The sequence below is a fragment of the uncultured Flavobacterium sp. genome (assembly GCF_951805225.1).
Classification (GTDB): domain Bacteria; phylum Bacteroidota; class Bacteroidia; order Flavobacteriales; family Flavobacteriaceae; genus Flavobacterium.
On record NZ_OX638201.1, the window covers coordinates 4036999 to 4094669 of the forward strand.

Genomic DNA, 57671 nt, shown 5'->3' on the forward strand with positions numbered 1-57671 from the left:
GTTGTGGCAATACTTCTGTAGTAAAGCCTTCAGGAATTTTTAATGAAATATTGTATTTGTCAACAAATGGAAATCCAAAATCTACCGGATATTCTCTAATATCTTGTTTAAAAGGGTTTCTATCATTGGCAAAAAACAACATCGGACGAACATAGATTTTCCCTCCAATTACTTCAGTTAAATTATTACCTGTAAAAGAATAACTCTCAATTGTTGGCAATAAAATATCTTTTTCATTTGTTCGGGAATAATCACTTATTTCTATTTTTTCATTACTATTCTCCAGTTTTTCTAAATATTCTTCCTCTTTTACGGCATCAATATTACCTCTGGTTATCATTGCATTGTAGTCTGTACATTGTCTTCTAACCTTACCTGTAACTTTTCCTTCAGCATCAAGACTATAAGTCATAAAAACAGTATCAGCCGAAGCTTTCTTAGGCATCAAATCAACTTGTTCAGAAGTTCCGTCTTTACGAATTAATCTTCCGTACCAGTTTAATACTTCAAAAGGTAAAATATTTGGTGCTGAAAATTTATTAGATGCATCTAATAAAATATTTCCGTTTGGAGTTTCGACTGCAGCAATTACATAATTAAAAGCTGTTCTATTTGGAAAAATTGCAATTCCGTTAGAACGAGTACTTACCAAAACCGGATTTGCCGTCAAACCTGCATAACGCAACATTGCTGTTAGCATTAAATTTATATCAGCAATATTCCCTGTTTTTTCTTTATAAGCTTTTTTAACACCGTTATCACAGCTATAACCTAGATAATCATTCCATTTTACACTAGATTTTACATAGTTTAAAATAGCCAGTATTTTTTCGTCACTAGTATTTTTATCTGCTAATACTTTTTTCAAGTCTTCTTCAAAATAACCAGTTTTGTTTAATTCAGGACCAAAATCATCATAATCATAAATTGTTTTTACAACTGAATTCCAATCTGTCGAAAATGATTTTGTTGGACTATTAGGCCAATTTATCATCGCTAATTCATGTTGAACACTTGAAGTATAATTATCAATATTATTCACAAAATCCTCATCTTTCATAGCTGGAAAATCAACTGCTGTATAAGTTGTTTGATTTTCTAAATAATCGAACTTTTCAGTAGACACATCTGTTCTTACAGCAGTAAATCCGCTGCCGCCAGATCTTTCTTTAACCGTAAAAAGAATCGATTTACTCTTTCTTTCTGCAGTAACTTTAGGATAAACATATCCTTTTTGTTTCGAATTAAAAACATAATATTCTGGAATATAAGTTTTAAATTCAGAATAATTTACAGGAATACTAGTCTGAAAATCCCACTCACGAATCGATCCGTCACGAGGACTTCTGATAACGTAACTAAATTCTATAACTGAACCTTCTTTAACATTAGGCATTGTTATTTTTTTTCTTCCTCTATATTTACTAACAACTTCATTAAAAATTCCGTTACTCGCGAGTTTTGTCTTTTCAATTTTGCCATTTACTAAATTATAAGTAACAGCATCATTAAAATCAACTTTCTCCTTAGAACCATCAGTGTTATAGTATAAAACACTTTGGTTTGCCCAATTATAACCTTCTTTTTTATAAATTTTAATTCTGGTTTCTACTTCAGTCAAACTGATAAAACCATCATTTTGATCGTATTCGATTTTAGATTTCCCTCTTTTATACAATATTGCAGCAACCGCAGACGAATCTTTAGGGTGCACTTTTTGCTCCAATTCGGCGATGGATACTTTTCCTAATTTAAATTCTTGCGCAGTTACGTTTGAGACAAACAATAAAAGAATTGAAAGACTAAAAAGTTTAATAAATTTCATTTTGACTAGTTCTTGGTTAATATAATTTTGGCGTTATCGTTTCTTGACACTTGCTCCATAAAAAGGCGATATTCATCGTATTCTTTACTTGAATATTTTCCTTTATTTAAAAACATCGAGCGTTTGTAGGTCAGTTTATTATTTTCTTTTTTAATGATTTCGGTTTTGTATTCTCCAAATTTGCCTTTTAATTCAAAGTTCGAAGGCAAAAATTCAATGGTAAAACCTGCTGGCAGATTGATTTCGATTTCATCTGTATCTAAGTAACCACGCTGAATTTGAAATGGATTCTTTCTATTTCGGATTCTCTTTACATTACCTGAACTTTGATTGAAGGCGTCAATTGGAAAAATCATCTTATTAGCAGAAATTGTCGCGTAACTTATTGCGCTTACCTGAATATCTTCTGTAAAACGAATATTTTCTTTGTCGTTTGTAAAAGTTATTTTACCCAATTTCAAATTATTGATATTGTCCCAATATTTCTTGTAATGAGCTTCTTTTTCTGTTGGTTGCAAAGTTTCAACTTGTGCTTTAGAACTATATTGTGATCCTTCTGAAATAACAGAAATTGCTCCGGAGAAATTTCCGTTTTCATCAATAGTATAAAAACCTTTATCTTTTTGTGTATTACCAGGATCAGCATAAATTGTAGTTCTAACAATTACACCACCTTCTGGTTTAACGACCAAAACATCTCTATCATCCGTAAAAGTTCCTTGATACCCAAAAGGATCATCCTGACTTGTACATTCAAGAAATGTATAACTATTCCCATTTGGAATTGCTAATATCATGTGATTTCCCTGCATCGAAACAAAATCAGATTGAATATTCGACTTGTAACGATCTCCATATAAAATAGTATTATAAGAAGGAACATCAACGGTCTGCAAAAGTGCTTTTGTATAATTTGACAATGCTTTACAATCTCCATATCCCAATCGATCTACATCAGAAGCAAGCATAGGTTTCCAGCCTCCAATACCAATTGCAATATTTACATATCTTGATTTTTTCTGAACATACTCGTAGATAATTTTGGCTTTCTTGATTGGATCTTTTTCATCACCAACCAATGCTTTTATTTTAGTCACAGTTTCTTCAGGTAAAACTGTCGTTCCTGCAAGAATTTTTTCACTGTACCATTTACCAAACGCTTCCCATGTTGTAGCAGTTCCGTCTACACCTTCTAAGTGAAAATGCTCTAATCCCATCATAACTTTAGGGAAAAGATCTTCTGCAGATGGACTGTAGTCTTCTCCTTTTCTGGCATAAATATTTACTGCAGTGTAACTAAGTTTTGTATCGCTATCTACCGTTTTATTTATTTTAAAATCAGAAAACTGAAATTCTTTCTTTTTAAATCCCAGGTTATTTGGATAAGAAACATTTAAGACAGATTTCTCTATACTAACATTATAACCGCTCAAAAAATACCATTTTGGAATAAAAGCAGTATTTGAAGTTTCGACTTCACTAGTATATACAATCGTAAATGGATACGAAATTGGAGTATAATCTAAATAAATTACTCGACTATCTGAAAAAAGAGTGCTTCCGCTGACAGCACTTTGATCTTTAAAATCTTTTTTTCTAATCTTTTTGATTTCATTACCAAGCTCGTCATAAACAACTGCTTCAATACTTTTTATACCAGTTGTTTTATCATAGTGTTGATAAGCGTTGATATCCTCAAGACCTTTCTCATTTAAAACCGTTACAATTCTCTGGGTTTTCAAAGTCATATCACGCTGTGAAGCAATAATAATATCCAATTGATCCAAACGGACTACAGCATTGGCATTTTCTTTAAGACTATCGGAGATTTTTGAAACAGGATATTCGCCTTTTTGGGCAGAAGAAAGAAGCGTAACAAAGAAGAAAAGTAACGCAAAAACAAAGGTTTTCATTAGTAAGTAATTTCGCCAAATATATATTATTTTTAGAAACCTTTAACACCGGTGTAAGAATTTTTTAATCTTTCTCTAATTATTTTTTAATCTCTGTTTTTACTGTCCATTAAAATTGTTACAGGCCCGTCATTTAAGAGATTAACCTTCATATCAGCACCAAAAATTCCGGTTTGTACTTTTTTATTAAAATCCTTTTCTAACGATTTTACAAAATTTTCATACATCGGAATTGCAAATTCAGGTTTTGCAGCTTTTATATAAGAAGGGCGATTCCCTTTTTTTGTAGAAGCATGAAGTGTAAACTGGCTTACAACTATAATATCTCCATCGATATCCTGAACCGAGCAGTTCATCACATCATTTTCGTCACCAAAAATTCTCATTTTTATGATTTTTCCAACAAGCCAGTCAATATCTTCTTGAGTGTCGGCATCTTCAATTCCAACTAAAACCAATAATCCTTTTTGAATGTCTGCTATTTTTTTTTCATCAACTGTTACTGATGCTTGGGAAACTCTTTGAAGAACAATTTTCATATTTTATCTAATGATGTGTGGTTTTGTCACAGATTACACGAATTAAAAAGGTTTTAAATTCTAACGTTAGATGCACTGCAGTGCATCTCTACATTCAAACTTTCTCCACAATTAACAATTCATAATTAACAATTATTTCCTAAGTTCGTCACTTGCTTTTCGATCTTCATCATAAGAATCTGTACGATAATTTTCATCATCACCTTCTAAGATCTTCAAGTAACTATTGTAACGAGACCAAGCAATCTCGTCTTTTTCTAAAGCTGCTTTTATAGCACAATGTGGCTCTTCTTTATGCAAGCAATTATTGAATTTACATTGATCTTTTAATTTGAAGAATTCCGGAAAATAACCACTGATTTCTTCTTTCTCCATATCAACGATTCCAAAACCTTTAATTCCCGGAGTATCGATAATTTTTGCATTAAAAGACAAATCATACATTTCAGCAAAAGTAGTCGTATGCTGACCTTGCTTACTGGCTTCAGAAATAGTTTTGGTTTTAAGATGTAATGAAGGTTCCATTGCGTTTACCAAAGTCGATTTTCCAACACCTGAATGTCCCGAAAACATACTTACTTTGCCAATCATCATTTCTTTTAATTCATCGACACCTTTCATTTCTGTAGAAGAAACACGAAGACATTTATAACCAATTTGCTGATAAACGTATTGCATATACAATTGATCTTCGAGTGTGGCTTCGTCAAAAGTATCTATTTTATTAAAAACCAAAATCGTTTCAATATTATAAGCTTCAGCTGTTACCAAAAAACGATCAATAAAGTTGAATGTTGTTGGCGGGTTATTAATCGTAATCAATAAAAAAACGCGATCAATATTTGATGCGATAATATGCATTTGATGTGATAAATTAACCGATTTACGAACGATGTAATTCTTTCTTTCGTGAATATGATGAATCGTTCCCGTTAAAGTATCTGAAGTTTCTTCGAGTTCATAATCTACAATATCGCCTACAGCAATAGGATTTGTACTTTTAATACCTTTCATCCTAAACTTCCCTTTCATACGGCATTCTATAAAATCACCTTTTTCAGATTTTACCGTGTACCAACTTCCTGTAGATTTATATACGAGTCCTGTCATTCTTTAATTTTAGATTTCTGATTTTAGCTTTTAGATTGCTCTTTGAACTAAAAAATAAAAGGCAAAATTACGTTTTTAGAATTGAACAACGCAATTTCGCCTTTTAAAATTAAAGACTTACCCTTAAATTAAAGGTTTACCAAACGATTTCTGCTAAAATTTCATTCTCTTTGATTTTTCCTAACTGAAGTGTTTTTAAAGTTTTTGACGTTTTTCCGGCTTTGGTTGTGTAAATTTCTACCATAATGGTTGCTGGACCATCTTCTGTTAATTTTGTTTCGCCAAAATAATTCGTTTTGATTTTATAATTTCCTTTAATAGCATTTCGAATTAAATACTGTTCAGGTCCGTAACCTCGCGTAAAGTCTTTTGAAAATCTCGCACCCGCCACAGTACTCTTATGACCGTAATAACATTCTTCGCCATTTGGTTCAATTACATGAAGATCTAAATCGACATCCATTTGATTCCAGTTCATTATTATTCTAATATCAACCGGCATTTTGTCAAGATATTTTTTATCTAATTTTTCGGTTTTCAATCCCGAATGTTCTGTAATCATTCGATTCAAATCCATTAATATAATATCTTCAACACCTTCATAATGACTGCGCATTTCGCCATAATAATTCACCTCCAACGCTTTGATCAATTCATCAAAAGCTTCCTGATATTTTCCGTCATCTTCAAGAGTCAATGCATAATCGCGTAAACTCTGCGGTTCATGCGATCTCCATTTCACAACTTGTTTTGCTGTAAATACTGCATCATCATAATCCTGCCACTGACGTAAAGTATAAGTTAATGTTTTATATAACTGATGATTTTCTAAACCCAAATCGGCAATATTACTGATTATCTGCAATGCTTTTTTAACATCGCCCTGATTGTAGAAAAAGTGTGCTACATCAAAATAAAAACTTGGATTTCTTTCCTGTGCTTTTCTTAATTCAAAATACAAATCATATTGTTTTTCTTTTGGAGCTGCAGCCAAAGCTTTCAAATACAATCTGTCCGGATTCCAAATTTTAAACTTATTCGGATTTTTTGTAGTAACACTAATAATCCCATCTGCCGCTCGACTGCCATAAATAGAGGTAATAGAAGGATCTGTAATTTTATCGACCGAAAGCATATTTGCATTTACTATATCTTCGAGTCTTCCATCAAAAATTTGTCCATCAACAATTATTAAAAGTTCCTTGTTTTTACTATCAGACAAATATCCTCTCACGATAGTTTTACTATAATCGTCTTCTTGTTCCGTTTTGGCTCCTTCGGGTTTAACAACAGATTGCGTCATAGTATTAGTTAATCCTGGAGCAATATTTTTTGCAGGTCGGTATGATTTTTCTTTTTTGGCTTGATTTTCTACAGACTCCAATCTCATTGCAGATACTGGTGCTGCGTTATATACTACATTATCTTCCATAACTTCACTTGCCTGTCCTGCTCCAATAGGCTCATCAACTGTCAAAACAGCATCTGAATCACCATTTATTGTTCCCGAACCTCTCTTTTTCTTTGACTTTGGCAAAACTTTTGGGGCTACATATTTTGTATCAAGTTTCCACCAATAATTTAATGCTGTAAAATAACCACCTACATTTTCCCAGTTACTAGTTTGTTTTGCCAGACGACTGTCTTGTTCCTGTTTTTTTATTTTGTCAAATTCTGCACGTAATTCTGCAGGAGGAATAATATCATACATAATATAATCCTGAAGATTTTCCAGAACAATCAACGAAGTATTTTTGGTAATTATTCCGTATTTCTTTCCTAAAGTTTCAATTTCTTCAGCATTTTTGTCGTATTGCAATTCAAGATTTGCGATTTTCTTTTGCGCCCAAAGTTTTTCAATATTAACCTCACTTGCATTTTGATTTGCTTCATCAAAAGTTATTTTTCTTTCCAAAATAGCATCATCGCCATTACCAAACAACAACGTAATTTCATTTTTCGGATTTAATGATATTCCCGAAAAACTAAAATTCCCTGAAACCGAAGTTCCTTCCATCGGAAATAAATCAGTAATTAAAAGATTTTCTTTTATGCCCAAAAATTTCAAATTTGTACTAATCAATTTATCTAAAGCATTTTCGGTACTCAATTGATTTAGATTGATGAAATTCCCTCCCGTTTGTGAAGAGGAATAATTTAAAAAAGCAAAGTCAGCCGAGACAGAAGACGAAATGGTAAACACCGCTTTTTTAGTTTTTGGAAATGAGCTTTCACTCAATGACGATAAACCATCTGTAGAAAATAAATACTGATCATGATTTGCAAAATTCAATTGCGAATAACGGGTTCCGCCATCGTATTTTGTGTTTTCTAAAACCGTTTTTAATTCACTCCAATTTCCATTAGAAATAACAAAATCTTTTTGCTTTTCAAAAGTGTAATTCAAAAAGTACAAAGTCACTTTTGTATTTTTTATCTTTTGAAAATAAGCGTCTAATAAGTCCAATTCTTTTTTAAGATCACGATTCTGACAGCTCAGAGAATTATCCCAGATTAAACCAATTGAAGAAGGTGTTTTTCTTGATTTAGCATTACCTTCAATAAAAACATTTCCATAAAAATAATACTGACCGCCTGCATCTTGGGTCAAAACACTCGGTGTATTATTTTGTATTGGAACTTCAAAAACTAATTTTTCATCCGGCTGATAATTTTCTTTTTCGAAAGAAGCTTCAAAAGACTGATTCCATTTTGAGAAAGAAATTCTCGTTGATTTTTCGGTAATTTTTGGAGAAGTTGAAACTCCAATAACAGAAATCTTCACCGAAAAATTATCTAACTTTTTAGGATAACGACTCACCAATTGATACACCAAATTATCTTTATCAAAAGCTGAAAGTTCTTCTTCGTAACCAATTATTACAGTTCGTTCTCCGTTTGGCACTAAAGGATAAATTCTGGTTCTAAAATTATTTCCATCTACTTTCTCCAACAATCCCGGATCAACACGACGATGTTCGATGGCTTCAAAAACCTGTTTTCCTTTATTTTTATTAACCGGAACTGCTTCACGCATTTTGCCATTAATATCAATCGCATATCTTGAAACCGAAACATTTTCCGGCAACGGAAAAATAAGTTCTGCTTCCATCTGGCGAGTTCCCGAATTAAAAAAGTGCATTTCGGCAGTTGTATAGGCGATGTTGCCAACCACTTTTACATTGACGAAAAGTTTGTTCATTCTCACTTTCTCTGCCTCTTCTCCTTTAACGGTAAGTTCAGGACTTTGTGCAAAAGTTTTTGTTCCAATAAAAAACAAAAAGAAAAGCAATACACTCAAATTCATTTGAAGATTGCCTTGTGCAGACGGAAACAGTTTTAATTTCATAATACAAAAATCAAGGTTTATATTGTTATAGAGAACAAAAAACATCAAAAGGTTGGGAAGATAATACTTATTCTAAAAAAAAATCCCCACCACTTCTTTCAAAATGATGGGGATTTTAAAAAAACAATCTATTTTTAAAATTATGAAATAAGAAAACTTTAGAACAGAATTTATTAAAAACTCAAATTAACTTATATCACATTTATATTTTAAAGAAAATTATGCGTTGAAAATTTTCTCTTGGTGACCAATACTTTCCTGGTGAATTGCTTTGAACATTCTCAAAACAAACTCTTCAGTAAGACCTTTTTTCTCTCCTTCAAGAATCATTTTTCCTAAGATTTCGTTCCAACGGTTGTTTTGAAGAATTGCTACGTTTGCATCTTTTTTCACTTGACCAATTTCGTCAGCAACTTTCATACGTTTTCCTAATAACTCTAATAAGTTAGCATCAAGAACATCGATGTTAGCTCTTAGTTTAGTCATTTTTTGGCTGTACTCATCTGTAGTATCATCCGTTTTTCTGATAGTCAAATCTTTAATGATTTGCTTCAAAGCATCTGGAGTAACTTGTTGAGCAGCATCAGACCAAGCATTGTCCGGATCGTAGTGCGTTTCGATAATCATACCATCGTAGTTCAAATCTAAAGCCTCTTGCGTTACTTCAAAAATCATTTTACGATCTCCGGTAATGTGAGATGGATCGATGATTAATGGTAAATCAGGGAATTTATTTTGCAATTCGATAGCAATTTGCCATTCTGGAATGTTTCTGTATTTTGTTTTTTCGTAAGTAGAGAAACCTCTGTGAATAACTCCTAACTTCTCGATTCCAGCCATATGTAAACGCTCTACACCACCTAACCATAAAGCTAAATCTGGGTTTACAGGGTTTTTAACCAAAACGATTTTATCAGTTCCTTTCAATGTATCAGCAATTTCCTGAACAGCAAAAGGGTTTGCAGTTGTACGAGCACCAACCCATAAAACGTCAATATCATGTTCTAAAGCCAGTTTACAGTGAGCTGCAGTCGCAACTTCAGTTCCCATTAATAAACCAGTTTCTTTTTTAGCTTTTTGTAACCATTTTAAACCAATTTCTCCAACACCTTCAAATCCTCCCGGACGCGTTCTTGGTTTCCAGATTCCTGCTCTGAATACACTAACTTTTGAATCTTTTAATTCGTGAGCAATTTTCAATACTTGATCTTCTGTTTCTGCACTACATGGTCCAGCTATCACAAGTGGGTGATTTAAATTGAAATCTTCTAACCACTTTCTCATTTCTTTCTTATTTTCCATCTTAATTTTTAGTTTTTATTTTTTAATTGTTAATCCGTTTAATATCTCTTTAATTTTATTTGTGCTTTCCATTTCTTCAAAAATGGCATTGTAATTTTCGTCTTTCAGCAAATCTCTAAACCGACTCAGATTTGAAATATATTCTTCTAATGTTTCAATAACGTGTTCTTTGTTTTGCTTAAAAATTGGTGTCCACATTGCCGGAGAACTTTTTGCTAGACGAACCGTACTTTCAAATCCACTTCCCGCCATATCAAAAATATCCTGTTCGTCTTTTTCCTTATTCATTACCGTTTTCCCAAGCATAAACGAACTAATGTGCGACAAATGCGAAACGTAAGCAATGTGTTTATCGTGCGAAGTTGGATCCATATATCGAATCCTCATTCCAATTTCGCTAAAAAGCTGTAATGCCTTTTCCTGCAATTTAAAAGTGGTTTTTTCCACCTCACAAATGATATTTGTTTTTCCTTTAAACAAACCTTTTATCGCCGCCGAAGGTCCTGAAAACTCCGTTCCTGCAATTGGATGCGTTGCAATAAAATTTCTTCTTTTCGGATGATTTGCAACTGCATCACAAATTGGTTTTTTAGTCGATCCAACTTCAAAAACAATTGTTTTATCACCAACCAAATCAAGCACTTTAGGCAAAACCGTCAGCGCAACATCCACAGGAACCGAAACAATTACAAAATCAGCTTCCGCCAAATCTTCAAAACTTCCTGCCTGATCGATAACGCCTAAATCAATCGCTTCCTGCAAATGTTTTTCGTTATTATCTATTCCAAAAATAGTCGCGTTTGGATGTTGATCTTTGATGTCCAGCACCATCGAACCTCCTATTAACCCTATTCCTATTACGTATACTTTCATATTTATTTTTATTTTTTGTCATTGCGAGGAACGAAGCAACCACACTAATAATTGACTCACCAACCGAGATTGCTTCGTCCCTCGCAATGACTTCTAAAATCGGTCAATCGCTTCTTGTACTTTTTCTTCTTTTACACACAGTGAGAATCTAATATATCCTTCACCATTGCTTCCGAAGATCGTTCCCGGTGTGATGAAAATGTGTTTCTCGTATAATATTTCGTCAATGAACTTTTCTGATGATTCAATTCCTTCCGGAAGTTTCGCCCAAACAAAAAGTCCAACACCTTCTTTATAAACTTTGCAACCTAATTTTTCTGCTAGTTTTTCTGTTAATTCACGGCGGCGTCTGTAAATTTTATTTTGATCTTCGAACCAAGATTTATCGCAATTCAACGCTGCAACTGCACCTTTCTGAATTCCGTAGAACATTCCGCTGTCCATGTTACTTTTTACTTTTAGAACCGCATCGATAATTTCAGGATTTCCCAAAACCATTCCAACTCTCCAACCTGCCATGTTGAATGTTTTACTAAGTGAATTCAATTCCAAAGCCACTTCTTTTGCTCCTTCAACTTGCAATAAACTCATTGGATTATCATTCAAAACAAAACTATACGGATTGTCGTTGATCAATAATATGTTGTGTTTTTTAGCAAAAGCAACCAATTTTTCAAATAACACTAAACTTCCTCTCGCTCCTGTTGGCATGTGCGGATATCCCAGCCACATAATTTTTACTTTCGAAAGATCTAATTTTTCCAAAGCTTCAAAATCCGGCTCCCAGGCATTTGCTTCTTTTAGATCATAATAAACCGGAACCGCTCCAACCAAATTAGTTACCGATGTATAAGTTGGATAACCTGGATTCGGAATTAAAACGTGATCGCCTTCATTTAAAAAAGCTAACGAAATGTGCATAATTCCTTCTTTCGAACCCATCAAAGGCAAAATCTCGTTATTCGGATTTAACTCAACACCAAACTGATTCTGATAAAAATCTGCCATCCCTTTTCTCAATTCCGGTAATCCCTGATAGCTTTGATAACCATGTCCGTTTTCGTCTTGAATTGCTGCAGCGACTGCTTCAATTACTGCTTTCGACGGACTCAAATCAGGGCTTCCGATTCCCATATTGATGATAGATTTTCCTTCAGATTGTAGTTGACGAACTTCTCTCAATTTTGATGAGAAGTAGTATTCTTCAACTGTATCTAATCTTTTTGCTGTTGTAATCATTTTTTTCTGCTTTAGGCTTTAAGCTGTATGCTTTAGGCACTTTTTATTTTGGACTTTTTGGCTTTCGACTTTCTAACTTTAAGACTACTTAAGGTTTGGTGTTTTTATATTCTCCTAAAACCTTTAAATACTCTGCCATTATATTTAATAAAGATTTGGCTTTTGCAAAATCTTCGTATTTCTCGAATGTTACATCTACGAAAAATGAATATTTCCAAGGTGTTTCAATTTTTGGAAGCGATTGAATTTTTGTCAAATTCAGTTTGCAATCGCTCATTACATTCAAAACTGCTGCTAAACTTCCTCTTTTGTGATCTAATTCAAATTTGATTGATGCTCTGTTGATTTCGTTTTCCGGCAAAAATGAATTCTGCTTTTTGATAATCACAAAACGAGTCATATTGTTTTTAATCGTTTGAATTTCCGGTGCGATAATATCAAGATCATACATTTCCGAAGCTACTTTACTTCCAATTGCTGCGATTCCGGTTAGTTGTTTTTCCTGAATTCTTCTTGCTGTTTCAGCGGTATCTTTGTCTTCAACCAACTTAATGTTCGGATATTGTTTTAAGAAATCCATACATTGCAAAATTGCCATTGGATGTGAATGAACTTCTTTTATATCTTCAATTTTCTGACCTTTTAAAGCCATTAAATTTTGACTAATATTTAAATAATGCTCTCCAATTATGTGTAAATTATTCTTGTCAATCAAAGCATAATTCGGAATAATTGGCCCTGCAATCGAATTTTCAATCGCCATAACTGCTTGATCAGTTTTTCCGGAAAGCAAGCTATCAATTAATTCTTCAAAAGATAAACATTCATCAATTTCCACATTTTCAGAGAAATACTCTTTCACAACCTGATGATGAAATGAACCTTTTATACCTTGTATTGCAATTTTAGTTGTCATATATTCAAAAAAAAATCCTGATTTGCATCAGGATTGTATATTAGTTTTATTTGTCTTTTAAATTTTCTCAAATAACCATAGCACAATCCTCACTTCTACTAAAGAAGAAATAAAAAGAGTTGCTAAAATAAAAACGGTTATTAGACATTTTGTTTGTGTTTTTCAATAAATTCTCTGCGAATGTATAAATTATTTTTACTGCACCAAAAAAAATAATGCATTTTATGAAACAAAAAAGGATTTCTTAACAAATTTAGCAGCTTTTGTATGATAATATAAAAAAACAGCCTTAAAATGCGATATAGACAATTGGTTTTTAGTGAGGTACTAAGGTTCTGAGTTTCTAAGCTACTAATTTTTCGCCATGAATTCACGAATTAGCGCAAATTATTGTGGTTATTTAATTTTATGATTCTTTTTCATTTCATTCCATTCAATAGATAATTCATCATTCATTTTACTGAATAAACAAGAGTCTAAAGGAATAGAACTGTAGGATAAAGATTTTTCATAACTAATAACGTTATCTATTATTAAAAATTCTCTTTTTAGTTTCTTGGTTGAACTAAATATTTTTTTGAAATTCAAGAATACGAATTCTACATTTCTATTTAATCGATATAATTTATTAGTTTCATTCAAAACACTAAGAGGAAGCGTCAATAATAATACTTCGACAACTATACCATTGGGTGCTGATAAAATTACCAACCAGATTACCAACCAGATTACAATTGTATAAGTCAATTGTTTAGTTAACATTTTCGATGTGATTGATTTAGTAAAAAATGAATTTTCAAAACAGTTTACACCTAGTTTATAAATTCCATTATTTATTTCCTCATTTGTAAAATAACCTTGTGAATTTGCATCAGCCAATTTTGTACTTAGGCTATTATCAACAAAATCATTTTTTCGTTGAAGTTCCGCTCGATGATAAATGTGATTTTGAATGATTTCTATAATAAAATAAGTCACCGCAAAAAATGCAAGTACCTTTGATAATGTAGTAGATATATTTGGATTTATGGTTGATCTAAAATTATTAATAATTATAAGTAAAACTGATATAAATGTGGATATAATTAAAATCCAACTCAAACCGCTAGACAACTTATTTACGATTTTATAAATTTTATCGTGTGGTACTTTCTTTTTCATCATTATTTTTTTTTATGTTATCGTGGCTAGCCTCTGGACCGTACCAAATATCTGTTTCTAACCAAACTTCATAAAAGTACAACCAAGCGGACGTTATAGGTAAAATATATTTTGCTATCAATTTATCTTTTGACCAATTAAAATCTTTTGGATGATAAAGACAGAGAGTTTCTGTTCTTTCATAGAAATGAGGTGGTTTATCAACTAATTTTGGACTCAATATTTTAACTTTTGGTCTAAAATTACCACAGTATGTGATTTCTACCTTAAATTTTCTAAATTCCGGTTTAGGTTGAAGTTCTCCAACAAATTTAACTTCGCTGTTAGACTTTTTAGTAACTTTAAATTGAGGATAAAGTGATTTCATCGCACCAATTTGTATATCAACTTTAGTTGATTTATTTCTATATATCGCCATAAAAACCTTTTGAAGCTGGAATGTTTTTTCCAATTGAATTTGAAATAAAACCAGATGGAGTAGATTTTAAAATACCATCAGATAAATTTTGAGAAAATGTTTTTGCTTCATTTATATCTGATATTGTAAATTCTTTACCAAATATTTCTTTCCAAATTTGTATTGCTTCTACATTTTCTTTTTTATCTAAATGCTCTTTTGCTTTATTTAGTTTTTCCTTTACATTTTTCACTTTTTTAATTCCTTCATCAAAATGATTTTCTGTTTTGAATTTTATTTTATTTAAATAATATTCGGCGTTATCAAACCAAAGTCTAATACCTTCTTCAAAATTGGAAAAATTATTAATATGGAAATAACTAACAACTGTTTCTTCAATGTGAAAAGAAGGAAGCAACTTTTTATTTTCCCTATTCCAATATTTTATCGCTTTAACTAAACACTTTATATTATATCCATTATTTCGGTTTGAATCATTCAGATTATTAGTTAATTCTTGTGGGTTACTGAATATCCAGGAATCTAAATCATAATTAGGTATTAAGTAACCTCCATATTTTTGTTTAAAACTTGGCAAAACATCAAAATTTATCTTACTTAGTGTAATTGTGACGCAAGGTCTGTCTTGCGTTACTTTACCTTCGTAGTGAGATATAGAATTTAGTTTGTTTTTTATTTTAGTTAATACAGCTTGTGGTTTTGGTAGGTTTCCAAATTCGTCTAACCATTTTTCTTCGTTTAAAACTGCAAAAATATCAACATCATCTAAAGGCCTGATAATTGTTTCTCTCTCATATGAACCATTTACAAATGTGCAATCAATATTTAATTCATTCTCTGCTTTTGTAAGATGACCATCAAGGTAATTTGTAGACGTTTCAATATATTCTTCTTGTCTGTCAGTAACTGATATATTATCAATCATCTTTTGGATTGATTGTAAAAGTGTAGCCATATTTTCTTAATTTTTTCTTAAAAGTTCAAACAACACACAGCTAATCTGGATGTTTTCTACATTTAAATTCATCTTTATAAACTCTTATTTTTTATCTAAAAAAAGCAGCTATCATTACAATAACTGCTTTCTATAATTTAAAGATATAAATCTTTCTTCTTTATTCTATTCTCTTTCTTCTAATGAAAAATTAAGAACCACACATTTCACAATCTTCAGGATCTCCGGCTTGTGCTTTTAGCAACATAGCTTTGTAATCTTCAATGCTGATAGATTCTGTTTCCGGAACCAAAACTGCTGCCGGTGCATCTTCTTCTTTTTTATCGTTGTTTAATGTGAATTTAATCGCATCAACCGCGGATTTTGTTCTTAAGTAATACATTCCTGTTTTTAAACCTGATTGCCAAGCATAGAAGTGCATTGACGTAAGTTTAGAATAGTTTGCATCTTGCATGAACAAGTTCAATGATTGTGATTGGTCAATGAAATAACCTCTTTGACGTGACATATCGATAATGTCTTTCATCGACATTTCCCAAACTGTTTTGTAAAGATCTTTCAGGTCTTGCGGGATAATATCAATGTTTTGAACAGATCCGTTATGACGCATGATTTCTTGTTTCAATGTTTCGTCCCATAAACCTAGTTTTACTAAGTCTTCTAGTAAGTGTTTGTTTACTACGATGAATTCTCCAGACAATACACGACGTGTGTAAATGTTTGATGTATATGGTTCGAAAGCTTCGTTGTTTCCAAGGATTTGTGAAGTCGAAGCTGTTGGCATTGGCGCAACTAATAATGAGTTACGAACTCCATGTTCCATTACTTCTTTTCTTAATGAAGCCCAGTCCCAACGCCCAGATAATTCTTCATCTTTCATTCCCCACATATTGTACTGGAATTCTCCTTGTGACATTGGAGATCCAGCAAATGTAGAATATGGTCCTTCTTCTTTTGCCATTTCCATAGAAGCGGTTACGGCTGCGAAGTATAATGTTTCGAAAATTTCCTGATTTAATGCTTTTGCTTCATCACTTGTAAACGGCATACGCAACATGATAAAAGCATCTGCCAAACCTTGCACTCCTAATCCTACCGGACGGTGACGCATGTTTGAGTTTTCAGCTTCTTTAACCGGATAGTAGTTTCTGTCGATTACTTTGTTCAGGTTACGAGTTACACGTTTTGTAACATTGTAAAGCGCTTCGTGATCAAATTTACCGTTGTCAATAAACATTGGTAACGAAATTGAAGCTAAGTTACAAACCGCGATTTCATCTTTAGAAGTAAACTCCATAATCTCTGTACACAAGTTTGATGAACGAATTGTTCCTAAGTTCTTGTGATTTGATTTACGGTTTGCTGCATCTTTGTACAACATATAAGGAGTTCCAGTTTCGATTTGTGATTCAAGGATTTTCTCCCATAATTCACGAGCACGAATGGTTTTTCTACCTTTTCCTCTAAATTCATAATCCAAATACATTGTTTCGAATTCTTCTCCGTAAACATCGTATAATCCAGGACATTCATTAGGACACATTAAAGTCCATGATGCATCTTCCTGAACACGTTTCATGAATAAATCAGATGTCCACATTGCGAAGAATAAATCACGTGCACGCATTTCTTCTTTTCCTGTGTTTTTCTTTAAATCCAAAAAGTCGAAGATATCAGCATGCCAGGTTTCGATGTAAATCGCAAAACTTCCTTTACGTTTTCCACCACCTTGATCTACGTAACGAGCCGTATCGTTGAAAACTCTCAACATCGGAACGATTCCGTTTGAAGTTCCGTTTGTACCACGAATGTAAGATCCTGTTGCACGAACGTTATGAATAGAAAGACCAATTCCTCCCGCTGATTGCGAAATTTTAGCCGTTTGTTTTAATGTATCATAAATACCATCAATACTATCATCCTGCATTGCCAAAAGGAAACAAGAAGACATTTGTGGTTTTGGAGTTCCTGCATTAAACAACGTTGGCGTTGCATGCGTAAAGAACTTTTTAGACATTAAATCGTAAGTTTCAATTACTGATTTTAAATCGTCAAGGTGAATACCAACCGAAACACGCATCAACATATGTTGTGGTCTTTCTACGATTTTACCGTTTATTTTAAGCAAATATGAACGCTCTAAGGTTTTGAAACCAAAGTAATCATAATTGAAATCTCTTGTATAAATGATATGTGAATCAAGGAAAGCAGAGTTTTCCTGAATTACGTTGAATACTTCATCCGAAAGTAATGGCGCTTCTTGTCCATTTCTTGGATTAACGTAGTTATACATATCTTTCATCGTCTCTGAGAACGACTTCTTAGTATTTGAATGTAGATTCGAAATTGCCACACGTGCTGCTAATTGTGCATAATCAGGATGCGCAATTGTCATAGAAGCCGCCGTTTCTGCCGCAAGATTATCTAGTTCAGAAGTTGAAACCCCATCATATAATCCTTCGATAACTCTCATCGCTACCTTAACAGGATCTACAAGCTCATTCAAGCCGTAACACAATTTTTTGATTCTTTCTGTAATCTTATCAAACATTACGGGCTCTTTGTGGCCATCTCTTTTTACTACATACATAAGCTTACCTATTTTAGTTATTGAAAAAATGAAAGACACTGGAATAACGAATTCCAGGACTTAAACATTGCGTGTTTTAAAATTATTTTTTGAGAATTGTAGGATTCTCAATAGTTATCTGTTTCCAGTCTGAAAAAAGACCGAAAAGGCATTAAAAATTGTTATTGAATCGACGATTTGGGATGAAGATTCAATCTTAAAAAATCTACTGTTAATCTTTTTTAGCGTTTCTTAGATCACGCTAAAAATATTTTTTGTTGTCTAAAAATCTGCATCAAATGAAATTTTCTGAGCATCACTATCTGTGTTCATAACACCTGATTTTTGATACTCTGCAACACGTTTTTCAAAGAAATTAGTTTTTCCCTGAAGAGAGATCATGTCCATGAAGTCAAACGGATTCGCTGATCCATAAACACGTTCGCAACCTAATTCTACTAATAATCTATCTGCAACAAATTCCAGATATTGTGTCATTAAAGTAGCATTCATACCAATTAAACTTACCGGAAGAGATTCTGTAACAAACTCTCTTTCGATATCTAAAGCGTCAACAATAATTTCTTTAATTCTGTCTTTTGGTACTTTATTAATCAAGTGATGATTGTGTAGGTGAACTGCAAAGTCACAGTGTACACCTTCGTCACGAGAAATCAACTCGTTAGAGAAAGTTAAACCTGGCATTAAACCACGTTTTTTCAACCAATAAATAGAACAGAAAGCTCCTGAAAAGAAAATTCCTTCAACTGCTGCAAAAGCAATTAGTCTTTCAGCAAACGAATCAGATTCGATCCATTTTAAAGCCCAATCTGCTTTTTTCTTAATTGCAGGAAAAACTTCCAAAGCATTAAACAATTCTGCTTTCTCTGCTTCATCTTTCACGTAAGTGTCAATTAATAGAGAATAAGTTTCACTATGAATGTTTTCCATCATGATTTGGAAACCATAGAAAAATTTCGCCTCAGCATATTGAACTTCATTTACAAAGTTCTCAGCAAGGTTTTCATTTACAATTCCGTCAGAAGCTGCAAAAAATGCTAATATATGTTTAATGAAATATCTTTCGTCGTCACTTAACTTATTATTCCAGTCTGTCAAATCCTGGTGCAAATCGATTTCTTCAGCAGTCCAAAAACTAGCTTCCATCTTTTTGTACCATTCCCAAATATCATGATGTTTAATTGGAAAAATAACGAAACGATTTTTATTTTCTTGTAATATTGGCTCGACTTGTGACATGGTAATTTTTGTTTAATTTTTGTATTGAATTTCTACCAATTCAATAGACTACAAAGATTGTCAATTATCGCTAAAAATGAAAGCCAAACTTATTCACAATTCGACGTAGTTTTTAACAAAGGTTAAAAAATGAGATATTTTTCAGACAATAATTAATTTACTGTAAATGAATACTTTAAAAGCAACCAAATAACCTTGAAGCCCGTAAAATATAGACTTTTTACAATAAAAAGCAAGAAATTTTGAATTGTTTTTAAAAGTTTTTTTTTGAGTTAAAACTTTATTTTTTGAGTTAAAATAAACCGTTTAAAAGTGGTAACTAACGCGCGTAGATTTTTATGATTTTTTAAGTTCTTCGGCTACTTTTTCAAGCTCCAAATACCAGTCCTGACCAAAGCGACGAATTAACGCTTCTTTGACAAATTTATACACTGGAACTTCTAATTCTTTACCTAAAGAACAAGCATCATCACAAATATCCCATTTATCATAATTGACCGCAGCAAACTCCGTGAAGTCTTTTACTCGAATTGGGTATAAATGACAAGAAACAGGTTTTTTCCAATCTACGATTCCTTGGTTATAAGCTTGCTCGATTCCGCAAAGTGCAGTTTTACCATCAAAAATAACATAAGCACAATCCTTATTATCGATTAGTGGCGTTTCAAGATCGCCATCAGTTCCTTTTACCCAAGTTCCTTGCGCTTCGATAGCAGCAATTCCTTCTTTGCGTAAAAATGGTTTTACTTTAGGATAAATTTCTTCCAGAATTTTAGTTTCTGCTTCGTTCAAAGGCGCGCCGGCATCTCCATCAACACAGCAAGCTCCTTTACAAGCTGACAAGTTGCACACAAATTCTTTTTCAAGAATATCTTCTGAAATAATGGTTTTACCTAATTGAAACATGATAATAAAGTACTGAAATTTATAAAGTGCAAAGATAGGCAAAGAAAGCAGATGAAATGAGATTAAATTTTACTGTAAAATGCCTTGTGAGTTTTACCGCAAAGAGCGCAAAGTTTTTTCGCAAAGATTCGCAAAGTTTAATTTGATTACGAATATTTGAAAAGCATTTTGCCACAGATTCGGCAGATTAAAACCAACAAAGCTTTGCGAACTTTTTAAGTCTTCTATATTTATGTAGCTTCCAAAAATGATCTTTGCGAATCTTTGCGAAAAAACTTTGCGCTCTTTGCGGTAAAACGCCACAGCAAAATCATCCCAAACCATTATAAATATGTAAGAGATTTTAATAATTGTTATAAAAATCATTTTTTTAATCGAAAAACCATGTTTTTATAACAAAAATACTTTGAAATACATCTTATCAAAAAAACACCTACCTTTATTATCTACCTTTGCACAAATTTTTAAACCCTAAAAATCAAAGTAATATGCTGGATATCGACTTTAAAGAAATCGTTACTGTAGGAATGGTGCTTTTTGCCGTAATTGACATTGTGGGATCTATTCCTATTATTGTGAATTTAAGAGCAAAAGTTGGACATATCGAATCTGAAAAAGCTTCGATTGTAGCCGCACTTATTATGATTGTTTTTCTTTTTGTTGGAGAAGGATTACTGAATCTTATTGGTATAGATGTGCATTCGTTTGCCGTTGCAGGTTCTTTTGTATTATTCTTTTTGGCTTTAGAAATGATTTTAGGAATCAGAATCTATCGTGACGAAGAACCGGGATCTGCTTCTATTGTTCCTTTAGCATTTCCGTTGATTGCCGGTGCAGGAACAATGACCACTTTATTATCTCTTCGATCTCAGTTTCACACCATTAATATCATTATTGCAATTGTACTGAACATTATCTTAGTATATATTGTTTTAAAATCTTCTAAGAAAATCGAGAATTTATTAGGAGAAAACGGACTTGGCGTGGTTCGCAAGACATTTGGAGTGATACTTTTAGCGATTGCTGTTAAATTATTTGCTGCTAATGTTAAAGGTTTGTTTGTCTAACAATTATTTTTATAAATTTACCCCATAAAATTTCTAAAATACGACTTGAAGACATTTATTTAACATCTAAGGGTTTTACTTTATTATTTTAGGCAAACAAACAACCATTATGAAAATTTTTACTTCAATCTTAGTGCTTCTGGCATTAGCTTTAATTGTTTTTAATATTACGTTGCTAGACTTCAAAAATCCTTTTCAGGGAGACAGTGTTGTAGCTTTTATTGGAATCGCCGCTTCATTTTGCGCAGTTTTGATTCTTTTGATTTTTAGAATTTCAAAAAGAATTGAAGAAAAAATGAATGATAACAGATAATATGTTTGACGTTTTACTTATTGGCGGTGGTGTTTCGAGCATGTCTTGTGCTCTGGTTTTAGGATCTGCCAAAAACAAAGCTTTTGCTACCGATAAAAAAATCGGTGTTTTTACACATCAAAAAAGTTCTTCTTTACAAGAAGCAATCTTTTACAATGCTTATGGCATTACCCCAGGCAAATTAGGCTCAGAATTGCTAACCGAAAGTACGGAGCATTTAGCCGAAAGCTATCCGCACATTATACAAATACCAAACGAAAAAGTGGTTAAAGTTGAGGGTTCTTATCCTGAATTTACTGTAACTACTAATAAAGACACTTACAAAACAAAAAATATGGTTGTTGGAATTGGTTCTGCCAATACTTTTGACATTGAAGGTTTAATGCAATATATTGAACCACACAAAAAAGCACTTCCAGAAAAACAACGTATTCAGCTTAAAAATGACGATCATAAAGTAGCCGATGGCATTTATGTTATTGGAACTTTGGCTGGTTGGAGAAGCCAATTAGCGATCGCTGCCGGAAGTGGCGCTGCTGTTGCTACAGATATTCTAACTTTATGGAATAACGGCGTTCAAACTCACGCTCACGATAGTATTAGATAAAGTTTACCTATAAAATTATTAAACCATATAAGTTATATAAGTTCATTTAATGCATTGCGCATATTATCAACTTATATAACTTATATGGTTTCTTTTTTTACTTAAGTTTTTATTTCCCTTTAATTGCTATTTGCTTTACGCATCTAATTAAATGAACTTATATAACTTATATGGTTTAGCTTTTATTTTACAGAAACAATTTCTTTTACTTTGATATGTTTCTCAGTGTCTGTTTTCCAGATTTCACCTTTTACCGAAACCTCATCACCTTCTTTAAATCTTTTGAATTTCTCAGGTCCGCCAAGATTTACAATACTGATTGTTGCAAAATAAACTTCATTTTTATCAGTATTGATTTTTGCAGTGTAACCGTCTTTTCCGTTTTCAATAGAGATTACTTTTCCCGAAATCGCGTTTTTATCTTTCATACATGCACAAGAAATTACAAAAGCCATTAACACCAATAAAAGACTTATTCTTTTTAGATTTTTCATATTTATAGTTTAACCGCAAATCTCGCTAGGTTTTCCGCAAGACTCTACAAGTTTGTTTTAAATTATTATTAATTATTTTAATGCAATTGAATACAGCTTCCTGCAATTACTTTTGGGCTTTCGCCGAATTGTTTCCAAACCCTGATATAACGAAACGTACCATTTACAGCATTATTGTCGTAAGTTCCTTTTAACGAAATCATGACGCTAACAACAGCCGAATCATCGATTATATTAATAATTTGATCCGATGCTTCTAATGCATCAATCTTCATTTTTCCGGAACGATACGAATTCAAATCAAACTCTTTAGTAATTGTTTGACCGTCCGGTAAATTGAAAAGTAAATCATCGTGGAGTGTTTTCTCTAAAGCAGCAACATCAGCATTTTTAATTGCTGTCAAAAGTTCAATCTCAGCATTCACAATGTCTTCTGTTCTCATATGAAAATGATTTAAAGTTACTTTTTCGGATTCAAAACGGCTTTGATCATCGCATCTTCTTTCAAAATCACATCATAATAATACAATTCGCCATACAATTGTCTGGCAAATTCTGCAGTAATATAACGGTTTACCAAAGCTTTGGTTTTATCTAATTTTAAATCTAAACCAGTTAATAAAACATAGGTTTTGAACTTTTTAAAATACACATCAGAGGTTTTCATCTTATTCAGAAACTCATTAAAATGAAGACCTGAAAACGCACTTCTATTTTTGTCTAATTCTTCAAAAACAAAATGACCTACAATTCCTGTTTGAAGCAAATAAGCAACATTTTCGTTTCCGTGTTCCGCTTCAATTGGCACAAAAATATCCGGAACGATTCCGCCGCCTCCGTAAACAATCTTGCCCTTTGGGGTTTTAAATTTCAAGGAATCTGCCACTTTTATACTGTCTTTAGCATAAAGTTCTCCAGATTTTAGACGAGATTCTGATTCTTTAAAATATTCTTCGTTTCCTTTTTTATAAGGTTTCTGAATCGATCTTCCGGTTGGTGTATAATATCGCGCTACAGTAAGTCTTACCGCAGATCCGTCATTGAAATCCATTTCGCGTTGTACCAATCCTTTTCCAAAAGAACGACGCCCAACAATAATTCCGCGATCATTATCCTGAAGTGCTCCAGCCAAAATTTCACTGGCAGAAGCGCTATTCTCATTTATTAAAACATATATTTTTCCAGTTTCAAAACTTCCGGCTTTTGTAGCATATGTTTTTTCGGTCGTACCATTTTTGTTTTTAGTAAAAACGATTAACTGTTTATCTTTCAAAAACTCATCGGCGACAGCAATAGCTTCTTCCATGTAACCACCGCCATTATCACGAAGATCAATTACCAATGATTCGATTCCGTTTTGTTTCAATCTGTTTAAACCAGCTTTAAACTCATCAAAAGTAGTTTCGGCAAAACGATTGATTTTTATATAACCCGTATTATTTCCAAGCATCAAAGAAGCGTCAACACTCTTGATTGGAATAATATCTCTTTTTACTTTAAATTTAAGTTTCTTTTGTTCTGACTTTCTAAAAACAGTCAGTTCGATTTCACTTCCTTGTTTTCCTTTTAATTTCGAAAACAAACTATCTGACGGCAAACTTCTACCGAACAATTTAGTTTTTCCGGCAAATAAAATTCGATCTCCGGATTTTATTCCAGCTTTCGCCGAAGGTCCGTTTTCGATAGGCTTTATGATCGCAACAGAATCTTTATACATATAAAAATTAATTCCGATACCCACAAAATCTCCTTTCATACTTTCAGCAACTTCTGCTTGTTCCGTTGGCGGAATATATACAGAATGCGGATCTAATTTTGATAAAATATTATCTACCGTTAAGTTCACAATAGAATCTGTATTGATGCTATCAACATATTCGTTATTGATAAAATCAATCAGTTTATTCAGCTTGGTTTTAGAGTAATTCTTAGCCAATAGCTGATCATCAACGGGAGCATTCATTCTGCTTCCGAGTACGGTTCCAAGAGCAAAAGTAGCTCCGATAACGATTGGCAAATATTTTAGATTAAATTTCATTACTCTTCTAAAACAGGAATATGTTCGACCTCAACTCCTGCTTTTAATAAAAACTGAATCCCGGAATCATCGCGATATCCGTTGTGGTAAACCACTCTTTTTATTCCGGATTGATGAATCAATTTACTGCATTCTTTACATGGCGACAATGTGATGTACAATGTTGCTCCTTCGCAAGACTGAGTTGATCGGGCAACTTTTAAAATCGCATTTGCTTCGGCATGCAAAACATCCCAACGTGTTAATCCGTCTTCGTCTTCACAGCAATTTTCAAATCCGGATGGAGTACCATTATATCCGTCAGAAATAATCATTCGGTCTTTTACGATAATGGCTCCAACTTTTTTTCGCTTACAATAAGAGAGTAAACTCCACTCATTTGCAATGCGTAAATACGCTTTATCGTATTTATTTAATTTTTTTATCTCCATTTATTTTATCTGTTCCAAATTGGGCTTTCGATAATCATCGGAACTACAACACCAATGATAAAAGCCGACATTACAAGCGCCCAGTCGCGTTTTGAAAAACGAAATACAGTTTGTACTATATATGATATGACCAAAACCACAAAAACAACTACTAATTGTGCTGCTTCGATACCTAGCGCAAATTCTCCTAAAGGTAGTAATTTTGAATTTGCTGATCCTCCTAAAATTGTCTTAAAATAATTAGAGAATCCAAGTCCGTGAATAATCCCAAAAAACAAGGTCACAAAAAACAATAAATTTATACCATCGTTCTTAGAAGCTTTCCCTGCTGTAAAGAGATTAAAAACAGCCGTTATTAAAATCGTAATCGGAATTAAAAATTCCACAATATTTACTTTTATAGCAATGATTCCGTAAACCGAAAGCAATAATGCTAGTGTATGACCTATTGTAAAAACAGAAACTAAAAGCAAAATGCGTTTCCAGTCTTTAAACAAATAAGGTGTTGTTAATGCGATTAAAAAAAGAACGTGATCGTAAGCATGAATATCAAGAACGTGCTTCAATCCTATTTGAAAATAAATCCAAAAATCTGACATAGGGGCAATAATATTAATTGATTAGGGGTTGTAAACTTACGATTTATTTTGAAAAACCAACAAAGTCAACTCTTAAAACCGCAGAGAAAAATAAGTTAAATTTTATGAGAAATTTAAAATGTTAAATTAAAATAAGATTTATCTTTGTTCGATAAAAACCTAATTAATTATGCCATTTTCAGAATTATTTGATAACGAATTCAAACAAAGAAACAGAGGTCATTTCTCTGCAATTGTGCGTGTCGCATTTGCTGACGGAAAAATTAATGACGAAGAGCAAGCTTTTTTAGACAAATTAGCTTCAAGATTAGAAATTTCAGAAGACGAATATAAGGAAATCCTTAAAGATCCGTGGCAACATGCGATAAACCCGCCTTACTTGTATGCACAACGTTTAGAGCGTTTGTACGATTTGGCAAGAATGGTTCACGTAGATCACCATTTAGGAGACCAACAAGAAATAATGCTAAGACGTATGGGATTGGCTTTAGGATTTACTCCTGGAAATATTGATTATATCGTAAGAAAAGCATTGTCTTTAGTTGACAAAAAAGTAGATTTAGATACTTTCCTTTTCGAAATGGAAAACATGAATAAATAAAAAAAAAGCTCCAATTAAAATTGGAGCTTTTTTTTTTTATTGTTTTACTTCTGTCAATTTAAATTGACCTTCAAGTCCACCTTTAAAAGTGACTTGTTTATTTTTAACAACATCAAAAGCTGCAACAGGCTCAGTAAACACAAAACTAAACTTAGAATTACCTAAATCTGTAATTTTCAAAGTATAACCTAATATAGGATATCTCGTAGTTGCTGTTACTAATTCGCAACTTACCAAAAGCTCATCTGCTGTTCCCGGTCCAAAATCATAAATTCCATTCAAATCTTTTTGAGATGCTGGAAAAGAGATATCAATATAAAAAGTCTCTCCTTTTTCGTTTGAAATTACAAAATTGACACTTTTCTGTGTATCAAAACTTGCCGTTTTATAAAAATAAACTCCTTTGGTTGGTACAAAACTATTTCCATCAATCACAATCGATGAAGTCACACTTGCTTTATCATCTGCATCTGATGAACAAGAAGTTGTAATATTGAATACTAACAAAAGTATTACAGCAATTTTTCTCATAAATATATTTTTGTTAAATATATAAAAATCTTACATAAATAACTTATTTAAAAAAAAGCTATAAACAATAACTACTTCATTCAAAACTGAAAATTGAAATTAAAAAATAAACCCGACAGGTTTTTAAAACCTGTCGGGTTTGAACTGAGACTGAAAACCGAGACTGCGGCTAAAAACTAAAGCGCTTCCGCCATAAATTGCTCTGCCTTTTCGACCATATTATAACTTCCGCAGAAAAACGGAACTCTTTGATGTAATTCTGTTGGTTGGATTTCCATAATTCTACCAAATCCATCTGTTGCTTTCCCTCCCGCTTGTTCTGCGATAAATGCCATCGGATTACATTCATATAATAAACGTAATTTCCCTTTTGGCGCTTTTGAGCTTGTTGGATATAAATAAATTCCGCCTTTGATCATATTTCGATGAAAATCTGCAACCAAACTTCCAATATATCTTGAAGTATAAGGTCTGTCTTCTTCTTCTCGCTGACAATATTTGATGTAGTTTTTTACGCCTTGCGGAAAGTGAACATAATTTCCTTCATTCACCGAATAAATATTTCCGTTTTGAGGAAATTTCATATTTGGATGTGATAAATAAAATGTTCCGATTGCCGGATTTAAAGTAAATCCGTTTACGCCATGTCCGGTTGTATAAACCAACATTGTCGAAGTTCCATAAATTACATAACCTGCTGCAACTTGATTGATTCCCGGTTGTAAAAAATCCTCGCTTGTTACCGGAGTTCCAATTGGAGTAATTCTTCTAAAAACAGAAAAAATAGTTCCCACAGAAACATTAACATCAATATTTGAAGATCCGTCAAGCGGATCCATTAAGATCACGTACTTATTATTATGACTGTTGTCGCTCCCCTGAACAGTTATAAAATCGTCGTTTTCTTCTGAAGCAATTCCACAGACAATCTCACGGTTTATTAACGTCTGGATAAATACTTCGTTTGCATACACATCTAATTTTTGCTGGTCTTCGCCCTGAATATTTTGTTCGCCTGCAGCGCCAATAATGTCCACGAGTCCGGCTTTGTTTACTTTATAGTTTACGACTTTTGCCGCCAAACGTATAGAGTTGATAATTCGGGAAAGCTCCCCCGACGAATACTGAAATGCTTTTTGGTTCTCAATAATAAACTCTCCTAGTGTTTTATTGCGTTCTTCCATTACTATATCGTTGTAGTTTTATTTTTAAGTCACAAATATCGTTTTTTTTGTGAGAATGATTTAAAAATTATTTCGTTAGTTTGCTACTATTGTATATTTGCTAATTAAAGTCAAAAAGTACACGTAAAAAACATACTTTTTTAGCTTATAACTAATTAATAATAAGAATATATGAAATTGCTCTAAAAGATTCATTTCTGGAAATAAACGCCTTAAATCGAAAAAAGCAAGACATATAGGACCAAAAAATAAATTGCACATAATATGAATATTAGAAAAGGAAATCCTGAAGACATGAAATCAGTTTTGGGATTAATACAGGAGTTGGCAATATTCGAAAAAGAGCCTGATGCAGTTGTAATAACTGAGGAAGATTTAGTTCGTGACGGTTTTGGAGAAAAACCATTATTTCATGTTTTTGTAGCAGAAATTGAAAATGACGAACAACAGAAAGAAATTGTTGGAATGGCAGTATATTATTACCGATATTCTACCTGGAAAGGAAAAACAATACACCTTGAAGATTTAGTTGTCAAGGAAAAAATGCGCGGAACCGGATTAGGATCTGCACTTTATTCTGAGATTATGAAACAAGGAAAAAAAGATAACGTTCGAAGAATTGACTGGAATGTTCTGGATTGGAATACTCCTGCAGTTAAATTCTATGAGAATTCAGGCGCAAAGATTCTTGAAGAATGGAGAGTTGTTCAAATGGATGAAGCAGGAATTAATTCGTTTTTAGAAAAATAAAAAAATTACCCGATTTCTTTTCAAACCCCGAATCTGAAATCTAAAATCTAAAATTAAAAATGAGAGTATTTAAATTTGGTGGAGCATCGGTTAAAGATGCCGATGGAATTAAAAACGTATATGACGTTTTACAAAAAGTAGGTTACGAAGATGTGATTTTGGTGGTTTCGGCTATGGGAAAAACCACGAATGCTCTTGAAGTTGTTATCAAGAATTACTTTGATAAATCAGAAGAGTTAAATGCATCTGTACAGGATATAAAAAAATATCACAATCAGATCTTATTGGATTTGTTCGAAGATGAGAAACATGCCGTTTTTGCTGCTGTAACTGCACAATTTTCAGAGTTAGAATACTTTCTAGCACATAATAAATCTCCTAATTACAATTTTGTTTACGATCAGATTGTGAGTTTTGGAGAATTGATTTCGACTACAATCTTAAGTCACTTCATGAACTTTATGGGAATCCAAACGCAATGGCTGGACGTTCGTAATTTCATTAAAACAAATGCAAATTACAGAGATGCCGAAGTTGATTGGGAAACGACTCAACAATTGATCAGCAAAAATGTTCCTAGAAAAATATTAAATATTACTCAGGGATTTTTGGGTGCCGATGAAAACAACTTTACAACAACTCTAGGTCGTGAAGGTTCTGATTATACAGCTGGAATTTTTGCTTATTGCTTAAATGCTGAAAGTGTAACAATCTGGAAAGATGTTCCGGGAGTTATGAATGCCGATCCGCGTTATTTTGAAAATGCAAGTTTGTTAAATCAAATTTCGTATCGTGAAGCAATCGAGTTAGCATTTTACGGTGCAACAGTTATTCACCCAAAAACGTTACAACCATTACAGAAAAAAGAAATTCCGTTATACGTAAAATCTTTTATCAATCCATTATTAAAAGGAACTTGTGTTTCTAAAGGTGTTGATTTGGAGCCGCAATATCCTTGTTTTATTGTTAAAAGGAATCAGCTTTTGATTTCGCTTTCATCAATTGATTTCTCTTTTATAATGGAAGAAAACATCAGTGAGATTTTTGCTTTATTCCATGAATTCAAGATTAAAGTAAACCTGATTCAGAATTCTGCTATTAGTTTTTCTGTTTGTGTGGAAGATAAATTTGAGAACTTCAATGATTTGAATGCGATCCTTTCGAAAAAATTCAAAGTAGATTACAGCGAGAATGTAACTTTATACACGATTCGCCACTTTACAGAACAAGCTGCACAAACGGTAGAAGACAACAAAGAAGTTTTACTTAAACAAGTAAGTAGAGAAACGATGCAAATTGTGACTAAAGAACTTAACTAAACCTTCTTTATAAGTTAATTGTATTAATTCAATATATTTCCTAAAAAGGCTTTACGTGATTGTAAAGCCTTTTTTAGTTTCTAGCATTTTTAAAGCGTTAAACTACTTTCTCTTAATTCCTATGCGCATAGGAAGACTTAGTAATTGAAGGCTCTAATTCAATGGAAAAACTAAAATATCCCTCACATTATTTCCCAATTATAAATACTACTTTTGGCTTTTTAGAGTTAAAGTCTTTATGCTGAAAAAATTACTATTTTTGACGTTGCTTATTTGGTTTTCTGGTCTTCAGGCTCAGGAAACGGAATCATCGTACAAAACCAAAAAAGTAATTGCAACGCGCGACACTATTCATCTGGAAGAATTTAGTATCAATTCGAGTTATTTTCAAATTCTGAATACTAAAAATGAAGTTTTAGATTCGACTTTTTACAAGATAAATTTCCAAAAAGGAACCTTGCTTTTCAACGAAAAACTGGCTTCGGCTTCAGATACTTTAATTGTCAATTATCTAAAATATCCTGATTTTATTACCAAAGAATATAGTCTTTACAAATCAAACCAAATTGTTACAAACGATATTGGTTCTGAGAAATTATACAAAATCGACAATAAAAGCACCAAAAAAGTAACTCCGTTTGACGGTCTAAATACTTCCGGAAGTATCACTCGTGGCGTAACCGTTGGAAACAATCAAAATACGGTTTTGAACTCTAATCTGGATTTGCAAATTACCGGAAAAATATCTGACAAAGTTAGTTTACGGGCTTCGCTTCAAGACAATAATATTCCGTTGCAAGATGGCGGTTATTCTCAGAAACTCGATCAATTTGATAATATTTTCATGGAACTTTTTAGCGACGACTGGAACATACGGGCGGGAGATGTTTTCCTTGAAAATAGAAAAACTCAATTTTTAAGTTTTAATAAAAAGGTTCAGGGAATTTCGGCAAGTTTTGATTTTGATACTGATAAAAGTAAAACCAACATCTTCGCTTCTGTTGCATTTGCAAAAGGTCAATATGCCAAAAGTACTTTTACAGGTCAGGAAGGAAATCAGGGACCTTATAAATTAAAAGGTCAAAATGGTGAATTGTATGTTCTGGTAATTTCAGGTTCTGAGCGTGTTTACGTAAATGGTGTTTTACTAAAACGTGGCGAAAACAACGATTATGTGATCGATTATAATGCGGGTGAAATTACTTTTACTTCACTTTTTACGATTACGTCTGAAATGCGAATCAATATCGAATACCAATATTCAGATCGAAATTATAACCGAATTGTGACGTATGCCGGAGCAACTCATGAAAACAAAAACTGGAGTTTTGGCGGTTATTTATATTCGGAAAATGATATGAAAAATCAGCCTTTGCAGCAAAATCTTTCTACAGAACAGGTTCAGATTTTAAGTCAGGCGGGAGACGATCGAAATTTAATGAAAGCGCCTTCTGCTTATGAAGATACTTATGCTGATAATAAAATTTTATATAAAAAAATCCTTATAAACTCCGTTGAAGCTTATGAATATTCTAAAGATGCAACTAGCGTTTTATACAATGTAAAATTTAGTCTTGTTGGTAATAATGCAGGAAATTATATCATTCAGAACAATAATTCTGTCGAACGTATTTATGAATATGTTGCGCCGGTCAATGGCATTTTACAAGGAAATTACGAACCTATTGTACAATTGGTTGCGCCAATAAAATTGCAAGTGGCGACTTTTTTAGGAAAATACAATCCTGACGAAAAAACCTCAGTTGACTTTGAAGTCGCGATAAGTAATAATGATAAAAACTTATTTTCGAACATTGATGACGGCGATAATAGCGGAGTTGCCTTGAAAACAAATATCAAGAAACGTCTTTTTACCAGAAACTGGACTTTGGACGCTTTTGCAAATTATCAATTTGTTCAGGAAGATTTTAGATCTGTTGAGCGTTTGTACAATATCGAATTTAGCCGTGATTGGAATTTAAATGCTACTCTTTTGGGCAATCAAAGTTTATTGGCTACAGGCTTGAACTTTAATTTATTTGCAAATCAAAAAACATCAAACATAGGTTTATTTAGTTATCAATTTGAGAAATTAGATTATTCCGAAAGTTATTCCGGAGCGAGACATACAACAACGGCTCTTTTCAAACTGAAACAATGGACGATTGAAAATCAGGGAAGTTTTCTAAATTCAGATGCAACAACTTCGACTTCAAAATTTATTCGAAATCAAACCAGAACCAAGTATCATTTTGGTAAAAACTGGATTGGTGCGAGTCTGCAAATCGAAGACAATCAGCAACGGGATAAAGTCACGAATCAATTTTCGGCTTTAAGCCAAAGATTCTCAGAATATGGTGCATTCGTTGGTCGCGGTGATAGTACTAAAGTTTTTGTCGAAATAGGTTATTTGCAACGCCGAAACGATAGTTTGCAAAATGGTTTATTGCAGCATGTGAACAATTCGCAAACCTATTTTTTAAAGTCAAAATTGATTCAGAATAAAAAAACAGATTTGGCGGTTTATGCCAGTTACAGAAATTTAGATTTTACAGATTCGACCCGGAAAAATGAACCTTCTTTAAACTCGAGAATACTTTATAACGATCGCTTTTTTAATCAATTGATGCAAATTGGAACCGCTTACGAAACCAGTTCAGGAACTATTGCGCAACAAGAATTTACCTATATAGAAGTTCCAACTGGTCAGGGAGTTTATACCTGGAATGATTATAATGGTGATGGAGTTCAACAATTGGAAGAATTTGAAATTGCAGCTTTTGCAGATCAGGCGCGATACATTAGAATCTTTTTACCCAATCAGATTTACATCAAAACCAATCAGAATAAATTTTCGCAATCTATCGCTTTGAATCCATTGCAATGGCAAAACGAAACGGGTTATAAAAAGGTGCTTTCTTATTTTTACAATCAGACTTCTTTTATTATGGATCGAAAAGTAAAAAGTCAGGGCGAACGTTTAGAATTGAATCCGTTTAATTCATCTGAAGAAAATATTCTGGGATTAAATTCAAGTTTCAGAAACAGTTTGTATTACAATCGTGGGAAACAGAAAAACTCTGTAACGTATACTTATCTTATTAATAAAGGTAAAAATCTACTTTCGATAGGTTCGCAAAATGTCAAAAATAGTTCGCATCAATTGCAATACACACATTTATATCAAAAAAGCTGGTTGTTTAATTTCTTTACCAAAACCATTAAAACCAATTTGGTTTCTGAAGATTTTGTCGAAAAGAATTATGACTTAAAAGGATATCAAGTGGCTCCAAAAGTGAGTTATTTATTTTCGAAAAACACAAGTTTAGATTTCTTCTATGAATTTCAAAACAAGGAAAATAAAATAGGGAATTTTGAAACACTTGTCCAAAACAGACTCGGAACTTCTTTTTCTTTTGCCGGCGAAAAGAAGATAACTTTGAATGGAGAGTTTTCTTTTTATCAAAATAAATTTACCGGAAATGAATTTTCATCGGTAGGATTTCAGATGTTGGAAGGACTTCAGGAAGGACAAAATTTAGTATGGAAGCTTCTATTACAGAAGAATATAACACAATTTCTAGATGTTAATTTAAATTATCAAGGCCGAAAAAGTGAAACGGGATCTACGGTTCATACCGGAAACATTCAGTTGCGTGCATATTTTTAACAGTTAACGAAAAACATTACAATAAATTGATTAATTTTAATTGAAATTTAAATTTTAAACCTTATGAAAAAATTATTATTACTCTGTTTTCTAGTTGTTTTCTCTTCTAATTTCTATGCTCAGGAAACTGCTAAAACTACTAAGAGCAAAACGGAAGCTTCTGCTAAAAAAGCAAAAGCGAGCGCCGATAAAGCAACTTCGGACGCAAAAAAAGAAGCCAAAAAATCTAAAGCAGCAGCAGATGACGCTACTGCAGCATCAACAAAAGCAAAAAAAGAAACGGCTAAATCTAAAAAAGCTGCCAAAGACGCTGCTGATGATGCTTCGGCGACAGCGAAAAAAGAAACAGCTAAAGCTAAAAAAGCAAGTGCTGATGCTACTGACGCTTCTGCGAAAGCAAAAAAAGCAACTTCAAAAGCTGAAAGTGCAAAATCTGATGCAACTAAAACAGCTGCAAAAGCAGACGCAGCAAGTAAGAAAGCAACAAAAGATGCAACTTCTGCTAAAACAAGTGCTTCTAAAACATTAAAAGAAACGAATGAAAAAGCTCCAAAAGTAGCTGATAAAGTTACCGGAGAATACAATGGAAAAAAAGTTTACACGGGACCAAAAGGTGGTAGATACTACATTAACTCTAATGGAAACAAAACTTATATTCAAGACAAATAATAATTTCACACCAATATATGAGAAGGAACTATGTTATGTAGTTCCTTTTTTTATGCAAAAAATCTTCCTGACGACAAATTAGTCGTTAACATACAAATAACTTTACGTCAGAAATTGAACTATTTTTAGACTTTTTTGTCCGAAAACGCCTTTTAAACCTGAATATAGAGTTTAATAATTTAGTAATACGCCTGAAATATCATAGAAAACATATTTCTTTATCTTCGTTTTTAAAAAGCGTTAAACTATGAGCATTGACTATTCTGCGAACAAAACAATTTTAGTTGCTCCATTAAACTGGGGATTAGGCCATGCCGCAAGATGCATCCCAATTATAAAAGCGCTTCAAGAAAACAATTATATTCCAATAATCGCTTCTGATGGAGTTGCACTGGCTCTGTTACGCAAAGAATTTCCTTATGTACAGACCCTGGAATTGCCTTCTTATCATATTGAATATGCAAAAAATGGTAAAAATTTTAAGTGGAAACTGATTAAGAATTTACCTAAAATGATTGTCGCTATTCTTGATGAGAAAAAAATGGTAAACGGTTGGATAAAAAAACATGGAATTGATGGTATTATTTCGGACAATAGATTAGGGGTTTTTAGCAAAAAAGTGCCTTCTGTATTTATGACGCATCAATTGAATGTGATGACGGGAAATACAACTTGGTTTACGAGTAAATGTCATCAACATGTTATAAAAAAATATTCTGAATGCTGGGTTCCGGATACTAATGAGAAAGTGAATTTGACGGGTGATCTTGGTCATCTTAAAACAAATGAACTTAATTTAAAGTATATTGGTCCGTTGAGCAGAATGCGCAAAAAAGATATTCCGAAAACTTATGATTTGATGATCATTTTGTCAGGACCGGAACCTCAACGAACTTTTCTGGATGAAAAGCTACAGAAAGAAATTGTTAACTATAAAGGTAAAGTTGTTTTTGTACAAGGTATTGTTGAGAAGACTCAAAACAAATGGCAAAACGGAAATGTTACGTATTACAATTTCATGAATTCTAAGCAATTGGAACAAACATTCAACGAAAGTGAATTTGTTTTATGCCGCTCAGGTTACACAACAGTAATGGATTTGGCAAAATTGGGAATGAAAGCCTTTTTTATTCCTACTCCGGGACAATATGAACAAGAATATTTGGCGATAAAACTTCAGGAAGAGAATTTGGTACCGTATGCAATGCAAGACGACTTTACCATTGAAGATCTTTCAAAAGTAAAGTCGTTTAAAGGTTTAACTCAATTCAATGAAGATATTGACTGGGATAATTTATTTTCTATATTCGAGGACAAAAATTAGAAATTAAACTGAGCCTGAAGCCTCAATAAATTTCCTTGTTGTCTGTTGATTGGCAATGCACTGTCTTCGAAAGTACGGTCAGCAATTACATATTCGGCTGTAAGTTCGAAGGCTTTAATTGGTTGCCATTCTATACCAATTTCGTAATCTCTAACAACATAACTACGAGCATCTTTCTCGTATTTTTTCCCTCCGTCATAATATTGAAATTTTGCAAACGGATATATATGTTGTTTCTTTAAGTCTAATTTGTAATTCAATAATACATAACCTCCGTCTAAATCTGTTTCATCAACTGTGTTAGTCAGTGTATTATAACGTGGTCCTCTTCCAATATTATATTCTGTTTGGATTCCGAAAGGCCTTGGATATAAAACAAATGTTGCTCCAACTCTTTGGTCTTTTACATATTGCGGATCATTTACGATTACACCTGGCGAAATTTCTCCGGTAAAAGCCCATTTTCCTGTATAAGCCTGGATTCCCGGTTCGATAATCTGACTTCCTATTACGAATGGATATGTTACTCTGGCAACAACATTCAAATCTCTGTTTCCGTCTAGTTTATTGGCAATTTGTCCGTTGTAAACTCCAAAAGCAAAAACACCATAATCACCTGAACCTTTGTAGCCGTCTTTTACTAACATTGCAAAACGCTCTCTAATTTCGGCTGGAGCCCAATAAAAGAAAATCCCTAAATCACGCTCATTTAATATAGCGCTATTCATGGCATCATTTCTGTCTAAAGCCAAACGCTGCGAACTGGATTGCATGTTTTCGAAACCATAAGGAATTTTACTTTGTCCAACACGAACACGATATTCTCTCTTTTTATCAAATGAAAGATCAAAGTAAAGATCTCGAATTTGAACGAAATTTTGAATTCCGGTACTTGGAGAACTGGCGAAATCAGGTTGAAAATAGAAAAACACATTTGGGTGAACTTGTCCTGAAAACACTAAACGTGCACGTCTTATAAAAAGTCCGTTGTTTGCTTTTGCATCCGGAGCTGTAGAAGTTGTTCCCCAGGATTTATCGCATTGCTCACAAGAAACTTTATCGTTTGTAGAAAACAAACCATTGTATCTTATTTGTGCATATCCTCTTAGAGAAATTCTGTCGTACCAATGCTCTTCTACTCCTCCTCCAGACTTAGTCTCTGGAAGTTTTGCTTTATTAATAGAATCTAAAATACGCATTACTTCGTTTTTTACATCCTGTTTATTCAAATCCTGTGCACTTACAGCGCAAGATATTAGTAATAAAACAACAACTAATTTTCTTTTTATCATCTTTTCTCTAATTCCCTTAATTTCAAGGTGCAAAGATGTGTCACCTATGTTAAGAAATCATTAACAAGATGTTACTATAATAAAAATTTATTGTTACGGATTCTCAGTCAATGTTTAACTAATGTTAAAACACCTTGTTTTACTGTACTCCGCAGAAAGTAGCTTACAATTATTTAACTTCAGCTTTTATTGTTTTATTTGCTTTTTCAAGCGTAAAAGAGAATTCAGAACCTATTCCGAACTCACTTTCGACATAAACCTTCTCTTTATGAGCTTCGATAATATGTTTTACGATTGCCAATCCTAAACCAGAACCTCCTTCAGAACGAGTTCCGCTTTTGTCAACTCTGTAAAAACGTTCAAAAAGTCTTGGAATGTTTTGTTTCTCAACTCCTTCTCCGTTATCACTAATTCTGATTAAGACTTTTTTCTTGGTTAAATTGACAACGCCAACTTCGGTCAGACCGCCATCTTTTCCATATTTAATGGAGTTTACGATAAGATTCTCCAAAACTTGTTGAATTCGATCCTGATCACCTCGAACAATTACGGATTGAACGTTCTTGCTTTCAAAAGCTAATTTGATTTTCTTTTTATCAGCTTTCATTTCTAATAAATCGAAAACATTCTGAATAAGTTCAACAATATTAAAATCAGTAAAATTTAAATCTAAATCTCCTGATTCTAACTTGGTTATCATATCCAAATCTTCTACTATATAAATAAGACGCTCTACTCCTTTTTCGGCACGTTTTAAATATTTCTTTCTAATGTTCTTGTCGTCCATTGCGCCATCAAGCAATGTCGAAACATAACCCTGAACGGTAAACAAAGGTGTTTTAAGTTCGTGTGAAACGTTTCCTAAAAACTCTCTTCGGTATTGCTCGCGAATTTCAAGCATTTCGATTTCAAGTTTTTTATCAGTGGCAAACTTCTTTACTTCACGCGAAAGCGTTTCCATATCAGTAGTTATAGGCTGATTGATAAGTGTTGTAGATTCTAATAAAGAAACCTCATCGTATATTTTTTTTACTCTTCTGTAAATAAAGCGCTCTACACGATATTGCAAAACTAAAAACGCGAATATATAAATTGATATAATAAAAATTATTCCAAATGCAACTTGATGTTTCAGTTGATTTTTATAGAATAATGACATTAACATCAGTACAAATCCTGTTGCAAAAAGACTTATATATAATGCCGATTTGATTGCAAATTTGTATGTTTTTTTAAAATTAATTTTCATTGTTATTTTGTAACCATTAAGATTTTTTTTCTTTCACCATATAAGTGATATAAGTTCATTTTACTTTTGACTATAAATGACTTAGCACATGTAGACGCTATGTTTACATGTGCTAAATATACTAATTTTTAAAAATTGCGAACAACAAATTAAATGAACTTATATCACTTATATGGTTCGAATTTTTATTAGGATGCTAAACTTCAAATTTATAACCAACTCCTTTGATGGTTTTAAAAAGATCTTCTCCAATTTTTTCACGTAGTTTTCGAATATGAACATCTATTGTTCTTCCTCCAACTACTACTTCATTGCCCCAAACTTTATCCAGAATTTCGTCTCTCTTGAAAACTTTCCCTGGTTTTGAAGCTAATAGATAAAATAATTCAAATTCTTTTCTTGGTAAAGCAATTTCTACGTTGCCTTTTATGATCTTATATTCTTCTCGATTAATCTCGATTCCGCCAACGTTTAAGGTGTCGCTGACTACTTCTTGTTCTTTTAACCTTCTTAACAAAGCCTTTACTTTGCTGACCAATAATTTTGGCTTTATTGGTTTGGTGATATAGTCATCTGCACCTGCATCAAAACCAGCAACTTGTGAGTAATCTTCGCTTCTCGCTGTTAGGAATGTTATGATAACATTATTTAATTCAGGAATTTTTCTAATGTGTTCGCAAGCTTCCATTCCGTCCATTTCTGCCATCATTACATCCATAATAATTAATTCCGGCAATTCTTTCTGAGCCTTTGCAATGGCTTCTTTTCCATTAGAAGCTGTTACAATCTGGTAGCCTTCCTGAGCAAGGTTATAGCCAACGATTTCTAAGATATCTGGTTCATCGTCAACTAATAAAATCTTGGTTTGTGTTTTTTTCATAAATAGCAAAAATTGAGATTCTTACATCAAATTTTCTTTATTATACATTCGATGATTTTCATTTGAGATGGTAAATATACTAATAAAACAACGGTCAAAAATTGCAGTTAACTGTAATTTAATTTGGTAACAATTTGATAATCTACAAGACACGAAAACATAACGAGTACCTAACATGAACTTTACACAGCGTTTCTTTCTTTGCACAAAAATAAATTAAACACAACACTGAAATGAAATTCAATTTAAAATTTCTATTTATCACATTATTCATCTGTACGATTTCGATCGCACAAAACAAAGGTACGATTTCTGGTGTATTAACCGACAAGGAAATGAACAACCAAGCGTTACCTTTTGCAAATGTTTTAATTAAAGGTACAAACATTAGCGCAAACACTGACATCGACGGAAAATATTCGTTGACTGTAAATCCAGGAAGCTATACTATTATTTTTAGTTTCATTGGATATGAATCTGTAGAAAAACCCGTGACTATTAAAGCAAATGAAACTGTTACTGTTAATCAGGTGCTTTCATCGGGAGGTTATACTCTTAAAGATGTTGTTGTAAAATCGACAGCAAATAAAGAAAAAGAAACTGCATTATTACTAGACCAAAAAAATGCTGTTGTTATCAAACAAAGTATTGGTGCACAGGAAATGGCTAGAAAAGGTGTTAATGATGTTGAGGAAGGTTTGACAAAAATTACCGGAATCACAAAAGTGGATTCCCGTGGAATATTTGTACGTGGACTGGAAGACCGATATAACAATTTATTGATTAATGATTTGGCTGCACCAACAAACAGCCCATTCACTAAAATTATTGCTTTGGATTTGTTTCCAACGAATGTTGTTGGAGTAATTGATGTGTACAAAACATTTAATCCAAATATATATGGTGATTTTGCCGGAGGTACTTTCAATATTCAAACTTCAAAACCAACAAAAAGCATTACTAAAATAAGTGTTGGAGCAGGTTATACAACCGGAAACAGCTTTAAAGATTTCTTATTATCAAATGATGCAGATACTGCAACAGGCTATTTGGGATTTAATGGTAAAGACAGAGAATTACCAAGTTTTCTTGGAAATCAGGCAACGAGACAAACTTACACAACTGACCAGGCTTTAAACTCAGTAAGTAACGATAAAGGTTTTAATGTAAGTGAAGCTAAAAGTCCTTTAAACTCAAGTATCAACCTTTTGCATGCCGAAAAATTCGATTTGAATAACAACCAATTTTTCTCGTACCTGCTTTCTATAAATTACGACAATAATTTTTCAATAAGAGAAGGAGTTGACAGAACTATCGATTTACAGTCTTCAGGATCTAAATATGTAAACAATTTTATCACTACTGATTATCGTTTCAAAACCACAAACTCAGCATTAGTTGGTTTAAACTACAGCAATGACAGACTTAAGTTATCGTTCAACACATTATACATCAGAACTAACTTAAACTCTATAAAAGATCAGTACGGACCATCAGGAGGAACATCTGCTGAAAATGGATTTATCCGTACTAATCAATTAGACAAAAGTGATTATTTGAATGCCCAATTATTAGGTGAATACGCAATAAGCAAAGACAAAAACCAAACTATTAAAGCTGGAGCATCATTTGCTACTACAAAATATGAGCAGCCAGATAGAAAGTATTTCTCTGGTCTTAAAGTAGGCGATGATATGATAAGCACTTCTTATGGAGCAAATAATTTTCTGCGCCAATATTTAACTGTCGATGGTAATTCTTTTTATTCAGCATTAGTAGAGTATAATTTGAAATTCGGGAAAAATGACAAACAAAACAAATTAACCGTTGGATATAATGGCAGCGGATCTAAGATGGAATCTTCATACCGTTTTGTTTCAAGTACCGGTAATGAGGGCTTTACTACAAGCATAAATAATATAGATACTCAAATAACCAACGACATTTCAGCTAATAAAATGACTTTTAGCGAAAACTCTAATGCAACTTACAAAGTTAAACTTGACGAAATGGCTAATGCAGGGTATACTAATTTGTTTTTAAAATTTGGAGAGAAACTTGAAGTAAACGCAGGAGTTCGTTTTGAAAGCACTCTTAAGGAAACTCATTACAGAACATTAGGTTCTTTTGATTCTCCATTCAGAGTATTAAAATATGATAATGCCTATTTTTTACCATCAGTAAATCTTAAGTATTTGCTGACTGACAAAGCTAACATTCGTTTTGCAGCAAGCAAAACATACACCAAACCAGTTATTATGGAGGCTTTCCCTATATCTTTCATCAATGCTGACGGAACTTCAACTCAAGGAAATTCAATTTTGAAAAACAGCGACAATTACAATGCTGACTTAAAATATGAGTTGTTCCCAACGAGTAAAGAAATGATTGCTGTTGGAATATTTGGAAAACACCTTATTAATCCAATTGAAAAAACTTTCATCTCAAACGCAACAACAGGAACAGTTACTACTTTTCTAAATTCTGAAAGTGCTAACATATATGGAGTAGAAGCTGAATTACTTGTTGGTTTAGAAAGAATTAGCGAAAACTTAGATAATTTTTCATGGGGATTAAATGCTACTTTGATGTCATCAAAAGTTACTGTAAGCCCAACTTTTGAATCTATCGATGAGGACGGAGTAATTACCGTAAAACCTTCTATTGAAACACATCAATCAAGATCACTGCAGGGAGCATCAAACTGGTTAGTAAATTCAGATTTAAAATATGAATTTAATTTAGGAAAAGACATGCCAAATACTATGTCTCTTGTTTATGGTGTTTTTGGAAAAAGAATATATGCTGTAGGAACCAATGGACAAGACAATATCTATGAGTTGCCTGTACAACAATTGGATTTTGTATGGGGAAGCAAACTTTCTGATCACTTTGATGTAAAATTCACTGCCGATAACATTTTGAATTCATGGAGAAAACGTGAATTTGGAAACGAAGGAACTATAAAAGTAGATGAATCCTCTTTACTAGCAAACAGCTATAAAAAAGGAGTTGGTTTCTCTTTAAAACTAGGATATACTTTTTAGTACCCATTCAAATAAATATAAAAATGAAAGCTCCAGATATCTGGAGCTTTTTTTATTTACATATCCTTGAAAAAAAACTCATAGCATTTTTCTGACATTTAAATATCTTTTAGCTAACTGTAATGTAATACCTACATAACATGTTGTGAAAATTATCCTGCTAATTTTATCTGGAATTTTAAAAAACAACTTATGAAAAATGTAAAATTACTATTTATGCTGTCTCTGCTTTTTTTGGCAGAAATTGGATTTTCTCAAAATTATGTGACTTACTCTTCTAAAACTGGTACAGTAACAACAAATTCCGGTGTTGAAGGATCACTGGATATTATAATTAGTTGTTATGGAAATAGCAGTAACCCGGTAATACTTGATCAACACTTTTTATGTGGAGATCCTGATGGCTTTCTTTCTAATTTAGCTTCAAATGGATTATCCTTAACCCCAGGTCAAACAACTACATTAAAATTTAAGTTTAAAAAAACTGTGACTTCAGATACTCAGAAAGTTTATAATTTTACTACTAACGGAAGTTGTTCTCAGAAGGAATCTGAAATGATTAAAATTACTGTTAATTATAAAGCTGTAGCGGCTAATCCAATAACCAATAATTACATTTCAGGAAATCAAACCGTTTATGAAGGACAAACTACAAGTATATTAACTGGGTCTACTCCGTCAGGCGGAAATGGAACTTTTAGTTACATTTGGCAGAAAAAAAAGGTTGGAGATGGTGCATATTCTATCATTTCAGGAGCTACTGGCATTAATTATTCACCAGGTATTCTTGCTGCAACAACATCATTTAAAAGAAGTGTTACATCAGCAGGACTTACTAATACTAGTTCCGAAATAACCGTCACGGTTGCTCCTCCACCTTTTGTACAAAATAATACAATCTCTATAGATGGAGTAACAGTAACTGGAAGTTTACCAACAGGAGGATTAGGAACCGATTCTTATCAATATACTTGGTATATAATCGACCAAGATGGAGACGCCAGTCAATTACCAGACACTTCACAAAGTTTAATTTTAACAGAACCTACCTTTACCAGATATTTCAATTCACCTAATAATTTCACATTGAAAAGAATGGTAACTTCAGGAAGTCAATATGGCCCTAGCAATGCCGTTGCTATACCCCATATTTCTGCAATACAAAACAACATTATTTCAGTTAGTAATAAGTTTGTAACAGGAAGCACTCCTACCGGAGGGTTAGGTACCTATACTTATTCTTGGGCAATATACTACACAGGGGATGCAATTGATTTTGATGAAACTACCAAAGACCTTGATTTAACTTCTCATCTCAACCAAATTAATACAATATTACAAATTGATAGTGCCGCAAAATTGGTTAGAATAGTAACCGCTGGAATATCTTCGACCAGTAATAAATTAAGTCTTAGTGGCGTTTCAGCTAAAGCTTCGAATAAAGAAAACACATTAACAGCTGCTGTTTATCCAAACCCTACATCAGACTCAGTAAATTTCACAACAAGTTCTTCTAACAATCAAGAAATAGAAATAATTGTTTATTCTGAAGGATTAAGAAACGCTCAATCTGTTTTTAAAGGCACTTCCACTCCCAATCAAATTATAAAATGGAATATCCCATCAAACTATTCAAAAGGGATATACTACTATAAAGTTATATCTGACAATAAAGAAGTTAAAACAGGAAAGATTATATATCAATAGAATTATAATGTATTTAAAATCAAAGCTCCGAATTTTATTTGGAGCTTTTTTTTATTTATAAACTATTGTAAAAAATCTCTTAACATTCTCTTCACATTTTAGTTTGTTTTTGGTAACCGTAATGTAATATTCAGATAACACCCGAAAAAGATTATCGTTCTAATTTTGACAAAAATAAAAACACATAATAACACAACTATGAAAACTAAACTTTTTGCTTTAGCACTTGCTACAGGATTATTTTTAAATTCTTGCTCAAGTAGTGATGATCCAACTCCTGCACCGACACCTGCAACAGGCGAAATCACAGGTCCAATCACTGCAAACAAAACTTATGCTTACGGTAACTACACTTTAAAAGGTATTGTAAAAATCAATGCTGGTGTAACTGTAACTTTTGAAGCAGGATCAACAATTACTATCGATAAAGCTACTGGAGACAACGCATTAGTTGTTTTGAAAGACGGAAAATTAATTACAAAAGGTACTGCTGACCAACCGGTAGTATTTACAGAAAAATCAAAAGTTCCAGGATCTTGGGGAGGAATCATTATGTATGGTGATGCTCCTGCAAAAGTAGCTGGTGGAGGAACGACTTCGACATCTGAAGACGGAAATAATATCTCTTACGGAGGAACAAATGCAACTCACAATGGTGGTTCATTAGTATATACAAGAGTGGAATACGCTGGTTCAAAATTAGCTGACGGTGCAAAAGAAAACAATGGTTTTACTTTTTACTCAGTAGGTTCAGGAACAACTTTAGATCACTTAGTATCTTACAAAGGTGCTGATGACGGATTCGAATTCTTCGGAGGAACTGTAAGTATGACAAACGCTATTTCTTACGGAAACTATGATGATTCATTTGACTGGCAAGATGGATGGCAAGGTCAAGCAAATACAAACTGGTATGCTTACCAAGTTGATAAAGGAAACTATGGTATGGAAATCGAAGCTTCTAATAATGACAATGCGTTTTTTCCAAAAGTAATTAATATCACTCTAAAAAGAGCTGCTGGTACAGTTACAGAAGAACAAAAAGAAATTCAATTGGATGCTATTCAATTTAAAAAAGAAGGAAATGGAGACTACAGCAATATCGTAATCGATGGTTATGTTAGTCAAACTGCACCTACAGCATTCAATGGTGGTGTATTACAAATATTAGATAAAGTAACTTACGATCACCAAGTTGCTGGTGGAAAAATCAAATTAAACAACGTAAAAATTACTAACTCTCCTATTACTTTCATTTCAGGACAGGCTACTTTTACATTATCTGCAGCTAGTTTTCTTCCTGCAACAAACTGGACAACTAGTACTACTGCTACTGGAGCTACATTAACTCCTGGAGCTTGGGCAACAGTTGATGGTGTAAACTTGATCAAATAATTTGAAAATCATATTTCAAACATAAATTGTTAAAAACATCCTAAATTCTTAGGATGTTTTTTTTTGGCGTAATTTTTGTAATTTTTTTTGTATATTTACAGTAATCAAAAAAATGCGATGGCAAAAAACTACTTTTATATTACATTCTTATTGGCTTTTTTCTTTACTCTAAGTGTTTCGGCACAAGACAGTAAACAATTACCAAAACCTCAAGAGTCTACAACCATTGAGGGTCTAAGCTTGTACCCTAATCCAGTGACAAACGGAAAAGTTTATATTTCGTCTAAAAATGATTTAGAAAAAGAAATCATCATTTTTGATATTTTAGGCAAAAAAGTACTCCAACTACATTTAAGTTCAAAAGAATTAAACGTTGCAGATCTGGTTCCCGGCGTTTATATCATCAAAATAAGCGAAGAAAATGCTTCAGCAACACGAAAGCTAATTATTCGATAAAACATACAAAAAAGCTCCTTTTCAGGAGCTTTTTTAGTTTACGGTCGCAGTCAAAGTCTTCAATTTCACCATACACCAAAAACTGCGACTGAAAACTGCGACTGAAAACTAAAAACAATATCTTTGCACAAAAAAAGTTTTGATCACAGCCAACGATATATTTACCATTTCGAGTCATAAACAATTTGAAAAAATAGCACTAAAAGTGTTTCGTTTTCAGCACGAGAACAATCAGGTATATCGTGATTTTTGCGATTTTTTAAAAGTCAATCCGCAACAGGTAAAATCTCTGGAACAAATTCCGTTTTTACCCATTCAATTTTTCAAAAGTCATAATGTCGTTTCCAATAATGATCCTGCTCAGGTTACTTTTACCAGCAGCGGAACTACAGGAATGATCACCAGCCGACATTTAGTGACCGATGTTTCCCTATATGAGGAAAGTTACCGCAATGGTTTTTCGCAATTCTACGGAAACATCGAAGATTACGTCGTTTTAGCTCTTTTGCCGTCTTATCTCGAACGCGATGGATCTTCGCTTATTTATATGGTCGAAGATCTTATAAAACTATCCAATCAAGCCGAAAGCGGATTTTATCTACACAATCACGACGACTTAATCAAAAAACTAACTGCTCTGGACGAATCCGGGCAAAATGTGATTTTAATTGGAGTTACTTACGCTTTATTAGACTTGATCGAAAAACATCAATTCCGCCTTAAGAATACCATTATTATGGAAACTGGCGGAATGAAAGGAAAGCGTAAAGAAATGATTCGCGAAGAACTGCACGAACAACTTTGCAAAGGTTTTGGCGTTTCTGCAATTCACTCTGAATACGGAATGACCGAACTTTTGGCGCAAGCCTATTCTTTAGGTGAAGGAATATTCGAATGTCCTTCATGGATGAATATTTTAGTTCGTGATCCTGAAGATGCTCTCACTTACGTGAAAGATGGAAAAACCGGCGGAATCAACGTTATTGATTTAGCCAATATCAACTCGTGCTCTTTTATCGCAACGCAAGATTTAGGCAAAAAATATCCCAACAACTCTTTTGAGGTATTGGGACGTTTTGATAATTCTGATATTCGTGGTTGTAATTTAATGGTTCTTTAAAAGTTTAACCGTTGATTTGTTTAATTGTTCAACCGTAATTTCGATTAAACAATTAACCGATTAAACAGTTGAACAAAAAATTAATTCTCTTCAACTACACCAATATCATCTATTCCATCTTTTTTATTTAATTCTCTTTCTTTTTCTAGTTTATTTTCGAGAAATTTAAAAGTGCCATAACAAGCTAAACCTCCAATAAGCACAAAAAATATACTCCATCCGGCATTTTCAAAATTCTGATTAGCAACAGAATCAAAACCATTAGCAAGACCTAATACAATTCCAACAAGAAATCCAGCTAAAATTGTACCTCCGTAATAAGAGATTATTCCAATAAAGAAATATGTCCACTTATTTTTATCGTATTCAAGCGCCAAATTTGTGAATGATTTCCAGATCCAATAAATAAATAAAATTCCAATCATAAGTTTTTAGTTTTTAGGTAATAAACCTACTAAAATAAAATGATTATTTGATTCTCAGCAACATAATTTCATTGCAAAAATAAAAACAAAAAAAATCCCAACAACTCTTTCGAGATATTGGGACATCTTAATTATTAATTTTCTTGTATTTCGAATAAACGGTTAAACGGTTAACCAATTAAACAATTAAACCGCTCTTATTACAAAATAATTTTTCTTTCCGCTTTGTAACAACACAAACTGATTATTGATTAAATCATTTGCCGTTAATACAAAATCCTCTTTGATTTTTTCTCTGTTTACAGAAATTGAATTTGCAGTTAAAGCGCGTCTTGCTTCACCGTTTGATTTAAAAAAACCAGTTTTTTCATTTAAAACAGTAACAATATCCAATCCGCTTTCTAAATCTGCTTTTGCAACTTCAGCTTGCGGAACACCGTCAAATACTTCTAAAAAAGTCGCTTCATCCAATTGCTTTAAATCTTCTGAAGTTGAGTTTCCGAATAAAATATTTGAAGCCTGAATAGCTTTTTCCAACTCTTCTTTACTGTGAACAAAAATGGTAATTTCTTCAGCCAATTTCTTCTGTAAAACTCTTAAATGTGGAGCCGCTTTGTGTTCTTCGATTAAACCATCAATTGTCTCTTTATCTAAGAAAGTAAAGATTTTGATATACTTTTCAGCATCAACATCAGTTGAATTTACCCAAAATTGGTAAAATTTGTAAACTGAAGTTTTATCAGCATCCAACCAAACATTTCCTCCTTCAGATTTCCCAAATTTAGATCCGTCCGCTTTTGTAATCAAAGGCGTTGTTAAAGCAAACGCTTTAGCATTTTCTCCACCCATTCTGCGAACTAATTCTGTACCTGTGGTAATATTTCCCCATTGATCAGAACCTCCCATTTGCAAAAGGCAGTTATTGTTTTTATATAAATGATAAAAATCGTATCCTTGAATTAATTGGTATGTAAATTCAGTAAAAGACATTCCTTCACCTTCTCCACTTAATCTCTTTTTCACAGAGTCTTTCGCCATCATATAATTCACCGTGATACGTTTTCCAACTTCACGAGCAAAATCAATAAACGAAAACTCCTTCATCCAGTCATAGTTATTCACCATAACCGGAGCATTTGCTTCGTTTGAATTAAAGTCTAAGAAACGCGACAGAACACTTTTGATTCCGGCAACATTTTTAGCCAAAGTTTCTTCGTTCAACAAATTTCTCTCATCAGATTTTCCAGATGGATCACCAATCATTCCGGTAGCACCACCAACCAAAGCAATCGCTTTATGGCCAGTTCTGTTCAAGTGAACCAATAAAATAATCTGAACCATACTACCAATATGAAGAGAATCTGCCGTTGGATCAAAACCAATATACGCCGTAGTCACTTCTTTAAGCAATTGTTCTTCCGTTCCGGGCATGCTATCATGGTACAACCCGCGCCACTTTAATTCTTCAACTAGATTCTTCATTTTTAAAATAATTTGTGCAAATGTAGTCAATGTCAATATCAAAATCAAAAAGCAATGACAATATCAAGGTCAAAAAGCAATTTCAATGACAATGGCAATATCAATTGCAAAAACAATTACAATATCAACACCCAAAAACTTTGTTCCTTTGCTGCCCTGAACCTTTGAACCTTCCAAAAAAAACCTTTGCAACTTTGAACCTCTGTCTCTTTGAACCTTTAAACCAAAATAGTATATTTACAAAATGGTATTAGTAACTGGAGGTACAGGTTTAGTAGGCGCACATTTATTACTTCATTTAATTGAAAATGGAGAAAACGTTCGGGCTATTTACCGAAATACTAACAATATCCAAAAGGCAAAATCAGTTTTTGAATTATATAAAAAAGAGGAGTTATTCGAAAAAATTCATTGGCTTGAAGCCGATATTCTTGACGTTCCTTCTCTGGAAATTGCTTTTATTGATATCGAATATGTTTATCATTGTGCCGCTTTAATTTCTTTCGATCCAAAAAATGAAGATTCGCTTCGAAAGACCAATATTGAAGGAACAGCCAATATGGTGAATTTTTCTTTGGCTAAAGGAATAAAGAAATTTTGTTTCGTAAGTTCTATCGCCGCTTTAGGAGATTTGGCTCCACATGAAACTTATATTACCGAAGAAACAGATTGGAATCCGGAGAAACCTCACAGCGATTATGCCATTTCTAAATATGGTGCCGAAATGGAAGTTTGGCGCGCCGTTCAGGAAGGATTAGATATTATAATTATAAATCCGGGCGTGATTTTAGGACCAATTCCAAAAGACAAAAACGACATTCACGGAAGTGCCGAATTATACTCAAAAGTAGCCAATGGACTTTCTTTTTACACTTTAGGAAATACTGGTTTTGTTACTGTAAATGATGTTGTAAAAATAGCTCGAGATTTGATGAAAAGCGACACTAAAAACGAACGTTTTACATTGATTGCTGATAATATCGTTTTCCGAGATATTCTAAATACAATTGCAGAAACTCTAAAAGTCAAGAAACCTAGTATTCATGCAAAACCAATTTTAATGAATTTCCTCTGGATTGCAGACGGAATATTTTCGACACTATTTTTCCAAAAAAGAAGTATTACCAAAGCAACCGCAAAAGCTTCTTATTCAAAGAATTTATATTCGAATGAAAAAATAAAAACCGCCCTTGGAGGAACGGTTTTTTCAGATGTACATCGATACATACAAGAAGTTTCGAAGTTGTAAATTATTTCTTTTTATTCAAATTTATCACTCTTCTAATAGAATCGAGATTTACTTTATTTCCAGACTTTTCATCAGAAGGCTTAAGAGCTTGTTTCGTATCTTTTTTCACTTCTTCTTTCTTTGCCTTAGCCTCTTTCTTTTCATCAATTTTAACTAAAGAATCTGTCGCTCTTTGATTCTTTGCTAATCGTTTGCTAATTTCATCAAACATATCTTTATAACGCTCATAATCGGCGGCATAATACATATTGTTTTGAGCAAACTGCAAACTATCTACTTTATACTTTTGAAGAATAAACTTAGTCGGATTTGTTTCATTTGAATCTACCGACATCGGATTTTGATATTTAATAGCTTCCAAAAGAGACAAATCATACATAATATCAATCATCTTTCCTCTCTCAATAAGTTTTGCAGGTTGTTTGACCAACTCTTTTTTACAACTTACAGAAAGGAACAAAACCAATACTATTAGAATACAATTTTTCATTTCAGTTTTTTATCTATCAAACAATAATCTTTTTCCCGGACGAATATCTTTTACTTTAAAGTTATTGTAAACCAATTCTCCATTTACAAAAGTATGCGTAATTCTTGATTTAAAAGTAAAATTTTCAAAAGGAGACCAACCGCATTTTGCAAGAATATTTTCTTGTTTCACACTCCAAGGCAAACTTGGATTTACAATCACTAAATCAGCAAAATAGCCTTCTTTGATAAAACCTCTTTTTTCAATTTTAAAGATTTTAGCAGGATTGTGGCACATTTTCTCCACTATTTTTTCTACCGTTATTTTCCCTTGGTGATGCGCTTCAAACATTGCCACAACAGCATGTTGCACAAGCGGACCTCCGGAAGGAGCATTCAGATACGATTGCATTTTTTCTTCCTTAGTATGCGGCGCATGATCTGTAGCAATTACATCAATACGACCGTCATTTAAGGCTTTCCAAAGCTCAGCTCTGTCGTCAGCCGTTTTTACAGCAGGATTCCATTTAATGAAATTTCCTTTAGTTTTATAATCTTCATCAGTAAACCAAAGATGATGAACACAAACCTCAGCAGTAATTTTTTTATCTTCTAATGGAATTTTGTTTGTAAATAATTCCATTTCTTTCGCAGTCGAAAGGTGAAAAATATGCAAACGAGCTCCAGTTTTTTTGGCTAAAGCCACCGCTTTTGAAGAAGAAATATAACAAGCTTCGGCACTACGGATTAAATGGTGCGCCGTTACCGGAACATCATCACCATATTGCTCTTTATAGATTGCAAGATTATTTTGAATCGTAGTTTCATCTTCACAGTGAACAGCGATTAACATTGGCGTACTTGAAAATATTTTTTCTAAAGTTGCTTCATTATCCACCAACATATTTCCGGTCGAAGAACCTAAAAAGATTTTTATTCCGGCAACATTCTTAGGATTTGTTTTTAGAACTTCTTCAAGATTATCATTTGTTGCGCCCATCATAAACGAATAATTCGCAAATGATTTTACCGCTGCAATTTGATATTTATCTTCAAGTATTTCCTGAGTAACCGCATTCGGAACCGTATTTGGCTGTTCAATAAAAGACGTAATTCCTCCGGCAACAGCTGCACGTGATTCAGATTCGATATCGCCTTTGTGCGTTAATCCTGGTTCTCTAAAATGTACCTGATCATCAATTGCGCCCGGCATCAAATAATTTCCTTCGGCATCAATAACAATACAATCGGATGTTTTTAAACTAATGCTATCTGAAATTTCAACGATTAAGTCGTTTTCAATCAAAACATCACCTTCAAAAATAGATCCTTCGTTTACAATTTTGGCATTCTTTATTAAAATCCTGTTCATTACCGTGGTATTATAATGTATTGACTAATTTTTTTAATCTAAGTGAAATCACACCGAGAATTGCTTCCTTAATAATAGCATTGCTCATTTTTGAAACTCCTTTGGTTCTATCTGTAAAGATAATTGGAACCTCTTTAATTTCAAAACCTCCGCAATAAGTCCTGTACTTCATTTCGATTTGGAAGGCATATCCAACAAATTTAATTTTGTTTAGATTTATTTTTTCTAATACTTCTCTTTTATAACAAACAAAACCGGCTGTAGCATCATGAATTTTCATTCCGGTTATAAATTTCACATAAACAGATGCAAAATAAGACATTAAAACTCGGCTTAAAGGCCAGTTTACAACGTTTACACCTGTAACATAACGAGATCCAATAGCTAAATCTGCGCCTCCAAAATGACAGGCGTCAAACAATTTTTCAAGATCATTGGGGTTATGTGAAAAATCAGCATCCATCTCGAAAATAAATTCATATTTACGTTCCAACGCCCATTTAAAACCATGAACATAAGCGGTTCCTAAACCAGATTTTTTGGCTCTTTGCTCTAAAAATAATCTTTCAGAAAATTCTTCCTGCAACGCAATCACCTTATTAGCAGTGTGATCAGGCGAATTATCATCAATTATCAAAAGATGAAAAGACTTATGTTGCGATAGTACAGCTCTAACTATACTTTCTATATTTTCAATTTCGTTATAAGTGGGAATTATGACAATACAATCATTCATTTTTCTTGGGTAATTTCACCGCAAAAGTAAACTTTTTATAGCATTTGATTCATAATAAATATATAATAAAAGTATTGATACAAAAAATTACTAATTTTGTGATCGTTATGATTGAACACCTTCACCCCCGAATACTAGAGAACAAAGACTGGGCAACACTTTTATTTGTGTTGACTTTTGCCATTGTTGCTATGACTAAATCAGCTTATGAAACTAGATTTAGCGAATTCAGTAAGCTTATTTTCTCTGATAAATACGCAAAGATTTATCGTGACAATAATCATTTGAAAAGCAGTTTTACCGTTGGTTTGTTTTTTGTACAAATAATATCGTACGCATTTTTCATTCAGCTTACGATGCATATTTTTTCGCAAAATCCTAAAACCGGATCTTATGGGATCTTAAAAACTGATTGGATTTTATTTATTCAGATTGCCACATTTTTGCTTTATTTCATTCTGGCAAAGTATTTAATCGAAAAAATTGTCGCTGCTTCATTCAACATCGACGAATTTATGGAGCTTTTTAACTTACAAAAAGTTACATATCGAACATATATTGGCATTTTAATCCTTCCTATTAATGCTGTTTTGTTCTATTATGACAATATTCCAAAAACTATACCCCTTGTTATCATAGGTATTTCGCTGTGTATTAGTCTCTACTCGTATTTTATTTCAATAAAAACGTATCAAAACGTAATAATCGGTAAGTTATTTTATTTTATTTTATATCTTTGCGCTCTTGAAATAGCCCCTTATTATTTTCTTTATTATTGGATTACAAAAGGGAGTGCTTAGAAAATGTTTATAATATGAAAGTGAAAACAATTTTGGTGTCACAGCCTGAACCTAAAGTGGAGAATTCTCCTTACTTTGAGCTCCAACAAAAACACAAAATAAAAATTGATTTCAGACCATTTATTCATGTGGAAGGGGTTAATGCAAAAGAGATTAGATTGCAAAAAATCGATCTTAATCATTACACTGCGATAATTTTGACAAGCCGTAATGCGGTGGATCATTTTTTTAGAGTAGCAGATGAAATGCGTTATAAAGTCCCTGAAGGATTGAAGTATTTCTGCCAATCAGAAGCAGTTGCATTTTACTTGCAAAAGTATGTAGTGTACAGAAAGCGTAAAATTTATGTGGGAGCAAAAGACTTTGCTGATTTATCTCCATTGATAAAAAAGTACAAAGACGAAAAATTCTTACTTCCGGCATCTGACCAATTAAATGCAGATGCACCTATTACCTTAAATAATCTAAAGGTAGATTGGACACAAGCCGTGTTTTACAAAACTGTAATGAGCGACTTATCTGATTTAGCTGATGTTTATTATGATGTTTTAGCATTTTTTAGCCCAACTGGAATAAAATCATTGTTTAAAAACTTCCCTGATTTTAAACAAAACGAAACCAGAATTGCTGTTTTTGGAAGCACAACTCAAAAAGAAGCCTTGGATTATGGATTAAGAATTGATATTCTTGCACCAACTCCTGAAACGCCTTCTATGACAATGGCTCTTGAAAAATACATCACAGAAGCAAACAAAGGAAAATAAACCTTAAGAAATAAACAATATTTAAATTCCAAATTCCAAATTAATCACTTGGGATTTGGAATTTTTCTTTTTACAACGTTTCGAAAATTCACGACGGACGATCTTTGTCAAAGTTTAATTTTTTGACAAAGATTTAAAACAACAGATTTACGTTCAATTAAAAGTTTTATCATTAAATTTGATTTCTAACTAAAACCAAATCACTAAAATTAGTTTCAAATTACAACTCTTATGAAAATCAACTCCCTTTTAATTGAAATCGACGGTATCGACAAAGAAATTCTTCGTTACTTAATGGACGATGCCCGAAAACCAATTTTGCAAATCGCCAACAAAATAGGAATTTCAGGAGCCGCAATTCATCAGCGTTTAAAAAAACTGGAACAATCCGGAGTAATTTCAGGATCAAAATTTACAGTAAACCCAAAAGTTCTTGGTTATAACACAATGGCGTTTATTGGTGTTTATCTCGACAAAGCTTCCCGAAACTCTGAAGCCGTAAAAGATTTAAAGAAAATCCCAGAAGTTCTGGAATGTCATTATACCACAGGAAACTGGTCTGTTTTGATTAAAATCATTTGTCGTGACAACGAACATCTTATGCAACTTTTAAACACTAAAATTCAAGCCATAGAAGGTGTTTCCAGAACTGAAACCTTTATTTCGTTAGATCAACAAATTGACAGACAAATTCAACTTTAGAAATTAGATAATTTGGTAATTTGATAATTAGATAATTTTCTAAAAATTCATCAGTGATAAACCCGACAGGTTTTTAAAACCTGTCGGGTTTGCCTAAATACTGCATAATTGGATAATTTTAAAATCTATAAAAAACAAAACCCGACAGGTTTTAAAAACCTGTCGGGTTTGCTATAAATTATCTAATTTTCTGATTGACTAATTGCAAAATTATCTAATTGGCACATTAAAAATTAATTCCTTCTTCCGCCCATATAAATAGACACATAGTACAACAACGTTGCGATCGATCCAATTGCAGCTACAACATAAGTTCTTGCAGCCCATTTTAAAGCATCTTTTGCACCAGCTTGTTCTTGTTGCGTTAACATACGTTTGTTTTCTAACCAAGCCAAAGCACGATTACTCGCATCATATTCTACAGGCAAAGTAATAATCGAAAATAAAGTTGTCGCTGCAAAAATGATGATTCCGATTAACAATAGTTGCGGAAAAGTTCTAATCATTAAAATTCCCGCCAATAAAATCCATTGCATATAAGTTGAAGCAATATTTACAATTGGCACTAATTTCGATCGCATTGTCAACCATTCATATCCGATAGAATGCTGAACAGCATGACCACATTCGTGCGCTGCAACTGCTGCCGCAGCAACACTTCGATTATTATATACTGCTTCGCTTAGATTTACCGTTTTATCCGTTGGATTATAATGATCTGTCAATTGTCCCGGAGTTGAAATCACTCTAACATCACGAATACCATTATCAGCCAACATTTTTTCGGCGATTTCAGCACCGCTCATTCCGTTTTGCAAATGCAGTTTTGAATATAATTCAAATTTACTTTTTAGTCTCGAACTCACTAACCAGCTAAATAGCATAATAAGTCCTGCAAGAATTAAATACCCCATTCCCATATCTTTATATTTTTAATTGTTATTTACTTTAATAATCCAAAAGACGTTTAAAAACAAGCCTTTAACGTCTTTTAGAGAAATAGCAATTTACGAACCATTTTTCTAAAATGCCAAAATGACATTCAATTTTAGATATTAATTAAGAACTTCGGATGAAAACTGTGAGCAAAAAAAAATCCAAATCCCAACAAACGCTGAAATTTGGAATTTATCCTAAAATTTAAAATTCAGAATAGCTTATAACAATTGATTATTTACTTCTTCAAATTTTGAAATTAAATCATTCAACTTGGATTGTTGTTTTTTAATTTGTTTTGGACGAATATAAAACCAATTAAAAACTATCCAAAGCAACGTTATTCCGTAAGTAAAAAAAGCCCAGAAAATCGTCATTCTAACGGTATATTCATACATATACAAACCAATACCAACTCCGAGTAAAAGAAAATACAAACTCAACATTGTAGATTGCATAAATTGTTGCTTCTTTTTAATTAAAATCAGTTTCTGTAAATATTCCTGATTGGTTTGAGCAGTAACAATATTTTTATAAGTTGAAACTAATCGGTTATAAAAAGCCAAATAAATAACCATTGCCAAGATCGTTAAAACGATTCCGATTTTTGTCGAAATAAATTCCGGCTGACAAGTATACCAAACAAAAATAATGAAGGCACAAGTTGCAAAAAGCAAAATATTGGTGATCCATAAAGTACGCAAACCAGCTTTTTTAAATTGCTTTAATCTTGCCAGTAAATCTTCCATATTGGGCTGACTTACGGTTTGCTTTTTCCATAAATCCTTAAAGTCTATATTGTTATTGTGGTCCATTGTCTTTAAATTTTTGAGTCAATTTTTCTTTTATTCTGTGAATCTTCACTCGGGTATTAGCTTCCGAAAGCCCGACAATTTTAGCAATTTCAGCTTGTTTGATATCTTCAAGTTCAAGCGAAATAATAATACGTTCCGTTTCCGGTAATTCGGCAATACATTTATACAAAAACTGAATTTGCGGTTCTATTGATTGCTGCTTTTCTTCGGTGAGATTGATTGGCAAATCTGATTTAAGAAAGCGCTTTTCTTTTTCAATCTGTCGCAAACAATTGTTAGACGCGATTCTAAAAATCCAGGTTCCAATACTAGATTCATTCCTAAAAGTGTCCAGCTTTCGCCAAACAATAACAAAGGTTTCCTGAGCCAAATCCTGTGCGATATCATAATCGTTCACAAAACCCATACAAAGCCTGAATATTCTATCCCAATACGTTTTATAGATCTCTTCAAATACCATCTTTAAAATTTTACAAAATTGCTTAATTGCTCTAAATACCATTCTGTATCGTCGTACATAATAAAGTGTAATCCTTTATTTGCATATTGAAATTTTGCGGTTTTTAGATTTTTATATTGCTCTTCAATTGCAGGTTTTAAATTTATAAAATAAGATTCTAATAAAATTAATGACGGACATTTTACAGTCGCAATTTTATCTCTTAGATCTGTATTCGAAAAATCGCAATACATTTCGGCAAATGTTTTTCTATCAGATTTTACACTCCAATCAACAAGCATTTCAAGTTTTGAAGTATCTGCCAAAAGTCTTGGCGCCATCTTTTTCTGCATATCATAAAACTGAGTATCGCTCATTGCCGTCATCTGAGTTACCATTGGCGAA

At 32.8% G+C, this 57671-nt stretch carries 52 protein-coding genes (2 of these 52 only partly in view); 18 read left to right on the top strand and 34 right to left on the bottom strand.

The window, feature by feature from the left end:
- The 15 genes from WN975_RS16880 to WN975_RS16950 all read right to left on the bottom strand — a co-directional run.
- A protein-coding gene (locus WN975_RS16880; protein WP_337967527.1) for a DUF3857 domain-containing protein crosses the window boundary here: on the bottom strand, positions 1–1825 show its 5' portion. Its footprint begins 197 nt before the window's first position; 1825 of the gene's 2022 nt are visible here — the first part of the coding sequence; its start codon is at positions 1823–1825; its stop codon lies beyond the left edge, outside the window.
- Positions 1826–1830: 5 nt separating this feature from the next.
- Positions 1831–3738 (bottom strand): DUF3857 domain-containing protein, encoded by a 1908-nt coding sequence (locus tag WN975_RS16885; RefSeq protein ID WP_337967528.1) that lies wholly within the window; start codon positions 3736–3738, stop codon positions 1831–1833.
- Between the two features lie 86 nt (positions 3739–3824).
- The gene (dtd, locus tag WN975_RS16890) at positions 3825–4277 is read right to left on the bottom strand and encodes a D-aminoacyl-tRNA deacylase (RefSeq protein ID WP_337967529.1); all 453 of its coding nucleotides are present in this window, start codon (positions 4275–4277) and stop codon (positions 3825–3827) included.
- A 132-nt stretch (positions 4278–4409) separates the two neighbouring features.
- Positions 4410–5387, bottom strand: a complete 978-nt coding sequence (gene rsgA / locus WN975_RS16895; protein ID WP_337967530.1) for a ribosome small subunit-dependent GTPase A — start codon at positions 5385–5387, stop codon at positions 4410–4412.
- A gap of 136 nt (positions 5388–5523) precedes the next feature.
- Positions 5524–8736 (bottom strand): VIT domain-containing protein, encoded by a 3213-nt coding sequence (locus WN975_RS16900; RefSeq protein ID WP_337967531.1) that lies wholly within the window; start codon positions 8734–8736, stop codon positions 5524–5526.
- A gap of 219 nt (positions 8737–8955) precedes the next feature.
- A complete protein-coding gene (locus WN975_RS16905) occupies positions 8956–10038 on the bottom strand; it encodes a bifunctional 3-deoxy-7-phosphoheptulonate synthase/chorismate mutase type II (protein WP_099709674.1) in 1083 nt (360 codons plus the stop codon).
- 15 nt (positions 10039–10053) lie between these two features.
- Complete coding sequence (locus WN975_RS16910; RefSeq protein ID WP_337967532.1) at positions 10054–10911, bottom strand: prephenate dehydrogenase; 858 nt, start codon at positions 10909–10911, stop codon at positions 10054–10056.
- 93 nt (positions 10912–11004) lie between these two features.
- Complete coding sequence (locus WN975_RS16915; protein ID WP_337967533.1) at positions 11005–12150, bottom strand: aminotransferase class I/II-fold pyridoxal phosphate-dependent enzyme; 1146 nt, start codon at positions 12148–12150, stop codon at positions 11005–11007.
- 88 nt (positions 12151–12238) lie between these two features.
- Positions 12239–13066: a prephenate dehydratase gene (locus tag WN975_RS16920; protein ID WP_337967534.1), complete on the bottom strand. Its 828-nt coding sequence runs from the start codon at positions 13064–13066 to the stop codon at positions 12239–12241.
- 396 nt (positions 13067–13462) lie between these two features.
- Positions 13463–14227: a hypothetical protein gene (locus WN975_RS16925; RefSeq protein WP_337967535.1), complete on the bottom strand. Its 765-nt coding sequence runs from the start codon at positions 14225–14227 to the stop codon at positions 13463–13465.
- On the bottom strand, positions 14202–14645 hold the full coding sequence (locus tag WN975_RS16930) for a hypothetical protein (RefSeq protein WP_337967536.1): 444 nt from the start codon (positions 14643–14645) through the stop codon (positions 14202–14204). Before WN975_RS16930 ends, WN975_RS16925 begins: the two co-directional genes overlap by 26 nt.
- Entirely contained in the window at positions 14632–15600 is a 969-nt protein-coding gene (locus WN975_RS16935; RefSeq protein WP_337967537.1) for a hypothetical protein, read from the bottom strand. Before WN975_RS16935 ends, WN975_RS16930 begins: the two co-directional genes overlap by 14 nt.
- Positions 15601–15790: 190 nt before the next feature.
- Positions 15791–18190 carry a ribonucleoside-diphosphate reductase subunit alpha gene (locus WN975_RS16940; protein WP_337967538.1) on the bottom strand — a complete coding sequence of 800 codons (2400 nt, stop codon included), beginning with the start codon at positions 18188–18190 and terminating at the stop codon, positions 15791–15793.
- Between the two features lie 261 nt (positions 18191–18451).
- Positions 18452–19429: a ribonucleotide-diphosphate reductase subunit beta gene (locus tag WN975_RS16945; RefSeq protein WP_083692655.1), complete on the bottom strand. Its 978-nt coding sequence runs from the start codon at positions 19427–19429 to the stop codon at positions 18452–18454.
- Between the two features lie 336 nt (positions 19430–19765).
- On the bottom strand, positions 19766–20335 hold the full coding sequence (locus tag WN975_RS16950; protein ID WP_121328709.1) for a DUF3109 family protein: 570 nt from the start codon (positions 20333–20335) through the stop codon (positions 19766–19768).
- A gap of 488 nt (positions 20336–20823) precedes the next feature.
- Here WN975_RS16950 and WN975_RS16955 point away from each other — a divergent pair, with 488 nt between their 5' ends.
- From WN975_RS16955 to WN975_RS16965, 3 genes are all read left to right on the top strand, one after another.
- Positions 20824–21402 (top strand): MarC family protein, encoded by a 579-nt coding sequence (locus tag WN975_RS16955; protein WP_099709684.1) that lies wholly within the window; start codon positions 20824–20826, stop codon positions 21400–21402.
- Between the two features lie 109 nt (positions 21403–21511).
- Positions 21512–21715 carry a hypothetical protein gene (locus WN975_RS16960; RefSeq protein WP_099709685.1) on the top strand — a complete coding sequence of 68 codons (204 nt, stop codon included), beginning with the start codon at positions 21512–21514 and terminating at the stop codon, positions 21713–21715.
- Position 21716: 1 nt separating this feature from the next.
- The gene (locus WN975_RS16965) at positions 21717–22322 is read left to right on the top strand and encodes an FAD-dependent oxidoreductase (protein WP_337969001.1); all 606 of its coding nucleotides are present in this window, start codon (positions 21717–21719) and stop codon (positions 22320–22322) included.
- A gap of 182 nt (positions 22323–22504) precedes the next feature.
- Here WN975_RS16965 and WN975_RS16970 read toward each other — a convergent pair whose 3' ends face one another.
- From WN975_RS16970 to WN975_RS16990, 5 genes are all read right to left on the bottom strand, one after another.
- Positions 22505–22816, bottom strand: a complete 312-nt coding sequence (locus WN975_RS16970; protein WP_099709686.1) for a hypothetical protein — start codon at positions 22814–22816, stop codon at positions 22505–22507.
- 77 nt (positions 22817–22893) lie between these two features.
- Positions 22894–23259 (bottom strand): nuclear transport factor 2 family protein, encoded by a 366-nt coding sequence (locus WN975_RS16975; RefSeq protein WP_337967539.1) that lies wholly within the window; start codon positions 23257–23259, stop codon positions 22894–22896.
- 17 nt (positions 23260–23276) lie between these two features.
- Positions 23277–24854, bottom strand: coding sequence for a S41 family peptidase (locus WN975_RS16980; protein WP_337967540.1), 1578 nt, complete (start codon positions 24852–24854; stop codon positions 23277–23279).
- Positions 24854–25285: a dCMP deaminase family protein gene (locus tag WN975_RS16985; protein ID WP_099709689.1), complete on the bottom strand. Its 432-nt coding sequence runs from the start codon at positions 25283–25285 to the stop codon at positions 24854–24856. The genes WN975_RS16980 and WN975_RS16985 overlap by 1 nt, the downstream gene beginning before the upstream one ends.
- Positions 25286–25290: 5 nt before the next feature.
- A complete protein-coding gene (locus WN975_RS16990) occupies positions 25291–25884 on the bottom strand; it encodes a HupE/UreJ family protein (protein WP_099709690.1) in 594 nt (197 codons plus the stop codon).
- A gap of 169 nt (positions 25885–26053) precedes the next feature.
- On the opposite strand from WN975_RS16990, the gene WN975_RS16995 reads away from it, so the two are divergent.
- Complete coding sequence (locus tag WN975_RS16995; RefSeq protein WP_337967541.1) at positions 26054–26485, top strand: TerB family tellurite resistance protein; 432 nt, start codon at positions 26054–26056, stop codon at positions 26483–26485.
- Positions 26486–26521: 36 nt separating this feature from the next.
- Here the strand turns inward: WN975_RS16995 and WN975_RS17000 are convergent, their stop codons facing one another.
- Together WN975_RS17000 and fbp are read right to left on the bottom strand one after the other, a co-directional pair.
- Positions 26522–27016: a hypothetical protein gene (locus tag WN975_RS17000; protein ID WP_337967542.1), complete on the bottom strand. Its 495-nt coding sequence runs from the start codon at positions 27014–27016 to the stop codon at positions 26522–26524.
- A gap of 176 nt (positions 27017–27192) precedes the next feature.
- Complete coding sequence (gene fbp, locus WN975_RS17005) at positions 27193–28200, bottom strand: class 1 fructose-bisphosphatase (protein WP_337967543.1); 1008 nt, start codon at positions 28198–28200, stop codon at positions 27193–27195.
- 264 nt (positions 28201–28464) lie between these two features.
- Here fbp and WN975_RS17010 point away from each other — a divergent pair, with 264 nt between their 5' ends.
- The 5 genes from WN975_RS17010 to WN975_RS17030 all read left to right on the top strand — a co-directional run bounded on the left by WN975_RS17010 (position 28465) and on the right by WN975_RS17030 (position 35932).
- Complete coding sequence (locus WN975_RS17010; RefSeq protein ID WP_337967544.1) at positions 28465–28950, top strand: GNAT family N-acetyltransferase; 486 nt, start codon at positions 28465–28467, stop codon at positions 28948–28950.
- 59 nt (positions 28951–29009) lie between these two features.
- Positions 29010–30269: an aspartate kinase gene (locus WN975_RS17015; protein WP_337967545.1), complete on the top strand. Its 1260-nt coding sequence runs from the start codon at positions 29010–29012 to the stop codon at positions 30267–30269.
- A gap of 238 nt (positions 30270–30507) precedes the next feature.
- Entirely contained in the window at positions 30508–33939 is a 3432-nt protein-coding gene (locus WN975_RS17020) for a hypothetical protein (protein ID WP_337967546.1), read from the top strand.
- Positions 33940–34002: 63 nt separating this feature from the next.
- A complete protein-coding gene (locus WN975_RS17025; RefSeq protein ID WP_337967547.1) occupies positions 34003–34608 on the top strand; it encodes a hypothetical protein in 606 nt (201 codons plus the stop codon).
- Positions 34609–34855: 247 nt separating this feature from the next.
- Positions 34856–35932 carry a glycosyltransferase gene (locus tag WN975_RS17030; RefSeq protein ID WP_337967548.1) on the top strand — a complete coding sequence of 359 codons (1077 nt, stop codon included), beginning with the start codon at positions 34856–34858 and terminating at the stop codon, positions 35930–35932.
- On the opposite strand, the gene WN975_RS17035 is transcribed toward WN975_RS17030, so the two are convergent.
- The 3 genes from WN975_RS17035 to WN975_RS17045 form a co-directional block, all read right to left on the bottom strand.
- Positions 35929–37224 (bottom strand): porin, encoded by a 1296-nt coding sequence (locus WN975_RS17035; protein WP_337967549.1) that lies wholly within the window; start codon positions 37222–37224, stop codon positions 35929–35931. The genes WN975_RS17030 and WN975_RS17035 overlap by 4 nt on opposite strands.
- A gap of 169 nt (positions 37225–37393) precedes the next feature.
- Positions 37394–38473, bottom strand: a complete 1080-nt coding sequence (locus WN975_RS17040) for an ATP-binding protein (RefSeq protein WP_337967550.1) — start codon at positions 38471–38473, stop codon at positions 37394–37396.
- A gap of 196 nt (positions 38474–38669) precedes the next feature.
- Entirely contained in the window at positions 38670–39353 is a 684-nt protein-coding gene (locus WN975_RS17045; protein ID WP_017496206.1) for a response regulator transcription factor, read from the bottom strand.
- A 233-nt stretch (positions 39354–39586) separates the two neighbouring features.
- Between WN975_RS17045 and WN975_RS17050 the strand changes: the two genes are divergently transcribed.
- The 5 genes from WN975_RS17050 (at position 39587) to WN975_RS17070 (ending at position 47078) form a co-directional block, all read left to right on the top strand.
- A complete protein-coding gene (locus tag WN975_RS17050; protein ID WP_337967551.1) occupies positions 39587–42400 on the top strand; it encodes a TonB-dependent receptor in 2814 nt (937 codons plus the stop codon).
- Positions 42401–42592: 192 nt separating this feature from the next.
- A complete protein-coding gene (locus tag WN975_RS17055) occupies positions 42593–44107 on the top strand; it encodes a T9SS type A sorting domain-containing protein (RefSeq protein ID WP_337967552.1) in 1515 nt (504 codons plus the stop codon).
- Positions 44108–44305: 198 nt separating this feature from the next.
- Positions 44306–45502 (top strand): hypothetical protein, encoded by a 1197-nt coding sequence (locus WN975_RS17060; protein WP_337967553.1) that lies wholly within the window; start codon positions 44306–44308, stop codon positions 45500–45502.
- 117 nt (positions 45503–45619) lie between these two features.
- Complete coding sequence (locus WN975_RS17065; protein ID WP_099709703.1) at positions 45620–45958, top strand: T9SS type A sorting domain-containing protein; 339 nt, start codon at positions 45620–45622, stop codon at positions 45956–45958.
- A 139-nt stretch (positions 45959–46097) separates the two neighbouring features.
- Positions 46098–47078 carry an acyl transferase gene (locus WN975_RS17070; protein ID WP_337967554.1) on the top strand — a complete coding sequence of 327 codons (981 nt, stop codon included), beginning with the start codon at positions 46098–46100 and terminating at the stop codon, positions 47076–47078.
- 80 nt (positions 47079–47158) lie between these two features.
- On the opposite strand, the gene WN975_RS17075 is transcribed toward WN975_RS17070, so the two are convergent.
- Both WN975_RS17075 and tyrS read right to left on the bottom strand, forming a co-directional pair.
- Positions 47159–47503 carry a hypothetical protein gene (locus tag WN975_RS17075; RefSeq protein ID WP_337967555.1) on the bottom strand — a complete coding sequence of 115 codons (345 nt, stop codon included), beginning with the start codon at positions 47501–47503 and terminating at the stop codon, positions 47159–47161.
- A gap of 186 nt (positions 47504–47689) precedes the next feature.
- Complete coding sequence (gene tyrS / locus WN975_RS17080; RefSeq protein WP_337967556.1) at positions 47690–48985, bottom strand: tyrosine--tRNA ligase; 1296 nt, start codon at positions 48983–48985, stop codon at positions 47690–47692.
- 244 nt (positions 48986–49229) lie between these two features.
- Between tyrS and WN975_RS17085 the strand changes: the two genes are divergently transcribed.
- Positions 49230–50234 carry an NAD-dependent epimerase/dehydratase family protein gene (locus WN975_RS17085; RefSeq protein WP_337967557.1) on the top strand — a complete coding sequence of 335 codons (1005 nt, stop codon included), beginning with the start codon at positions 49230–49232 and terminating at the stop codon, positions 50232–50234.
- Between the two features lies 1 nt (position 50235).
- On the opposite strand, the gene WN975_RS17090 is transcribed toward WN975_RS17085, so the two are convergent.
- Genes WN975_RS17090 through WN975_RS17100 form a run of 3 tightly spaced genes read right to left on the bottom strand, consistent with a single transcriptional unit; the run spans position 50236 to position 52810 of the window.
- A complete protein-coding gene (locus WN975_RS17090) occupies positions 50236–50724 on the bottom strand; it encodes a DUF4296 domain-containing protein (RefSeq protein ID WP_337967558.1) in 489 nt (162 codons plus the stop codon).
- 9 nt (positions 50725–50733) lie between these two features.
- Positions 50734–52074 carry a dihydroorotase gene (locus WN975_RS17095; RefSeq protein ID WP_337967559.1) on the bottom strand — a complete coding sequence of 447 codons (1341 nt, stop codon included), beginning with the start codon at positions 52072–52074 and terminating at the stop codon, positions 50734–50736.
- Positions 52075–52084: 10 nt separating this feature from the next.
- Positions 52085–52810: a polyprenol monophosphomannose synthase gene (locus WN975_RS17100; RefSeq protein ID WP_337967560.1), complete on the bottom strand. Its 726-nt coding sequence runs from the start codon at positions 52808–52810 to the stop codon at positions 52085–52087.
- Between the two features lie 107 nt (positions 52811–52917).
- Here WN975_RS17100 and WN975_RS17105 point away from each other — a divergent pair, with 107 nt between their 5' ends.
- From WN975_RS17105 to WN975_RS17115, 3 genes are all read left to right on the top strand, one after another.
- Positions 52918–53610 carry a DUF4271 domain-containing protein gene (locus tag WN975_RS17105; RefSeq protein WP_337967561.1) on the top strand — a complete coding sequence of 231 codons (693 nt, stop codon included), beginning with the start codon at positions 52918–52920 and terminating at the stop codon, positions 53608–53610.
- Between the two features lie 14 nt (positions 53611–53624).
- Entirely contained in the window at positions 53625–54374 is a 750-nt protein-coding gene (locus WN975_RS17110; RefSeq protein ID WP_337967562.1) for a uroporphyrinogen-III synthase, read from the top strand.
- Between the two features lie 231 nt (positions 54375–54605).
- Complete coding sequence (locus WN975_RS17115; RefSeq protein WP_007811264.1) at positions 54606–55076, top strand: Lrp/AsnC ligand binding domain-containing protein; 471 nt, start codon at positions 54606–54608, stop codon at positions 55074–55076.
- Positions 55077–55309: 233 nt separating this feature from the next.
- Here the strand turns inward: WN975_RS17115 and WN975_RS17120 are convergent, their stop codons facing one another.
- The 4 genes from WN975_RS17120 to WN975_RS17135 form a co-directional block, all read right to left on the bottom strand.
- Complete coding sequence (locus tag WN975_RS17120) at positions 55310–55996, bottom strand: zinc metallopeptidase (protein WP_337967563.1); 687 nt, start codon at positions 55994–55996, stop codon at positions 55310–55312.
- Between the two features lie 237 nt (positions 55997–56233).
- Positions 56234–56827 carry a hypothetical protein gene (locus WN975_RS17125; RefSeq protein ID WP_337967564.1) on the bottom strand — a complete coding sequence of 198 codons (594 nt, stop codon included), beginning with the start codon at positions 56825–56827 and terminating at the stop codon, positions 56234–56236.
- On the bottom strand, positions 56814–57287 hold the full coding sequence (locus WN975_RS17130; protein WP_337967565.1) for an RNA polymerase sigma factor: 474 nt from the start codon (positions 57285–57287) through the stop codon (positions 56814–56816). Before WN975_RS17130 ends, WN975_RS17125 begins: the two co-directional genes overlap by 14 nt.
- Before the next feature lie 2 nt (positions 57288–57289).
- On the bottom strand, positions 57290–57671 hold the final stretch of the coding sequence (locus WN975_RS17135; protein ID WP_337967566.1) for an alpha/beta hydrolase. The gene runs 467 nt beyond the window's last position; only the last 382 of its 849 coding nucleotides appear in the window; its start codon lies off the right edge, out of view; it ends in the stop codon at positions 57290–57292.

Excerpts from the sequence above, each read along its gene's own strand:
- WN975_RS16960 (WP_099709685.1), top strand. The coding sequence starts at position 21,512 with ATGAAAATTTTTACTTCAATCTTAGTGCTTCTGGCATTAGCTTTAATT.
- WN975_RS16940 (WP_337967538.1), bottom strand. The coding sequence starts at position 18,190 with ATGTATGTAGTAAAAAGAGATGGCCACAAAGAGCCCGTAATGTTTGAT.
- WN975_RS17015 (WP_337967545.1), top strand. The coding sequence starts at position 29,010 with ATGAGAGTATTTAAATTTGGTGGAGCATCGGTTAAAGATGCCGATGGA.
- WN975_RS16985 (WP_099709689.1), bottom strand. The coding sequence starts at position 25,285 with ATGGAGATAAAAAAATTAAATAAATACGATAAAGCGTATTTACGCATT.
- WN975_RS16970 (WP_099709686.1), bottom strand. The coding sequence starts at position 22,816 with ATGAAAAATCTAAAAAGAATAAGTCTTTTATTGGTGTTAATGGCTTTT.
- WN975_RS17060 (WP_337967553.1), top strand. The coding sequence starts at position 44,306 with ATGAAAACTAAACTTTTTGCTTTAGCACTTGCTACAGGATTATTTTTA.
- WN975_RS17090 (WP_337967558.1), bottom strand. The coding sequence starts at position 50,724 with ATGAAAAATTGTATTCTAATAGTATTGGTTTTGTTCCTTTCTGTAAGT.
- WN975_RS17115 (WP_007811264.1), top strand. The coding sequence starts at position 54,606 with ATGAAAATCAACTCCCTTTTAATTGAAATCGACGGTATCGACAAAGAA.
- fbp (WP_337967543.1), bottom strand. The coding sequence starts at position 28,200 with ATGGAAGAACGCAATAAAACACTAGGAGAGTTTATTATTGAGAACCAA.
- WN975_RS17120 (WP_337967563.1), bottom strand. The coding sequence starts at position 55,996 with ATGGGAATGGGGTATTTAATTCTTGCAGGACTTATTATGCTATTTAGC.
- WN975_RS16925 (WP_337967535.1), bottom strand. The coding sequence starts at position 14,227 with ATGAAAAAGAAAGTACCACACGATAAAATTTATAAAATCGTAAATAAG.
- WN975_RS16955 (WP_099709684.1), top strand. The coding sequence starts at position 20,824 with ATGCTGGATATCGACTTTAAAGAAATCGTTACTGTAGGAATGGTGCTT.
- WN975_RS17055 (WP_337967552.1), top strand. The coding sequence starts at position 42,593 with ATGAAAAATGTAAAATTACTATTTATGCTGTCTCTGCTTTTTTTGGCA.
- WN975_RS16930 (WP_337967536.1), bottom strand. The coding sequence starts at position 14,645 with ATGGCGATATATAGAAATAAATCAACTAAAGTTGATATACAAATTGGT.
- WN975_RS16885 (WP_337967528.1), bottom strand. The coding sequence starts at position 3,738 with ATGAAAACCTTTGTTTTTGCGTTACTTTTCTTCTTTGTTACGCTTCTT.
- WN975_RS17020 (WP_337967546.1), top strand. The coding sequence starts at position 30,508 with ATGCTGAAAAAATTACTATTTTTGACGTTGCTTATTTGGTTTTCTGGT.
- WN975_RS17045 (WP_017496206.1), bottom strand. The coding sequence starts at position 39,353 with ATGAAAAAAACACAAACCAAGATTTTATTAGTTGACGATGAACCAGAT.
- WN975_RS17030 (WP_337967548.1), top strand. The coding sequence starts at position 34,856 with ATGAGCATTGACTATTCTGCGAACAAAACAATTTTAGTTGCTCCATTA.
- WN975_RS16950 (WP_121328709.1), bottom strand. The coding sequence starts at position 20,335 with ATGTTTCAATTAGGTAAAACCATTATTTCAGAAGATATTCTTGAAAAA.
- WN975_RS16920 (WP_337967534.1), bottom strand. The coding sequence starts at position 13,066 with ATGACAACTAAAATTGCAATACAAGGTATAAAAGGTTCATTTCATCAT.
- rsgA (WP_337967530.1), bottom strand. The coding sequence starts at position 5,387 with ATGACAGGACTCGTATATAAATCTACAGGAAGTTGGTACACGGTAAAA.
- WN975_RS16915 (WP_337967533.1), bottom strand. The coding sequence starts at position 12,150 with ATGATTACAACAGCAAAAAGATTAGATACAGTTGAAGAATACTACTTC.
- WN975_RS17085 (WP_337967557.1), top strand. The coding sequence starts at position 49,230 with ATGGTATTAGTAACTGGAGGTACAGGTTTAGTAGGCGCACATTTATTA.
- WN975_RS17100 (WP_337967560.1), bottom strand. The coding sequence starts at position 52,810 with ATGAATGATTGTATTGTCATAATTCCCACTTATAACGAAATTGAAAAT.
- WN975_RS17095 (WP_337967559.1), bottom strand. The coding sequence starts at position 52,074 with ATGAACAGGATTTTAATAAAGAATGCCAAAATTGTAAACGAAGGATCT.
- WN975_RS17065 (WP_099709703.1), top strand. The coding sequence starts at position 45,620 with ATGGCAAAAAACTACTTTTATATTACATTCTTATTGGCTTTTTTCTTT.
- WN975_RS17110 (WP_337967562.1), top strand. The coding sequence starts at position 53,625 with ATGAAAGTGAAAACAATTTTGGTGTCACAGCCTGAACCTAAAGTGGAG.
- dtd (WP_337967529.1), bottom strand. The coding sequence starts at position 4,277 with ATGAAAATTGTTCTTCAAAGAGTTTCCCAAGCATCAGTAACAGTTGAT.
- WN975_RS16990 (WP_099709690.1), bottom strand. The coding sequence starts at position 25,884 with ATGTCAGATTTTTGGATTTATTTTCAAATAGGATTGAAGCACGTTCTT.
- WN975_RS17040 (WP_337967550.1), bottom strand. The coding sequence starts at position 38,473 with ATGAAAATTAATTTTAAAAAAACATACAAATTTGCAATCAAATCGGCA.
- WN975_RS17125 (WP_337967564.1), bottom strand. The coding sequence starts at position 56,827 with ATGGACCACAATAACAATATAGACTTTAAGGATTTATGGAAAAAGCAA.
- WN975_RS16900 (WP_337967531.1), bottom strand. The coding sequence starts at position 8,736 with ATGAAATTAAAACTGTTTCCGTCTGCACAAGGCAATCTTCAAATGAAT.
- WN975_RS17105 (WP_337967561.1), top strand. The coding sequence starts at position 52,918 with ATGATTGAACACCTTCACCCCCGAATACTAGAGAACAAAGACTGGGCA.
- WN975_RS16975 (WP_337967539.1), bottom strand. The coding sequence starts at position 23,259 with ATGAGAACAGAAGACATTGTGAATGCTGAGATTGAACTTTTGACAGCA.
- WN975_RS16995 (WP_337967541.1), top strand. The coding sequence starts at position 26,054 with ATGCCATTTTCAGAATTATTTGATAACGAATTCAAACAAAGAAACAGA.
- WN975_RS17130 (WP_337967565.1), bottom strand. The coding sequence starts at position 57,287 with ATGGTATTTGAAGAGATCTATAAAACGTATTGGGATAGAATATTCAGG.
- WN975_RS17010 (WP_337967544.1), top strand. The coding sequence starts at position 28,465 with ATGAATATTAGAAAAGGAAATCCTGAAGACATGAAATCAGTTTTGGGA.
- WN975_RS16980 (WP_337967540.1), bottom strand. The coding sequence starts at position 24,854 with ATGAAATTTAATCTAAAATATTTGCCAATCGTTATCGGAGCTACTTTT.
- WN975_RS17025 (WP_337967547.1), top strand. The coding sequence starts at position 34,003 with ATGAAAAAATTATTATTACTCTGTTTTCTAGTTGTTTTCTCTTCTAAT.
- WN975_RS17035 (WP_337967549.1), bottom strand. The coding sequence starts at position 37,224 with ATGATAAAAAGAAAATTAGTTGTTGTTTTATTACTAATATCTTGCGCT.
- WN975_RS16905 (WP_099709674.1), bottom strand. The coding sequence starts at position 10,038 with ATGGAAAATAAGAAAGAAATGAGAAAGTGGTTAGAAGATTTCAATTTA.
- tyrS (WP_337967556.1), bottom strand. The coding sequence starts at position 48,985 with ATGAAGAATCTAGTTGAAGAATTAAAGTGGCGCGGGTTGTACCATGAT.
- WN975_RS16910 (WP_337967532.1), bottom strand. The coding sequence starts at position 10,911 with ATGAAAGTATACGTAATAGGAATAGGGTTAATAGGAGGTTCGATGGTG.
- WN975_RS17000 (WP_337967542.1), bottom strand. The coding sequence starts at position 27,016 with ATGAGAAAAATTGCTGTAATACTTTTGTTAGTATTCAATATTACAACT.
- WN975_RS16935 (WP_337967537.1), bottom strand. The coding sequence starts at position 15,600 with ATGGCTACACTTTTACAATCAATCCAAAAGATGATTGATAATATATCA.
- WN975_RS16945 (WP_083692655.1), bottom strand. The coding sequence starts at position 19,429 with ATGTCACAAGTCGAGCCAATATTACAAGAAAATAAAAATCGTTTCGTT.
- WN975_RS17075 (WP_337967555.1), bottom strand. The coding sequence starts at position 47,503 with ATGATTGGAATTTTATTTATTTATTGGATCTGGAAATCATTCACAAAT.
- WN975_RS17050 (WP_337967551.1), top strand. The coding sequence starts at position 39,587 with ATGAAATTCAATTTAAAATTTCTATTTATCACATTATTCATCTGTACG.
- WN975_RS16965 (WP_337969001.1), top strand. The coding sequence starts at position 21,717 with ATGTTTGACGTTTTACTTATTGGCGGTGGTGTTTCGAGCATGTCTTGT.